This is a genomic window from Stenotrophomonas sp. STEN033, from assembly GCF_056856655.1.
Genome location: NZ_JBXFWM010000001.1, coordinates 171,727 through 229,167, shown reverse-complemented (window position 1 = coordinate 229,167; position 57,441 = coordinate 171,727). Strand labels below are relative to the sequence as shown.

The window sequence follows — 57,441 nt, the reverse complement described above, 5'->3', positions numbered from 1 at the left end:
CGCCTGTGCGAGCAATGGCTGAAGGACAAGCCCATGCGCCAGTTCGACGAACCGGAACTCAAGGCCGCCGCCAGCCTGTTGTCGGACTTCCCGTTGGTCGCCAGCGGCACCGAAGGCTATCGCACCGCCGAAGTCACCCTGGGCGGGGTGGATACCCGCAAGGTGTCTTCAGCGACGATGGAATCGCAGCTGGTGCCGGGCCTGCACTTCGTCGGCGAGGTTCTGGACGTGACCGGCTGGCTGGGCGGCTACAACTTCCAATGGGCGTGGGCGTCGGGACGCGCAGCGGGGATGGCGGCGTAGGCGGCCGCAGTGCGGCAGGGCATCCGCCTGGCCACACCTTGCGCCCTGCGGATGTACATCCGGGCCCGCACCGATAACGTCCTGACGCCCGCGTTGCGACTACACTCATGGAGTACGTCACAGGCAAACGACCTGCGCATAGACGCCACTGCCGTGCATCGTGTATTAAACCCCGTCCCCCGGGAGTCCTGAATGCAGAACGCCAAAGACATCACCTTGCGCTTGCTGATCGTTGACGACAGCGCGGAAAGCGCCGAGGCCATCGTCAGCACCTTGCGCAACAGCGGCATTGCCGTGCGTCCGTCGCGGCCGCAAAGCCCCGACGAACTGGGCCAGGCACTGAGCCAGCCCATCGATCTGGTGCTGGCGGCCAACTCTTACGCTATCCCGCAGTTGCTGCTGACCCAGCAGGTCGCGGCCAGTGGCAAGGACATTCCGATGATCCTGCTGACCGACAGCATCGATGCACAGATGCTGCTGGATTCGGCCGCCAACGGCATCCGCGCCATCGCGCTTCGGCAGCAGCCGGACCACCTGTTGTCGGTGGTGCAGACCGAATGGACCGATCTGCAGGCGCGTCGCGGGCTGCGCCGGATCGAGGCGCAGATGCGCGAGACCGAGCGCCGCTGCGATGCGCTGATCTCGTCCTCGCGCGACCCCATCGCCTACATCCACGAAGGCATGCACATCCGCGCCAACGAAGCCTATCTGGACATGTTCGGATTTGAATCCTTCGAGGACGTGGAAGGCATCTCGCTGCTGGACATGGTTGCACCGCAGCATGTGGAGAACTTCAAGCAGCTGCTGAAGTCACTGAGCAAGGGCGAAGCGCCGCCGCCGCAGTACGAAGTGGACGCGCGCAACCAGGACGGCGACACCTTCCCGGCGACGATGGAGTTCACCGCCGCCACCTATGAAGGCGAGAGCTGCTTCCAGATCGTGTTCCGCCGCCGCGAGGAGTTCGACCCGGAGCTGGCCCGCGAAGTGGAAGCCCTGCGCCAGCGCGACCAGGTCACCGGCCTGCTCAACCGTCCCACCTTCATGGTGCAGCTGGAGAACGCCGTCGCCCAGGTCGGCCGCAGCGATGGCCAGTATGGCTTCCTGCTGGTCGAACCGGATCACTATGCGCGCCTGCTACCGGATATCGGCCTGGATTCGGCCGATGCGCTGATTGCCGCACTCGGCCAGAAGCTGGCCCAGGCCATTGGCGAGGACGCGCAGCTGGCGCGCTTCGGCGAGCACAACTTCGCCCTGCTCACGGAGGGTGACTACGCACACACAGCGCAGATGGCAGAACGGGTCCGCAGCGCATTTGCCTCCTCGGTTTTCAGCATTGGCGAGCGCTCGGCCACCGTTACGGTCAGCATCGGCGGTGTACAGGTAGGCGAGAAGATCGCCAGCGTTGGCCAGGTGTTGAACCGCGCCAACGACTGCGCGCGCGCTGCCATCGAGCTGGGCGGCAATACCTTCAAGGTATTCGACCCGGGCGCGGCCGACCGCGTCGAGGAAGAGCGCATCCAGAGCTGGGTGCAGCGCATCCGCCAGGCGGTGGCCGGCGATGGCTTCCATCTGCGTTTCCGCCCGGTGTTGAACCTGATGGGCGAGCCGATCCAGCTGTACGACACCTCGCTGCAGATGGAGAACAACGGCGAAATGGTCGGCCCAGCGACCTTCCTGCCGATCGCGCAGGAACACGAACTGCTGGCCCCCATCAACCGCTGGGTGGTGGCCAATGCCATCCGCGCGTTGGGCGAGCGCCGTCGCGCCGGCCACCGAACCCACCTGATGGTGCGCATCACACCGGAGTCATTCTCCGATCCGGAGTTGCTGTCGGTGATCCGGACCGGTCTGCTGGCCGAAGGCGTGGAAGGCGCGCAGCTATGGCTGCAGATACCCGAGGCCAAGGTCTTCACGCACCTGCGCAATGCGCAGCAATTCCTCAGCGATGTCACGGTACTGGGCTGCAAGGTAGGCCTGGAACAGTTTGGCTCCGGACTGGATTCGTTCCAGTTGCTTGCCCATTTCCAGCCCGGCTTCCTCAAGCTGGACAGCGCGTTCACCGCTGATCCGGCGCAGGCCAAGGAGCAGCTGGAGAAGACCCAGGAAATCACCACCAAGGCACAGTCTGCGGGCATTTTGACCATTGCCGAGTTCGTCGCCGATGCCTCGACGATGAGCTTGTTGTTCAGTGCCGGCGTGGATTACGTGGAAGGGGATTTTGTCGGCCCGCCGACGGCTGAAATGGATTTTGAGTTTGGTTGATGGCTTGCTGTGGGCCGCTTGTTTGCGCCAAGAGCTGCCCTCACCCCAACCCCTCTCCCGCCTGCGGGAGAGGGGCTAGCAATGCTCGCGCTCGCAGTGCACTGAGCCCCTCTCCCGCAAGCGGGAGAGGGGTTGGGGTGAGGGGAAGCTTCTGGCTAGAAATGCAAAAAAATGCAAAAAAAGAAGGCCGCGCAACGCGCGGCCTTCTCACAACTACGAAACCAGCAAACTCAGACCTCGACAATCCCCGGAATGGCCACATCCGGATTCACATCAGCTTCGTAATCCACGCCGTCGATGCCAAACCCGAACAGGCGCAGGAAGTCCGCCTTGTAGCCGGCCAGATCGCTGATCTCGTACAGGTTCTCATTGGTCACCTGCGGCCACAGCTCCAACACCTTGCCCTGCACTTCCGGTGCCATTTCCTTGTAGTCCGCGCGCAGACGACCTTCGCCGTCCACCAGCGCGATTTCACGGCCCTGCGCGTCCTGCAACTGCTGGCGAATGTGGTCAGCTGCGTTGGCGCCGCCCTGCGGGCCGTTGTACAGAATGTCGTACAGGGTATCGAGCTGCTCGATGCAGCCTTCGTGCGTACCCTGTTCCTTCATCACCTTGAACAACAGCGACAGGTACAACGGCATCGTCGGGATCGCCGAGCTGGCCTGGGTCACCACGGCTTTCAACACCGAGACGCGTGCATCACCGCCAAGGCCCTGCAACTTGTCACGGATCGCCAGCACCTTGGCATCCAGGTCCTTCTTGGCAGCACCGATCGAACCATTCCAGTAAATGGCCTGGGTGATCTCTTCGCCGACATAGGTGAACGCGGTGGTGGTGGCACCCGGCGCCAGCACGCCAGCCTCAAGCAGCGCGTCGATCCACATCTGCCAGTCTTCGCCCCCCATGACCTGCACGGTACCGGCGATCTCCTCGGCCGTTGCCGGCTGCAGCGTGGTTTCGGTCAGCACTTCCTTGTCGGTGTCCAGGCCACGCAAGGTGATCGGCGCGCCGATCGGCTTCAGCGTGGAACTGATGATCTCGCCGGTCTTGGGGTGCTTGCGACGCGGCGCGGCGAGGCTGTAAACCACCTGATCGACCTGGCCAAGGTCAGCCTTGATGATCTCGATGACTTTCTGCTTCACCTCGTCGGAGAACGCATCGCCATTGACGCTGCGCGCGTACAGGCCGGCCTGGTGTGCGTACTTCTCGAACGCGGCGGTGTTGTACCAACCCGCGGTGCCCGGCTTGGTCTCGCTGCCCGGACGCTCGAAGAACACGCCCAGGGTAGCGGCATCGCTGCCGAACGCCGCCTTGATGCGCGCGGCCAAGCCGTAGCCAGTGGACGCACCGAGCACCAGCACCTTCTTCGGGCCGTTCGCCAGCTTGGGCTGGGCCTTGATGTAATCGATCTGTTCCTTGACCGCCGCATCGCAACCAGTCGGATGGGTGGTGACGCAGATGAAGCCGCGCACACGCGGTTTGATGACCATGAAAACCTCGGTTGGCTAAACAGAAGACAGCAGCACAAGCAGTTTGCGCGCTGAACCGGGAGGATCGTAGTGCGCTGCCGCATCGAAAACAACCGACGCCACCGCATGGACCGCCCTGCCCCCGCGCGGATTGCGGGCAAAAGAAAAGCCGCGCAGGGCGCGGCTTTTCAGCAAGGCAGTGCGGGTCCGTCAGGGACGACGGGCCAGCTCTTCCTCGTCCTTGGCCTTGGGCAGCAGATCCTGCTTGCTGACCTTGAACGGACCGATGCTCAGCAGCGGCACGGCCACGATGATCGAGGAGATGACCACGATCACGGCACCCACCATGTGGGTTTCGGCCAGGCCTTCCATCGACTCGCCACCGAACATGTACAGCGCCAGTGCGGACAGGAAGAACAGCACCGCGGTGATCACCGTACGCGACAGCGTCTGGTTGATCGAACGGTTCAGCACTTCCAGCGGCTCCACGCGCAGGCTGCGGAAGTTTTCGCGCACACGGTCGAACACCACGATGATGTCGTTGATGGCAAAACCCATCACCGACAACATACCGGCCAACACGGTCAGGTCGAACTCGCGACCAAGCAGCGACATGTAGGCAACCGTCAGGATCAGGTCGAAGAACGCGGTGATGCTGGCGACGATGGCGAACTTCCATTCGAAGCGGGCCGCGATGTAGATCAGGAAGCCGATGACCATGAACAGCGTGGCGTAGATGCCATTCATCGCCAGGTCCTTGCCGACCTGCGGGCCGACGAACTCGCCCGGCTGCACTGTGGCGACGTTGTCAGCCGCGGTCACCGCAGTACGGACCTTTTCGGCAACCTGCTGCGCGGCATCGGCAGCATTGTTGTGCTCGCCATCCGGCGGCAGGCGGATCATCAGGTCATTGCCGCCGCCGACGCTCTGCACCTGGGCATTGTCGAAGCCAGCCTTTTCCAGACGCTCACGCACCGTGTCGGCGTCGATGCTCTTTTCAAAGTGGGTACGCACCACCGTGCCACCGGTGAACTCCAGGGCATAGTTGAAGCCCTTGAAGCCGATGATGGCGAACGAGGCCAGCAGCAACACCACCATGATCGCGAGCACCGGCTTGCGGTGACTCATGAAGTCGATGTTGGTGTCGTTCGGAACGATGTGAAGTGGAAACAGTTTCATGCAAGGAGTTCCTTGGAAAACCCGCACCGGTCAGGTGCGGGCTTCTGCGAAGAGATTCGCGTCAGATGGCCACGGAGGTCAGCTTCTTGCGCTTGGCATAGATCAGCGTCGCCAGCGCACGCGATACGGTGATCGCAGTGAACATGGAGGCGAAAATACCGATGATCATGGTCAGCGCGAAACCCTTCAGCGGGCCGGTACCGAACGCGTACAGCGCCACACCGACGATCAAGCCAGTGAGGTTGGCGTCGAGGATGGTGCCCGAGGCGCGCTCGTAACCCTCCGCGATCGCCTTCTTCGCAGGCATGCCCAGTCGCAACTCTTCACGGATACGTTCGTTGATCAGCACGTTGGCGTCGACCGACAAGCCGACCGACAAGGCCAGACCCGCGAAGCCCGGCAAGGTCATGGTCGCGCCGAACATCGACATCACCGCCACCACGATCAGCAGGTTGAACAGCAGTGCCACCGAGGTGATCACGCCGAACATGCGGTAGTAGATGGCGAAGAACACCAGGGTGAAGATGAACGAGAACACCACTGCCTTGACGCCGCGATCCACGTTCTCCTTACCCAGGCTCGGGCCGATCACGTATTCCTCGACGAAGTCCATCGGCGCAGCCAGCGAGCCGGCACGCAGCAGCTTGGCCAGACCGTCGGCCTCGGTCTTCTCCAGGCCGGTGGTCTGGAATTCCTTGCCGAACACGCCATTGATGTTGGCGATGGAGATCACTTCTTCCTTGACCCGGAAGCTGCGCTGCTCCACACCGTTGACCATCGTCACCTGCGGAATCCGCTCGGTGTAGACCACGGCCATCGGCTTGCCGACATTGGCGCTGGTGAAATCAAACATGCGCTGGCCGCCGACGCTGTTCAGCGTCACGCTGACCGACGGCAGACCGTTCTGGTCAGTGGAGGTCGCCGCCTTGACCATCTGGTCACCGGTGACGATGGTACGCTTGTTCAACAGCACCGGCATGCCGCGGCGGTCGCGGTAGAGCTTGGCTTCCGGCGGAATGCGGCCGGTGTCCATGGCATCCTGCGCATTGCCATCGACCACCGCGCGGTACTCCAGGGTCGCGGTGGCGCCGATCATGCGCTTGGCTTCGGCCGTGTCCTGCACGCCCGGCAGCTCGACCACGATGCGGTCTTCGCCCTGACGCTGGATGATCGGCTCGGCCACGCCCAGTTCGTTGACGCGGTTACGCAGGGTGGTCAGGTTCTGCTCGATGGCGCCGGAGGCGATCTGCAGCATTTCCGCCTGTGGCACGGTGGCGGTGATGCGCTCACCGCTCACCGAGTAACCGAAGGTCGGCTGCGCCTTGGCCAGTGCCGCACGCGCCTTGTCGGCATCGGCAGCATTGGCCAGGACGATGGCGATATCACTTCCGCCGCGACGCTCGACCGAACGGTAGGACACGCGGTTGTCACGCAGGGTGGTACGCACGTCTTCGGTAAAGGCTTCGAAGCGCTTGTCCACTGCGGCCTTCTGGTCCACCTGCAAGGCGAAGTGCACGCCACCGACCAGATCCAGACCCAGCACCATTGGCTTGCCGCCGAGATTGGCCAGCCAGTCCGGCACGGTCGAGGCCAGGTTCAGGGCGACGGTGTAGTTTTCGCCGGCCGTTTCACGCAGCACCTCATTGGCGCGCGACTGGGCGTCCAGCGAAGTCAGGCGGACGATCAGATTGTTCTCGCCCTCTTTCTCCACCGACTTGGCGGTGACACCGGCCTCGTCCAGCGCCTTGTTGACGCGCTCTTTCAGCGCATCATCAATCTGCCCACCCCGGTTTGCGGTGATCTGAACGGACGGATCCTTCTGGTAGATGTTGGGCAGCGCGTACAGCGCGCTGACCGCCAGAACGATCAGAATCAGGAAGTACTTCCAGCGCGGAAATTCAAGCATTGCAGGATCCTGCGCGACGCCGGTGCGGCGTCACGACGTGACGGAAAGGGATCAGTCTCAGGCGGCGTTCTTCAGCGTGCCCTTGGGCAGGACGTTGCCGACCGAGCCCTTCTGCACGCGGATGCGGACGTTGTCGGCCACTTCCACGGTGATGAAGTTGTCGCCGATGTCGGTGACCACGCCGGCGATGCCGCCAGAGGTCAGCACTTCGTCACCCTTGGCGATCTTCTCCAGCATTGCCTTGTGTTCCTTCTGGCGCTTCATCTGCGGGCGGATCATCAGGAAGTACATCACTGCGATCAGCGCGATGGGCAGCAGGAAGGTGCCCATGCCCGGTGCGGCCGGAGCGGCCTGGGCGACGGGGAGCAGGATAGCCATCAGAGTCATTTTGTAATCCTTGATGTTGGGCGGCACCCACCCGGGCCGGATGGCCTGCAGCAGTTACCGCGAAACGGGGTCAGCCGTGAAGTATGCCACGCGTCCGGGAGCGCGTCCCGGACCGTGTGAAGACCGCTACTCCCCCGACAACGCCGGGACACTCAGGCCCCGGGCTGCATAGAAGGACTCGCGGAAGGCCAGGAAGGTTCCCGCCTCGATGGCCGCACGCATGTCGGCCATCAGTTTTTCGTAATAGAACAGGTTGTGCAGGGTGCCCAGCATCGGCGCCAGCATCTCGTTGCAGCGGTCCAGATGGCGCAGGTAGGAGCGGGTGTAGCCACCGGTGCAGGCATGGCAGCCGCAGCCCGGCTCGATCGGGTTCATGTCCCGCTCGTACTTGGCATTACGGATGCGAACGGTGCCGAACGAGGTGAAATAATGGCCGTTGCGGGCATTTCGGGTAGGCATGACGCAGTCGAACATGTCCACGCCGCGGGCCACGCCTTCCACCAGGTCCTCCGGCCGGCCAACGCCCATCAGGTAGCGCGGGCGGTCGGCAGGCAGGATCGGATGCATGTGGTCGAGCATGGCATTGCGCTCGTGCTCGGGCTCGCCCACCGCCAGACCGCCGATCGCATAGCCATCGAAGCCGATCTGCTGCAGGCCTTCGGCCGAGCGGCTGCGCAGCTCGGTGTGCACCCCGCCCTGGACGATGCCGAACAGCGCCGCGTCGTTGCCCATGGCGTCATGCGCGTTACGGCTGCGCTGGGCCCAGCGCAGGCTGAGCTCCATCGACTTGCGCGCCACCGGCTCGGTGGCCGGATACGGCGTGCATTCGTCGAAGATCATGACGATGTCCGAATCCAGCACCTTCTGGATCTTCATGCTCTCTTCCGGCCCCAGGAAGACCCGGGCGCCGTCGGTCGGCGAGGCGAAGGTGACGCCTTCTTCGGTGATCTTGCGGCGATGCGCCAGCGAAAACACCTGAAAACCACCCGAATCGGTCAGGATCGGGCCATTCCACTGGCAGAAGCCATGCAGGCCGCCATGGTCGGCGATCACGTCCAGACCCGGGCGCAGGTACAGATGGAAGGTGTTGCCGAGGATGATCTCGGCCCCGAGCGCGCGCACCTGTTCTGGCAGCACGCCCTTGACCGAGCCATAGGTGCCGACCGGCATGAAGGCCGGGGTCTGCACGGTGCCGCGCGGGAAGGACAGCTGGCCGCGGCGGGCGCGGCCATCGGTGTTCTGGAGCTTGAACTGCAATCTGGACATGGAAGCATTGAGGCGTCAGTTGCGCCAATTGTCGCGGATATGGGCCAGCAGGGCGAATTTCAGCCGCACACGCTCAGTCGCCGAAGCGCAGCGGAACCGGATCGTGCCAGGCCAGGCCTACCTCGGCACCAATCTCTGGCAGCGCACCAGGGCCGAAATCCAGTTCCAGCCGCGCTCCATCGATCAAGCGCACCCAGACGCTGCTGCCCGGTCCGCGGAACACCACGGTCTCGACCTTCGCGCGCAAGGCGGCAGCGGGGTCCAGCTGCAGGCTTTGCGGGCGCACCAGCACCCGCCCGCCCCCAACCAGACCCAGTTGCGCCGCCTCGACGACCGTGCCGCGGCCGATGAAGCCGGCCACGAACGCATCCAGCGGCGCCTGGTACAGGGCCTGCGCCGTATCCCATTGCCGCAGGCGACCGCCGTGCATCACACCGATGCGGTCGGCCATGGCAAACGCCTCGCCCTGGTCATGGGTCACCATCAACACCGTGGTGCCGGCCGCCTTGAGCAGGTCGCGCAGCTCGCCAGCGAGCCGCTGGCGGGTATCGACATCCAGGTTCGAGAAGGGCTCGTCCAGCAGCAGCAGATCCGGCGCCGGCGCCAAGGCCCGAGCCAGCGCCACGCGCTGTTGCTGGCCACCGGACAACTCATGCGGATAGCGCCGCTTCAGGCCAGGCAAGGCCACATACTGCAACAACGCCTGCACCCGCGCCTGGCGCTGCACACGTGGCAGGCCGCGCAGGCCAAAAGCAATGTTCGCCGCCACATCCAGATGCGGAAACAGCGCGTAATCCTGGAACATCATCCCCACCCGGCGCTGCTCTGCCGGCAGCGCCTGGTGCGCCTTGGCCAACTGCCGCCCGGCAAGCACGATGCTGCCCTGCTGCAGGGGTTCGAATCCAGCGATGCTACGCAATACCGTGGTCTTGCCGCAGCCCGATGCTCCCAGCAGACAGCCGATCTCGCCGCGCCCAAGCTGCAGCGACAAGCCCTCCACCACTGGCTTGAAACCACCCGCGACGGGATAGCCGATATGCAGGTCTTCCAGTACCAGCTGTGCGTCAACGTGCATCTTCCACTCCATAAGCCGCACCGGCGCGGGCCAGCAGGATCACTGGCAGCAAGCCGCTGACAACAATCAACAGGGCCGCTACCGCGCCTTCTTCATAGGTCCCGCGTGCCGCCTCGGCATACAGCCAGGTGGCAAGCGTTTCGAAATTCATCGGTCGCAGCACCAGGGTGGCCGACAACTCCTTCATCGTATCGACGAACACCAACAGCGCAGCCGCGGCCAAGGCCGGGCGCAACAATGGCAGGTGTACGCGCCGCAGCATGCCGGTCGCACCCTCGCCCAGATTCGCAGCGGCCTGATCCAGCGACAAGGGAATGCGCGCCAACCCCGATTCGATCCCACCGACCGACACCGCGAGAAAGCGCAACGTGTAAGCCAGTACCAGCACGCTCACCGACCCCATCAACAACAGCCGTGGCTGACTTCCAGCCAGTTCCAGCAAACTGCCCGCCATTGCATCCAATGCGCCAAGCGGCAACAACAAACCGATGGCAAGCACCGTGCCGGGAATCGCATAGCCCAGCACGGCGATGCGGCTGCTGGTGACTGCCAGCGCCCTACGCCGCCGCGACTGCGCCAGACGCAGCGCCCACGCCACCAGCAGACCAAGCACCATCGCCACCACTGTCGCCAGCAACGCAACGCGTAGCGTATTCCACAGCGCGACCAGCAGCTGCGGCGAGATGCCGGCAACCTGCAGCCGTTCCGCCGCCTCCCAAAGCAGATAGGCCGCCGGCACCGCAAAGCCCAGCAACACCGGCAGCAGCCCCAGCAGCAATGCGAGCAAGGCGGGCGCGCCACGCAGTTGCTGCGGCTGCAACGGACGCGGCCGCAGTACGCTGGCATAGCGTTGCCTGCGCCGGCCATAGCGTTCCAGCGTCAACAACAAGGCCACCACAGCGAGCATCGCCAGCGCAATCTGCGCTGCGCCTGCAAGGTCGCCGCGACTTACCCATGTGGTATAGATCGACACGGTGAGGGTCTGCACGCCGAGGAACTCGGAGGCACCGATGTCATTGAGTGTTTCCAGCAAGGCCAACGCCACGCCCACGGCAATTGCCGGGCGCGCCAACGGCAGCGCCACCCGCCAGAAGACCTGCAGTGGCGTAGCACCCAGGCTGCGCGCTGCCTCCAGCAACCCTGCAGCCTGGGTCATGAACAAGGCGCGGGTAGTCAGATACACATAGGGATAGAGCACGAAGCCCAGCAACACGATGCAGCCTGCCAGATGGCGGATGTCGGGAAGGCGGAACTGACGGGGACTGTCATAGCCCAGCAGGTCGCGGATCAGCCCCTGCACCGGGCCAAGCGGATGCAGCACGTCCAGATACGCGAAGGCCGCGATGTAAGTGGGTACCGCCAAGGGCAGCAACAGCGCCCACGCCAGCATTTTTCGGCCCGGGAACGCAAACGCCGTCACCAGCCATGCACTACCGGTGCCAAGCACGCCGACCAATACACCAACGCCCAGTAACAACAGGCCGGTATTGAGCAGCGCAGTCGGCAACACATTGGCCCATAGATGCGCCCACAGCCCGGCGCTGCCATCGCTCGCTGCCCACGCCAGGCCCAGTACCGGCGCCAACATCAGCACCGCTACCAATACCGCGCCCAGCAGCCAGGGGTTCCATCGCCACGTCATCAAGCACTATCCATCACAAAACAACAGGCCGGCACCGCAAGCACGGCACCGGCCCGTAGGGAACCGCAAGGGTCAGTTATCGAAGCCGACCTTGTCCACCAGCTCGCTGGCCAGTTTGCGATTGGCGACCACCTCGGCCAGGGGCAGCGGATCCACCTTCATCGGCCCGAAGCTGGCAACCACCGGATCCAGTGCCACGCCCGGCTTGACCGGATATTCGTAGTTGGCACGTGCGTACAGGCTTTGTGAGCTGTCGCTGACCAGGTATTCCAGCAGCTTGACCGCATTGTCGTGGTTGGGCGCATGGCGGGCGACAGCGGCGCCGGAGATATTGACGTGGGTACCGGTATCGGCGGCGCTGGCAAACACCGGCCGCACCACCTGGATGGCGTCGCCCCAAGCGCGCTGCTCGGAGCCTTCCTCGGCATTCTTCATGCGGCCGACGTAGTAGGCATTGGCCACACCGATGTCACAGATACCGGCGAGGATGTCGCGCGCCACGTCGCGGTCGCCACCGGCAGCCTTGCGCGCCAGGTTGGCCTTGACCCCGCGCAACCAGGCCTCGGTCTTCTCCGCACCATCATGCGCGATCATCGCCGCAAACAAGCTCGTGTTGTAAGGATGCTGGCCGGAACGGATGCATACCCGGCCCTTCCATTTCGGGTCGGCAAGGTTTTCGTAAGTGAAGCCGGTCAGGTCCAGATCCTTGTCGGCGTAGACCACGCGGTCGCGCAGCGACAGCGCAAACCAATGCCCCTCGGGCGAACGCAGATGCGCCGGGATGGCAGCTTCCAGCACCGGCGACTTCACCGCCTGGGTGTGGCCGGCTTCAACCACGTCGAGCAGGCGACCGGTATCCACGGTCATCAGCACGTCGGCCGGCGAGCGTTCGCCTTCGGCAGCGAGCCGCTCGGTCAAGCCATCCTTCAGCAATACAGTGTTGACCTTGATGCCGGTATCCGCGGTGAAGGCATCCAGCAACGGCTGCACCAAGGCGGGTTCACGCGTGGTGTAGAGGTTGACCTCACCAGCGGCGGCCGCTGCCTGCGACGCGGCAGCAGAGGCGGGGTTGTCACCGGTCTTGGCGCAGGCACCAAGCAGGACGAGGGAACACAGGGCAGCCAGATGGCCGGCGGCACGCTTCGGATGACGCATGGATTACTCCGGAAGTGGTCGTCGGTCCCGGCCACGATGGCCGGACACGGATCAAATGAGAACTTATCTCATTTGATCCGTCCGCGCACTGCGTCAAACAGCCGCACCCTCGTTGGCCGGGAACAACAGCATCGCATCGCCATAGCTGAAGAAGCGGTACTTCTGCGCGATAGCGTGGGCATAGGCCTCGAAAACACGCTCCTTGCCAGCAAACGCGCTGATCATCATCAGCAGGGTGCTTTCCGGCAGATGGAAGTTGGTGACCATCGCATCGACGCTGCGGATGCGGTAACCCGGGGTGATGAAGATCTGGGTTTCGCCTGCATACGGGTGCAACTCGCCCTCGCGCATGGCGCTCTCCAGCGCCCGCACCACGGTGGTGCCGACGCCGATCACACGACCAGCGGCAGCACGGGTCCGCCGCACCTGCTCGACCAGCTCCGCGCCGACATTCAGCCATTCACGGTGCATGATGTGCTGGGACAGGTCATCCACGCGTACCGGCTGGAACGTGCCAGCACCAACGTGCAAGGTGATATGGCCAAACTGGACACCGCGCTCGCGCAGGCGGGCCAGCAAGGGCTCGTCGAAATGCAGGCCGGCCGTTGGCGCAGCCACGGCACCCACCTGCTTGGCGAACACCGTCTGGTAGCGCTCCCGGTCGTCCACTCCCGGCTCGCGATGAATGTAGGGCGGCAACGGCAGGCGGCCCTCATGCACCAGCCAGGATTCCAGCGACTCCGGGATATCGAAGCGCAACACATAGAACTCGCCATCGCGACCAAGCACTTCGGCTTCGCCGCCGGCGTCAAGCTGAATGCGGCTTCCCGGCTTGGGGGACTTGCTGGCACCGATCTGCGCACGCGCCTGCTGGCCACCAAGCAGACGCTCGATAAGGATCTCGACGCGGCCGCCACTGGTCTTCTGGCCAAACAAGCGTGCCGGGATGACACGGGTGTCGTTGAACACCAGCAGGTCACCGGGCTGCAGCAACTCGGCCAGATCGCGCACCTGGCGGTCATCGAACGGCGCCGGTGCTGGTGGAACCAGCAGCAGGCGGCTGGCCGAACGCTCGGCCAAGGGAGCCTGGGCAATCAATTCCTCAGGCAGGTCATAGGTGAAATCGGACTTCTTCAAGGCCGGAACTTCGTGCGGGTAGCCGACTATTGTAGCTCTCGCGGGCGGAAGGACTGGTTTTTAGGCCATGGCCGTGGCCGTGGCCTTGGCCTTGGCTCCCACTCCGCTTTATGCCGTCATTCCCGCGAAGGCGGGAATCGCTCTGGCTCTGGCTCCGGCTCTGGCTCCGGCTCTGGCTCTGGCGCTGGCTTTGGCTTTGGCTTGGCTCCGCTTCACGCCGTCATTCCCGCGAAGGCGGGAATCGCCCTGGCTTTGGCTCTGAATTCGCACGGGTCACGTCAAATCAACAGCCAAAGGCAAGAGCAATTCCCGCCTTCGCGGGAATGACGGTTGTAGAGCAAGGGCAAAACAAAGCAAAGCCAAAGCCAAACCCAAAACAGCGTCGATCGAGCGCGGCTGGCCTACCTCAACGCTCAAACTTGGTGGAAAGAATGATCGCGCTGTTGGTCCGCTCCACCCCATCAACAGCGCCAATCGCATCGGTCACCACGTCCATCTCACTGACCCCGCCAACCACCACCATCGCAATCAGGTCGTGGTTACCACTGACCGAATGCAGCGAACGCACCTCGGTGATGTCCCGCAGCGCCTTGACCACGGCCGGCATCTTCTTTGGCAGCACGGTGATCAGCACGTGTGCACGCACCTGGCCCTGCTCGTAGTCCTCGTGAGTGCGTACCGTGTAACCGGCAATCACCCCCAACTGCTCAAGCCGGTCGATGCGGCTCTGCACCGTGGTCCGGGACAAGCCAAGCCGGCGGGCAATCTGCGCGGTTGACGCGCGCGCATCTTCACGAAGCACGGACAACAGGCGTTCGTCGGCAGGAGAAATATTCACATTGCAAACCAGCTTCGTCGATTCGACGAAATTACCCGAAAATCCGTCGAGATCATAGCTGCCATATGTCCAGAATCTCCAGATAATGGGTATATACAAGAAACTTCTGGAGATGAGCATGACCGTACTCGGCCCCCTCGCCCCGCTTCGCGCGCACACCGGCCAGCGCCTGACCCAAGGCCTGGACGACGCCAGCGTTGAACGCTTGGCCGTCGCTCACCCGGACCTGGCCGGCGCCATTGCCGCTGCCGCCAGCGAATACGCCCGTATCAAGGACGAAGCCGCCGACCTGCTGGATCTGGACGAGCACGACCAGATCGCCGCCATGCAGGCCGGTTTCGTCAACTTCTATGCCGACGACGCCGTCGTCCCCTATATCGCCCTTGCCGCCTGCGGCCCGTGGGTGGTCTCGCTCAAGGGCGCCGTGCTGTATGACGCCGGCGGCTACGGCATGCTCGGCTTCGGCCACACCCCGGCCGACGTGATGGCCGCCGCCGCCAAGCCGCAGGTGATGGCCAACATCATGACCCCGAGCCTGGCCCAGCGCCGCTTCGTGCAGGCCATGCAGAAAGAGATCGGCCACAGCCGCGGTGGCTGTCCGTTCTCGCACTTCATGTGTTTGAACTCCGGCTCCGAGGCCGTTGGACTGGCCGCACGTATTGCCGACATCAACGCCAAGCTGCAAACCGATCCGGGCGCTCCGCATGCCGGTGCCACCATCAAGCGGGTGGTGATCAAGGGCAGCTTCCACGGCCGCACCGACCGCCCTGCGCTGTACTCCGACTCCAGCCGCAAGGCCTATGACCAGCACCTGGCCAGCTACCGCGGCGAGAACAGCGTCATCACCGTGCCGCCCTACGACGAAGCGGCGATGCGCAAGGTGTTCGCCGATGCCAAGGCCAACAACTGGTTCATCGAAGCGGTGTTCCTGGAGCCGGTGATGGGCGAAGGCGACCCGGGCCGCGCGGTGCCGGCAAGCTTCTACAAGCTGGTCCGCGAACTCACCCGCGAGCACGGCAGCCTGTTGCTGATCGATTCCATCCAGGCCGCACTGCGTGCGCACGGCACCCTGTCCTTCGTCGACTACCCGGGCTACGAGACGCTGGATCCGCCGGACATGGAAACCTATTCCAAGGCCTTGAACGGCGCGCAGTTCCCGCTGTCGGTGCTGGCCGTCACCGAGCATGCCGCCAAGCTCTACCGCAAGGGTGTGTACGGCAACACCATGACCACCAACCCGCGCGCGCTGGATGTGGCTGTTGCCACCCTCGCCCGCCTGTCGCCGGAAGTGCGCCAGAACATCCGCGTGCGCGGTGAACAGGCCGTGCAGAAGCTGGAAGCACTCAAGGCCAAGCTGGGCGGTCTGATCACCAAGGTGCAGGGCACCGGCCTGCTGTTCTCCTGCGAACTGGCCCCGCAGTTCAAATGCTATGGCGCCGGCTCCACCGAAGAGTGGCTGCGCATGCATGGCGTCAATGTGATCCACGGCGGCGAGAACTCGCTGCGCTTCACCCCGCACTTCGGCATGGATGAAGAGGAGCTCGACGTGCTGGTGGATATGGTGGGTCGCGCGCTGGTTGAAGGCCCGCGCCGGGCGCAAGCTGACGCTGCCTGAGTTCAGGGGCGATGCAATGCAAAGAGGCGGCCATTGGCCGCCTCTTTCCTTTTGTTGCGCTGGAAGCTCCCCTCTCCCCAACCCCTCTCCCGCAAGGGGAGAGGGGCTCAAACTGTTGCGAGCACAAGCGATACGTGCGACTGCAGCGTCAGCCCCTCTCCCCTTGCGGGAGAGGGGTTGGGGAGAGGGGAAAGGGCGTAGCCCTTCTCAACGCACGCTGGTAACCGCCAACGCAGGGCCCGGTTGTCCACCCCAGCCACCCAGCGCCTTGTAGACAGCAACGACACTGACATTCACCGACGCTTCCGCCGCTGCCAATGCATCGTCGGCAGCCAGCTGATTTCGCTGCGCATCCAGCAAGGCCAGGAAGTCCTCCGAGCCTTCGCGATAGCGCAGCTGCGCAAGCGATTCCGCCTTGCGTGCGGCCTGCGCCTGCTCAGCCACGATACCCAACCGCGCCTGCTGCTTGGCATAGCGGGTCAGCGCGTTCTCGGTGTCTTCCAAGGCCAGCAACACCGCCTTCTCATACTCGGCTGCCGCGCCATCGGCCTGCGCCTTGCTGGCACGCAGGCGCGCCCGCACGGTACCAAAGTCAAATGCCGCCCAGCTGATCGACGGGGTCAACGACCAGGCCTTGTTGTTGCCGTTGACCAGACCCGAAGCATCGCCGCCAAGGAAACCGACGAAACCACTCAGGCTGATACGCGGGAACAGATCGGCCGTTGCCACGCCAACACGCGCCGTGGCTGCAGCCAGGCGACGCTCGGCCATGCGCACATCGGCACGCTGCCGCAGCAGGTCGCTGGTATCGCCCAGCGGCAAGGCCTTGGCGAATGCAGGCACTTCACGTGGCTGCAGCACTGTGTCCAGCGAACCGGGACGCTGTCCAAGCAGCACGGCAAGACGATGCCGCGACTGCACTTCGGACACTTCCAGCAACGGAATATCCGCCTCAATCGCCTTCAGACGGGCACGACTGCTCTGCACGTCCAGCTCACTGCCAGCGCCAAACTCCAACCGGGTTTCGGTCAGCCGCTGCGTCTCGCGCAGGTTCAACAGCGTGTCGCGGGCAACGGCGATCCGCTTCTGTGACCCGCGCAGCTCGAAGTAGTTGCGTGCCACTTCGGCCGCCACCATCACCTGCGCGTCGGCCAGGTTGTCGCGCTCGGCGCCGAGGTCGGCCCTTGCCGCTTCGGCTGCACGCCGCTGCCGACCAAACAGATCCAGCTCCCAGCCTGCGTCGAAACCAAGCTGATAGGTTTCGCTATAGACACGCTCGCCGCCGACCAATGCGTCGGGCTGCTTGCGCCGGTCCTGGCTGCCAGCAGCGGTCACATGCGGGAGCTGATCCAAGCGTTGCTCGGTGAACGCTGCACGCGCGGCGCGCACGCGGGCCATCGCAATCTGTAGGTCCAGGTTGTCACCCAGGGCATCGTGTACCAGTTGCCCCAGTACCGGATCATCAAACTGCGTCCACCAGCTCGCAACCGGCGGCGCACTGGAGAACGCCGGATCAGCCGCGCCCTGCAGGCTGACCGGCTCCACCGGTGCTGCCTTGTAGTCCGGACCCACCGTCATGCAACCGGCCAGCAAGGCACTGGTCATTGCAGTCACCAACAGGCGCATCACCACGGCAACACCTCGCCGAGGTAGCTGAAGCTGCCGGTCGGGCCATCGGCAGCGATCAAGGCCATGCCCACGCTGGAACGCGCGCCTTCGGCGACGTCGATCTCACCTTCGCCACCGTTCATGTCGGTCTTGACGTAGCCCGGATGCACCGCGTTGACCTTGATCGGACCTTCGCGCAACTCATGCGCCAGCTGCAAGGTCCAGGCGTTCAGCGCGCTCTTGGAAGCGTTGTAGGCCGGCACGATGAAACCGTAGATCGAAGAGCCCGGCTGCGCATGCAGGGTCAAGGAGCCGAGGATGCTGGACACATTGACGATGCGCCCCGCCGGTGCAGCGCGCAGCAGCGGCAGGAAGGCCACCGTCACTTCAACCACGGCGAACAGATTGGTGTTGAAGGTGCTGCGCCAGGTTTCCAGCGATTGGCCGCTGGCACCGGCCTGCAGGTCATCGACCAGCACGCCGGCGTTGTTGACCAGGATATCGAGCTTGCCGTGCTGCTGCGTTACCCGTTCAACCGCAACTGCGATGCTGTCGGTGTCATTGACGTCGAGCTGGATGGCCTCCACCGGCAGGCCTTCTGCCTGCAGTTCCCGCGCCTTTGCGGCGGCGGTCTCGTAGTTGCGCCCGGCGAGCAGCGTATGCACGCCTGCGGCGGCCAGCTGGCGCACGGTCTCAAGGCCGATGCCGCGGGTGGCACCGGTAACCAGGGCAACTTTGGTGTTCTGGGTATTCATCTGTTTTTCCTTGGGGGAATGAATTGATACAAGACCGATAACATTTCAAACCATCCTTGCCGGTGACGGTGGCAAGGACTTGCGGAAGGCAGCATATCTGCTGCCTTACGCAACGGAGTTACACCTGCCATCAATGGTGGAGGGTCGGCTCACCATGCTGTACCAGCTTGCCGCCACCGTTACGTGACACGAACTTGCGCAGCGCCACGTAGAACACCGGGGTCAGGAACAGACCGAACAAGGTCACACCCAGCATGCCGGCAAACACGGTAATGCCCGTCACTGAGCGCACCTCGGCACCTGCGCCATGCGACAGCACCAACGGCACCGTGCCGGCGATGAAGGCGATCGAGGTCATCACGATCGGGCGCAGACGCAGACGGCAGGCTTCCAGTGCCGCCTCGACGATGCCCTTGCCACCCATCTCCAACTCACGGGCAAACTCGACGATCAGGATCGCGTTCTTGCACGCCAGGCCCATCAACACCACCAAGCCTACCTGCACGAAGACGTTGTTATCACCGCCGGTGAGCCATACCCCGAACAATGCCGACAGCAAGGTCATCGGCACGATCAGGATCACCGCCAGCGGCAGCGACCAGCTCTCGTACAGCGCCGCCAGCACCAGGAAGGCCAGCAGGATCGCCACCGGGAATACGATGAAGGCAGCCTTGCCCTGGGTCGCCTGCTGGTAGCTCAGGTCGGTCCATTCGGTGACCATGCCGGCCGGCAGCACCTGCCCGGCAATCTCGGTGAGCTTGTTCATCGCCTCGGCCGAGGACAGCATGCGCGGATCGGCTTCACCGGCCAGATCAGCCGCCGGATAACCGTTGAAGCGCAGCACCGGATCCGGGCCATAGGTTTCCTTGACGGTCACCATCGAACCGATCGGCACCATCTCGCCGCGGTCATTGCGGGTGCGCAGCTTGCCGATGTCCTCCACGCTGTCACGGAACTGTCCGTCTGCCTGCGCGATCACCTGCCAGGTGCGGCCAAACTGGTTGAAGTCGTTAACGTACGCCGAACCCAGGTAGGTCTGCAGCGTGTCAAACAACTCGGTCAGCTGCACGCCCTGCGCCTTGGCCTTGACCCGGTCCACTTCCGCATCCAGCTGTGGCACGTTGGCCTGGTAACTGGTGATCGGATAGGCCATGCCCGGCGTCTGTGCGACTGCGCCCTGCATGCTCTGCACCGCGTTCTGCAAGGCGCCATAGCCGAGATTGCCGCGGTCCTCGATGAACATCTGGTAGCCGTTACCGTTGCCCAGACCAAGGATCGGCGGCGGCATCATTGCGAAGGCAAACCCTTCCTGCAGCCCGGCGATCTTCTGGTTGATCTCGGCATTGATCTGCGCAGCAGTACGGCCTTTGCGTTCGTTGAATGGCTTGAGCGGAATGAAGGCCACACCGGTGTTTGGTGTATTGGTGAACTGCAGCGCATTCAAGCCGGGGAACGAGATGGTGTGGGCAACGCCATCGGTTTCCTGTGCAATCTTGGCAACCTTGCGCAGCATTTCATCGGTACGCGCAATGGAGGAGCCTTCCGGCAGTTTCACACCGGCGATCAGGTACAGCTTGTCCTGGGTCGGAATGAAACCCGGCGGCACCAGCTTGAAGATCACGCCGGTACCCACCAGCAGCACCGCATACACCACGAACACCGCACCGCGACGGCCGAGGATGCGCGATACGCCACGCTCATACTTCTCCGAGCTGGTCTTGAAGAAGCGGTTGAACGGACGGAATACCCAACCGAACAGCTTGTCGATCAGACGGCTGGGCGCATCCTTGGCCGCACCATGCGGCTTGAGCAGGCGCGCGGCCAAGGCCGGCGACAGGGTCAGCGAGTTGATCGCCGAGATCACCGTGGAAATGGCAATCGTCACCGCGAACTGCTTGTAGAACTGGCCGGTAACGCCGGACAGGAAGGCCATCGGCACGAACACCGCACACAGCACCAGCGCAATCGCGACGATGGGGCCGGACACTTCCTTCATTGCCTGATGCGCAGCGGCCGTTGGCGACAGGCCTTCCTCGATATTGCGCTCGACGTTCTCCACCACCACGATCGCGTCATCGACCACGATACCAATCGCCAGTACCAGGCCGAACAGACTCAGCGTATTGATCGAGAAGCCCAGCAGGTACAGCGCAGCGAAGGTACCGACCACCGACACCGGCACTGCGATCAGCGGAATGATCGACGCACGCCAGGTCTGCAGGAACAGGATCACCACCAGCACCACCAGCGCGATGGCCTCCAGCAAGGTGGTCACCACCGCCTTGATCGAGTCACGCACGAAGATGGTGGTGTCGTACACCGCCTCGTACTTCACGTCGGCCGGGAAGGTCTTCTGCAGCTCGTCCATGGTGCCGATCACGGAATCACGGATCTCCAACGCATTGGCGCCCGGTGCCTGGAAGATGCCGATGCCGACCGCGTTCTTGCCATCCAGCTGCGAGCGCAAGGTGTAGTCGCCCGCGCCCAGTTCGATGCGGGCGACATCGGACAAGCGCACCGTTTCACCGTCAACACCGCTCTTGAGCACGATGTCACCGAACTCCTGTTCGCTGCGCAGACGGCCCTGCGCGTTGATCAAGGTCAGGAACTGGCTATTGGGCATCGGCTCGGCGCCCAACTGGCCGGCCGATACCTGCACGTTCTGTTCGCGCATCGCGCGCACCACGTCACTGGCAGTCAGTCCACGCGCGGCGACCTTGTCCGGGTCCAGCCATGCACGCATGGCGTAATCGCCGCCGCCGAAGATCTGCGCGTCACCAACACCCGGAATACGCGCCAGCCCGTCCTTGACGTGCAGGCGTGCGTAGTTGCGCAGGTACAAGGTGTCGTAGTTACCCTTGGGCGAAGTGAGATGCACGACCATCAGGAAGGTCGGCGACTGCTTCTGGGTGGTCACACCCTGGCGCCGCACGTCCTCGGGTAAACGCGCCTGCGCCTGGGCGACACGATTCTGCACCTTCACCGCTGCTTCATCCGGGTCGGTGCCCGGACGGAAAGTGACGGTCATCTGCAGCACGCCATCGGAGCCGGCCACCGACTTGAGGTACATCATGCCCTCGACGCCGTTGATGGCCTCTTCCAATGGCGTAGCCACCGTCTCGGCGATCACCTTGGGATTGGCGCCCGGGTACACGGTACGCACCACCACCGACGGCGGCACCACTTCCGGGTACTCACCAATCGGCAGGAACGGAATGCTGACCAGGCCAGCGGCGAAGATCACGATCGACAACACCGCCGCGAAGATCGGCCTGTCGATGAAGAATCTGGAAAAATCCATGGGAAATCCTTGGAAAAGCTGGCGTCAGGCTGCAGCCGCCCTGCCCGCTCCCAACAGGAGCAGACACGCACGGACGGCAGCCACGCCGGCAAAGGTAGTTGGCGGCTTAGTTGATGCTGCTCACGGCCTGGGTGGCTGATGCCGCGACGCTCTGCATCGCCACCGGCTTGGCCTGCACCGGCATGCCTGGCATGAACACCTTCTGCACGCCGTCGACGATCACCTTGTCGCCAGCGGCCAGCCCCTGCTCGACGATGCGCAGGCCCTCGGCATTGCGACCAAGCTGCACATCACGACGCTGCGCCTTGTTGTCCTTGTCCAGTACGAACACGTACTTGCGGTCCTGGTCGGTCAGCACCGCCTTGTCGTCTACAAGTACCGCCTGGAACTGGCCACTGCCCAACAGCTGCACGCGAGCGAACAGGCCCGGAGTGAACTGGCGACCGGCGTTGTCCAGCAGTGCCCGTACGCGGATGGTGCCAGTGCTGCGGGTGATCTGGTTGTCGAGGAAATCGACCTTGCCCTCATGCGGGTAGCCCTGCTCACCGCTCAAGCCGACCTTCACCGGCAAGGCCTGATCGCGTTCGCTGGGGCGCTCGCCATCGCGTGCCATCTGCGCGTAACGCAGATAGGTGGATTCGTCCGCATCGAAATAGACGTGCACGGTATCCAGCGACACCAGCGTAGTCAGCACGCTGGCGGCATCACCGGCGGTGACCAGGTTGCCAGCGGTCACCATCGCCCGGCCTGCACGGCCATCGATCGGTGCACGCACCTTGGTGAACTCCAGGTTGAGCCGTGCCGCATCCAAGGCCGCCTGTGCTGCCTGCACCTGCGCAGCGGCCTGATCGGCGCTGGCGCGGCGTTGTTCGGCGGTTTCGGCAGCAATGGCCTGTTGTTCGGCCAGTCGACGGGCGCGCTCGGACTCGCTGCGTGCCAGACCTGCCTGCGTGCGTGCGCGGTTCAATTCGGCCTGCGCACGGTTGAACTCGGCCTGGTAGCTGCGCGCATCTATGGTGAACAGTACGTCGCCCTTCTTCACCTCATCGCCTTCGACGTAATTGACCTTGTCGATGTAGCCGGACACCCGTGGACGCAGCTCAACGCTCTGAACCGCCTCGATGCGACCGCTGAACTCATCCCACTGCGCGACCTGCTTGATCAGCACCGGCGCGACGCTTACTTCGGGTGCCGGCGGCGGCCCATTCTCGGCATGGCCGCCGCTGCAGGCGACCAGGACGGCCAGACTTAATGCCGACATGCCTGCCAAGGCAACGCGGCGCAGCGTGGGGGAGGGGGAGATACCTTTCATTTCGTGCTCCAAGGGGGAGGTGATCAGGGAATTGCAGGACTACAAAGCGGAGCGCGACAGCAACCAGGCACTCGTCCGCACATGCGCGGATTTGCGCAACGGCGCTCTGACCGGTCGGAGCGATGTCGGTTGCAGCGGGATCACTGTCCCGTCCGCGGAAATTTTTGGACCATTGATGGGACAAAGCGACACAGAAGGCGCCGCAACACCGCCGCCCCAACCGAGCGGTCGGTTCCCTGGGCTTCCGCCCGCCGGTTGCCGACCAGGGACTCAAACTGCAATGGATTCAATCGATTGCCAGCCGACCTTGAAGGCAAAGCGTTGCGGTAACTGGGTTCACGGCGTGGCGCCGGCAGTGCCATGGGGGAGCGCATACGCATGACGGCAAGTCCAGAATGGGTACAGGCGTACAAGGTAGGCCTCAAATCCATACTTGATTAGTACGGATTGAAGGGAATAATCATCCCGTCGCCGGCACAATTCCGCTGCCGCAAGAGTCCTCTCCCATGGCCAACGATCTCAACGACACCCTGATCTTCGTCAAAGTGGTTGAACAAGGCAGCTTCACTGCGGCTGCGCGCCTGCTCGGCCAACCCAAGACTACGGTCAGCCGCAAGGTACAGGAGCTGGAAACGCGTCTTGGCGCGCGCCTGCTGCACCGGACCACGCGCCGCCTTGGCCTGACCGAGGCAGGGACCGTGTACTACGAACATTGCCAGCGCATCGCCCGCGAACTGGACCAGGCCGAAAGTGCGGTCAGTCAGCTGCAGTCCGGCCCACGCGGCTGGCTGCGTTTCACGGTGCCGTACTCAATTGGCACCTGCTGGATTGCCCCACTGCTGGGCCAGTTCCAGAGTGAGTACCCCGAGATCCGGGTCGACATGCACCTGGGCAACGAAACCCTGGACCTCATCGCCGGCGAAGTGGATCTGGCGCTGCGGGTTGGCCCCCTGCCCGACTCCAACCTGATCGCTCGCAAGCTTGGCAGCCTGCGCACCCAGGTATTCGCCAGCCCGGCCTATATCGCCGTGCACGGCGAACCCCAGCATCCGGACGAGTTGCAGTTCCATCGCACGCTTGCCATCCGCAAGGCCCACCACGGCCAGAACCAGCGCTTTACCTGGACCTTGGCTGAAAATGGCGGGGAAATGCGCGAATTTCCGGTCACTCCGCTGATCGTCGCAAATGACCCCTCGGCCCTCAACGCGGCCCTGGTAGCGGGTGAGGGCCTGATGCTGAGCAGCGACGTCATGGCCAAACCCTTTGTCGAGTCCGGCATGGTGCGGCAGATATTGCCCGGCTGGACCGGCCCGGACTATGACTTCAACGCAGTGTTTGCGGGCGGCCGCCTGGTCTCACCCAAGGTCCGCGCATTCATCGATTTCCTGGTCGCCAAGCTCAACTTCGACGCCAATTACATGATGCTGCAATGCCCCAACGCCAAGCGTCTGGCGGACATCGAGCAGGAATATCAGCAGCGTTCGAAGGGACACCCCAAGCTGCGCGTGGTTGAAGCGCTCAGCGCCTGAGCACCGCGCTAGGCACCAAACAGAAACGGCGGCCATGAAGGCCGCCGTTTCTGTTTGCATCTAGCGATGCAGCGCCGGTTCGTAGCCCGGGTAAGCGAAACGCACCCGGGACGCTGTCCAAGCATCAATACAAGATCAATAACCGCGGTAATACGGCCACAACGGCACGATCTGCACTTCCTTGCAGCCGTCATAGCGACTGCAGCTGCCGAAGTAACCCGGCCCGGAATAGCGCTGGCGCGCATCGCGGTTGTAAGGGCTGTTGTAGAAATCGGGACGGGAGAAATGACCGGAACCGTAGTAGCGGTAAGGTGTTTCGCCAATGCTCGACTCGGTGCGGAAGGTCTGCGCCAACACCTGCGCGCCATCGTTGCCGACATAGCCGTTCTCGTTGTCGTAGCGGACCAAACGGTAGTAAATGGTCTCGCCGCCCTGCTTGCGGCTGTGCAACTGCTCCATCTGCCCACCGCCGGCATCGGCATACGCCTTGCCGTTCTCAAACAGCACTTCGCTGGGATTGACGATTTCCTCCTCCAACGGAGGCGCCGCTCCCGCGTTCGCTGCTACTGCCAACAACATGGCGGCAACCGCCAGCTTGTTCCACGCCTTACCCATAATGCGCATGACCACCCTCCTTGATTGGGCACCTGCCGCTACCGGCAGCCCGCCGTGATTGCCCGGCCAACACCCCTGGCCGCGCCGTCATTGCTACCTGTTGCCATCACGGCGGCAGCATTGCCGACCTGCCCGCGATGACCGATTGGGACGAATCCGCGTTCATTATAGGTGCAAGCCACCGCCCAAGCCGTGAAACCGGTTCGGTACTCAGCGTGCAGGCATGGCCTGTCGGTAACCGGCCAATGCCCTGCTGATCACCTGCCGGGCCTCGGCAGCGTCACCCCAGCCATTGAGCTGGATGTCTGCACCGCCAGGCAATTGCTTGTAGATACGGAAGAAGGCTTCGATGCGCTGGACCTCGATTGCCGGCAGATCCTGCAGGGAGCGTACGTTGGCATAGCTTGGGTCAACTGCATCCACCGGCACACCGACGATCTTCTCGTCGGCCTGCCCCTTGTCGATCATGCGCAATACGCCCAGAGGACGGAAGCGCACGACCGCACCGGGTTGGATCGGGAAACGGGTCAACACCAGCGCATCCAACGGATCTCCATCGCCAGCCAGGGTCCGCGGCATCGAACCATAGTTGGCCGGATACGTGACCGGCATCGACAAAAAGCGATCCACCCGCAGCTCGCCGTGCTCGCCGAGCTCGTATTTGATCGCACCGCCGGCGGGGATCTCCACCGCCAGCAACGCTTCCTGCGGTGCATTGGCGGGCTGCGGCAAGGTGAAGGGGTGCAGCAGTTCACCCGCCGCCAACAACGGCGAAGCCATCGCCAGCAATACGCCGAATAAGACTGTCTGCATCGTCTTCACCTGCTCACTCCCAGCAACGGTCATCGCGGCCTTTGGGCGAGACTGCACGTGGGCAATCGCGCTGCGGGATGCGCCCTTCGGTGATCTCGCTGAACTGCTTGTCACCCGCGGCACTGCGGCTGATCCGGAATGCGTCATACAGCCGCCCCGTCGCCGTACGCGCCTCGTAGCGCAGGCCCTTGTCATCCAGCCGCAGCACCTGGAACAACTGCGTGTCCTCGGCGGTGGGCTTCATCGTCGCGCGCGCTTCCGGCGACAAGCGGTACTGCTTGGGACCGGCGACGGATGAGATGTACTGCGGCAACGCCGCAGCTGCATCGGCACGACGACCGTAGGTGTGATCATGGCCCTGCAGCACCAGATCGACCCTGTGCCGCTGCAGCACCGGGCGGATCTCGCTGGCCAGCACCGAGGTGTCGCGTTCGGCACGCAACGGATACAGCGGCTGATGCACGACCACGATGTTCCAGGGCTGCTGGCTGCTTTCCAGTACGCCGTCCAACCAGCCTGCCTGCGCTTTGGCGGTGCCCAGATCCAGCGCCGACGTGCCATCCAGCACCACCACGCGCAGTCCCTGGTAATCGAACCAATACGTCGTACTGGCAGCAGCAGCCGCGCCATTGCCCGGCAATGCGAAAGTGACCGGCCAATGCTTGCCCAGCACACGCCGTTCCTGCGGCGTGTCCTCGAACTCCTCGAAGTACTCGTGGTTCCCTGCGGCCGGTGCGACCGCCATGCCCGGCAGCAGCCAGCCACCGGCGGCAAACCACTCGCCCCATTCGTTGTCGTCCTCGCCATCACCGCCACTGACCAGATCACCTGCAAACAGCGTCAGCCGCGCATCCGGTGCGGTCTGCCAGCCCTGTCGTATGACCCGGCTGACATGACTGAGGTTCTTGTTCTGGGTATCACCGAAATACAGCACGGTCAGCGGCTGGCCAGCACCAGCAGCGGTACGGAAGTGCTGCCATGCACTCCAGGTGCCCTGCCCCTGCACCCGGTAGGCATACAGCGTGTCGGCCTGCAGGCCATCGATCAGCGCACGATGATGCTGGCTGCTGCCGTTTTCGGTCTGCAGCAGCTGGCTGCTCGCAGTGAGCTGTCGCACCTGCCCCATGTCCGGCGAGTCGCCAGCCACGGTGATTTCCAGCAACGCCGGCTGTGCCAGTGGCGCGGTGCGCCACGCTACCGCGAAACCGCCGCTGGCATCCTGTGCTGGCGACGCGACGATACGGTCAGGGAAGTCACTGGCCGCGTAGTGCCGGCTCCCCGCCGGCACCTGCGTATTGGGCTCGGCAGCTGGAGCGGCCCCCACCGCTCCAGCTGCGCCCATCAGCGCTGCGCTGATCAGCGCCAGCAGCGGCAGCCGCTGGCGACAACGTCCCCGCGCCATCACTGGCCACAGTCCTGCGGCAGCGACAACGCCTTGGCGATGTCACGCCAATCGAAGGCCACCACGCCTTGATCGTCGTGCACCGCGTACAACGCCCCCTGCGGGAAACGTGCCGACACCTGCTGGCTGTTCCAGATGCCGTCGGTATTGGCCACCGTATTGCCGTGGAACGAGCCCACCGGCGCCAGTGTCTTGCGATCGAACAGATGGAAGGTACTGCGCTGTTTGCCCTGCTCGGTGGTGATCCACCAGCCGCCATCACCGCAGGTACGCAGCATCACGCCTTCGGCCTGGGCCTTGAACAGGCCGCGACCAAAGGTCTCCCCTGTAAAGTCGCCTGCCAGGTTGTAGACCTTGAACTCGCTGGCATAGGTTTCGTCTTCTTCGGCGATCAGCAGGCGGTCATTGGCCGGGTCGCCCCAGATCGACTCGACCACACGCAGCGCACCCTTGGGCGAACTGTCGCCGATGCTGCGTATCAGCCTGGCCTGCACCGCGTCACCCTCGACCTTGACGTGATAGCGGCGTACACGCTCGTTCAAACGATCAAGTGCCGGCAGGATGTCGTTGCCAGCAGCGTCCTCGCCATCGTCGTAGGAATCAGTGACGTACAAGTCATAGCCGCCCTGCACCGGATTGACCCACAGGCCATAAGGCTTGCGCAGATCATTGCCGGCGAACACGCCCAGCGGCTTGAAGTCCGGCAACTGCAACACCTGCACGCGATGGTTGTCGCGTTCGACGATGAACACCAGGTCATCCTGCACGGCAATGCCATTCGGGCGATCGAACTGCCCCAGCGCGGTGCCGGTGCTGCCGACGTCACGCAGATGCTTGCCGGTCTGGCCGTCGTACACCACCAGCTTGTCGGTGGCCTTGGCGGTAGCGATCAGCCACAACCGGCCATCAGCGCCGCGCCAGCTTGCCGGCGAATCAATATTGTCAGCCGGGGTCATCGGAGTCAGGAAGGCTTCGGCCACCAGGCTGGACGGGACGGCGGTCGCGCCCTCGGCGAGGTCGGCAGCAGTCGGCGGCGTGCTGGACTTCGGCACCGGCTGGCAGGCGCTCAGCACCAAGGCAACGGCGGTAGCGAGCAGCGCGGCCCTCACAGCGCCACCTTCACGCCGATCGCGTAAGTACGGCCGTATTCCTCGTTCTGCAGGGTGCGCGAGGACACGCCCTGGTACAGCTCGAGCGGCTCATCCAGCAGATTGGAAGCTTCCAGGTACAGGCTCACGTTCTTGCTCAGCTTGTAGTCGAAGCTGAAGTCGAGCTGGGTATGCGGCGCGACATAGATGTCGAATGCACGGCTGTCGCCGATGGTGTCCAGGTACTCGCTGCGATAGACACCGGCCAGGCGGGTACTGAGGCCGCCCCATTCATAGCCGATATGCGCGCTGTAGATGTTCTTGGACGCACGCGGCAAGTTGAAATCGTCGCGTTCACGTCCAGCGATACCCGGGTCGAAGTCGGTATCCAGCCAGGTGCCGCTGGCACCCACCAGCAGGCCCGACCAGGCGCCAGGCAGGAAGCTCAGCTGCTGCTGCCAGTTGAACTCGGCACCGAACACCTTGGCCTTGTCGCCATTGATGGAACGGGTCACGTCGAAGCCCGGATACTCGGGATCATTGTCCGTCACCGTTTGCACGATGTAGCCATCGATGGACTTGTGGAACAGGCCGAGCGAAATGATGCCGCTCTCGCCCAGGTAACGCTCGAAGGAGAAATCCAGGTTGGTGGACTCGTACGGATCCAGGTTTGGATTGCCGATGCGGGCCTCCTCGTCGTCCCGGTTCACGGCCAGACGCGGCGAGACATCACCGAACGACGGTCGCGCCACGGTCTTGTTGAGCGAGCCGCGCAGCACCCAGTCGTTGTTGGTGTCGTAGCGCAGGTGCAGGCCTGGCAGCACGCTGGTATAGCTGTTGTTGGCGATGCGTGGGGTCACCGTGACGGTCTTGCCGTCACTGGCAACATCAACATCGTTGCCGGTGGCGTTGAACTGCGTGTTCTCCACGCGCACGCCGCCGATCACCCGCAACGCACCGATATCCCAGGTACCCATCGCATAGGCCGAGAAGATGTCTTCATTGGCAACATAGTCCTCTTCCAGCGAGGTCATCCTGTTGCCAGCAACGTCGCCTGACTTCGCACTGTACTTGCTGCCATTGGCTGCCCACCAGGCGCGCATCGCCGCCGAACTCATGCCTTGGCCGAGACTGCCACCGCGATGATCCAGGGTCTTGCCATTCCAGCTGGAAAGATCAACCGCCGGGCCGCTGCGCAGCTCGACCTCATCCACGTTGACATCGCGCTCGCGCCAGCGCCCCAGCACGCCGAACTTGTAGCTGGCCTTGTCACCATCGAAACGGATATTGACCAGCGCACTGCGCTCGCTGTCGTCGATCTGCTTGGGCGAGAGCACCACGCGATCAAACACATAGTTGCCGTTGTCCATCCAGCCGCTGTCGCTCAGGCTCAAGCCGGGAATGCCGCTGTTCTGGTCCAGTGTTGCCGACAGGTCACCGCCGTCATAGTCAAACCGCGCTTCCATCTCGTCGTTCACGCGCTCACGGGTCTTGGTATAACCCACCTTGTAGTCGAGCACGGCAGCGCTCAGGCGGTTCTCGCCGCCCAGACTGACCGCGAGCGTGTTTTCTTCCTTGGTGCGATAGCGCATGCGCTTGCTGATGGCATCGGCCGGCAAGTCGTCCACCTGGTAGCGGCCGTCACCAAGGGCGGTGATTTCACCGTCGCCGAGGCCGAAGATCGTGCGCTGGCGGGTTTCGGCATCGTCGAACCGGCTGTATAGCGTGCGCAGGTAATAGCGGTTGGCATCATCGGGCCGCCAATCGAAATTCAGGTTGGCACCGGTGCGCTCACGCTCGATGGTGTACTTGCGGCGCTGGATCTCCACCGCGGCCAGATCATCATCGGCGCCGCCGTCGTAGTTGTCGTATTCGACTTCGGTGTTGTCGGATTCAAACGTGCGCTTCTGGTAGTTCACACCCAAGGCCACACCGAAGGTTTCCCCAAACACTTCGCTGTAGTTGAACGCGGCCTTCGGGCTGGTCTCGCCCGACAGTTCCTGGTGGCTGCCTTCCAGCTTGCCCTTCAAGGAGCGACCATCACGGTCGAATGCCGACGCCGACTCCACCACCACCGCGCCACCGATGGCGTCCCCCGGCATGTCCGGTGTGGCCGACTTGATCACCCGCAAGCGTTCCGTGGACTCCGAAGGAATCACATCCAGCGGTGCTGCACGTGACGAATCCTCGGGCGTGCCGATGGCAATGCCGTCGATGCTGACGCTGTTGAGGGCCGCATCCAGGCCGCGTATGACCACGAAACGCCCCTCGCCCTGATCGCGGGTGACGCTGACACCTGGCAGGCGCTGCAGCGACTCGGCAACATTCATGTCCGGGTAGTCGCCCATGGAGTCGGAGGCAACCGCATCCTGCACGCCATTGGCATCACGCTTGAGCTCCACCGCCCGGATCTGCGCTTCGCGCTGCGCACGGACTTCAATGCGCTCAAGGTCGATGGCCGCAGCCGCCCCACTGGCCAGCGTGGATGCACCATCGGCCGTGCTGGCCTGCTGCGCATATGCAGGTGCAACGGCCATGCAGGCCACCGCGCTCGTTACCGCCACCACCAAGACGCTCTTGCGCACTACTGCCCCCAATCTGTGTAAAAGATGGGTGTGCACGGTATGTCCGTCCGGTTACGCGACAGTTACAGTGACACAGCGGGAATGTTTCAGTCTGTTACCTGCCGGGTACAGCACGGGCAGGCACAACCAGGCGTGCAATGCGTCACCTGCTTGGCCCCCGCTGCAGCGGCACGATGGTTTGCCAATCGTTGCCCGGACGAGACGGGCCGCAGGCGGCATTCCGCATTGCCTGACGCCGCAGTCACCTGATACGGATCACGCCAATCCTGCTGACGAAACCTTCCACCTGCATTTCGTAGACGCCGTCTGCCTTTCGGGTGAGACATACCCTGGGGTCATCCTTCGACCCGGAAGAATGCCCCCCACGCACCTGCCGCCAGACCTGTCCATTGGCAAGTGCGAACTCGGTTTTCCCGCTCCATCCGTTGAACCTGCCCTTGATCACCGATTCGATACGGATGGCATTCTCGATACGGGCTGAAGCGGAACGCTCCACCGTGCGTATCCGCAGCACCTCGGCGCCCACCCCCATCTCATTGCTCGACGGGCATACGATCACCTCGCCCCGGGGCCTGTCCATGTAGCCGGGGCCAGCCGTGACTTCCCACACGCTACGATCGGCCAAGGCAATGATCTCGCCCTGGCGTCCATCCAGACGATCGGGTGCAAGCACGCTGGCCACATGGCACTCCCCGCCCCAACCCAGGCGTGGCAGCAACACCCCCACGACAGCCATCCATGTCATTGCCCGCATGTGTGCTCCTGTTGGACCGCGCGCGTCATCAGCGCTGTCGTACCGTGACCGTGGCAGACACGCCTTCAACCGACATCTCATGACCACCAGCCCGCCGCCTCAACGTTACCCGCGGAGAGCTGCCAAACGCGCGCTGCACGCGCCCGTCGGTCTGCTGCCAGATCTGCCCGTTCTCCAACAGGAACAAGGTTTTTCCCGTCCATCCTTCAAAACGGCCTTTTATACGGCTTTCGATGTCATAGGGGCCAGCAACCGACGCCGCGCGGGAACTTCGCGCGCTTGGCATGGAATCAACATCCACGTCCGGGTACGCCATCGCATCGGGGGCCCGGACGTAGCCGAACTCCGCGTCGTAACGGACCATCCGGTAGTACGCCCCGTCCTGCTGTCGCCGCCGCAGCGGCTCCAGGCGACCATGCCCCAGATCGATGTACGCCACGCCGTTGCGGAAGATCACTTCGCCGGGGTTGACCACCTCCTGCTCCAATGGCGGCAGCACCGGCAGGGCGTTCCCATGCCCCGTCCACATTGCGAGCAGCAACACTGCCAGCCTGGCAATCCCCGGGTTGCACATGCGCCTGTTTTCCTTGGGCTCCCTCTTCGACTCCACAAGGTACACGCACCGGGGCGCTAAAATGGCAGCCTCCTCCTGCTCGATCACTCCCATGAAAATCGTCGAAGTCCGTCATCCCCTGGTCCAGCACAAGATCGGCCTGCTCCGCGACGCCTCCATGAGCACCAAGGATTTCCGTGAGGTGGTCAATGAACTGGGTACCTTGCTGGCCTACGAGGCCACCGCCAACCTGGAAACCGAGAGCCACACCATGGACGGCTGGGCCGGGCCGGTGCAGGTGCAGCGCATTGCCGGCGCCAAGATCACCGTGGTGCCTATCCTGCGCGCAGGCCTGGGCATGCTGACCGGGGTACTGTCGCTGATTCCCGCCGCGCGCGTCAGCGTTGTCGGCCTGCAACGCGACGAAGAAACCCTGCAGCCCGTACCCTACTTCGAGCGCCTGACCGGCCGCCTGGAAGAACGCGATGCATTGATCCTGGACCCGATGCTGGCCACCGGCGGCACCTTGATCGCCACCATCGACATGCTCAAGCGGGCCGGCGCCCGGCGCATCAAGGGCATCTTCCTGGTCGCCGCACCAGAAGGCCTGAAGGCACTGGAAGCCGTACATCCGGACGTGGAGGTATATACCGCCGCCATTGACGAGCGCCTCAACGAAAAGGGATACATCATGCCGGGCCTGGGCGACGCCGGTGACCGCATCTTTGGTACCCGGATCGGTTGACCCTCGCAACCTGCCCGTTGAAGATCGCCACGATCACCCTGCCCGAAAGGTGGATACGATGAAACGCGCACTTTTCCTGGCCCTGGCAGCGGCACTGGCAGTTGCCATGCCCACCGCCAGTGGCGCCGACAAGGTCAGCACCACGCCCGTCCAGTTTGCCAAGGGCACGAGCAGTTTCAGCACCACCCACAGCCTGCAGGGCTACGACAGCGTCAACTACACGCTGGCTGCCAAAGCCGGGCAATCCATGCGGATAAGCCTGACCGGCAACAGCAACGTCGGTTTCAATATCTACGCCCCCGACGACATTCCCGGCGTTGCCACGGCTTTTGGCAGTGGCAGCGAGGGGCAGGACTGGCACGGCGTACTGTCCGCCTCCGGAACCTATACCGTGCAGGTGTATCAGGTGCGTGCGGCGGCCCGCCGCGGCAGCCGCGCGACCTATGCGATCAGCTTCGCGATTCACTGACGGCATTCCTGCGGGTGCTTGCCACGGCAATGCAGGCGTCGTCACACGGGTGGAATGAAGGGCGGCTCAAGCGCCCTTCTCCGCTGCCAGATCACGGATCGCCCCGTATCTGCACATCAACGGCGCAGCCAACGTTCATCCGCGGGAGTGGGTGCCGCCAATACCTCCCGCGCCTGCTCATCCTGCAGCAGTTGCGCCCGCAGGAATGCGGTCCCCAGATCGCGAGCACGCTCGAACAGGAGTTCCGGTTCTCCGCCGATCAGATTGTGATCGCCGCCGGCAAGCACCACGCCGGTCTTGTCGCCGGCAGGCGCCGTTTCTACGGGATAGAGATGGTCCACCGGGTCACTGACGAAGCCCGGCACCAGGTCCTTGTCCCCCGTGACCAGCAACAGCGGCACTGCCAATGAGGCATACGACTGTTCGTTGATCAGGCCCGGAATGCGCCCCGGGGAGGAAAAACCAAGCACAGCCACGACCGATGGGTCACGCAACGGCCCAAGCCCGCTCAGGGCGCCGCCCAGCGCTGCCGAAATCAAGGTCCCCAGACTATGGCCACTCGCGGCAACCGGCTTTCCCGGCCAATGCGCCGCCGCGTAAGTGCTGACCGCGCGCATGTCGGCAAACCGTTCGCTCAAACCCTGCTGCAGCGAGAAACGCTCACGCTCCGGATACTTCATCGAATCCACATGCAGCGGCGCCAACACCACGAATCCGGCATCCGCCCACGACCGCAGCAGGCGATCGTAGCGTTCGGGCCAGGCCCCATGTCCGGATGAGAACAACACGACGCCGCGCACCTGCGTCGGTTCCCAGATCGCCAGCGTGGTGGAGCGCTCGGCACTGACCTGTAGCGGCAGTACCTGGCTGGGAGCCGCCAGCGCAATAGCTGCCGGCCCCAACAGCATGAGCACGGCGAATCCGGCACGTTGCAGCAGAGAAGGAAGTTTCAAGACATTGCCCCGATCTGGATGATGGGACCAATGTCGGTTTTGAAGACTTCCGGAATCAGTGCCGGAAGTCAGTTTTTTCAGCTGCCGTTGGTCAGCTCAGGCGGCCAGGGTCCGCGCTTTCAACTCGCCGACTTCATGAGCGGTCGCAAAGCGCCCCTTCTCATCACGCACCACCTGCGCCATTGCGCACTGCGGATCATGGGTGAAGAACAAATGCACGTTGCGCGCCAGTTTGTCCTCAAGGAACGCCCGCTTCTCGTCGATCAACAACTCGGCATTGCGGTCATAGCCCATGGTGATCGGCACATGTACCCAGGAGCGCCCCGGGATCAGATCCGCGCAGAACACGACGCCGCCGCGCGGCTGGCCGTTGACCCGCTCGGGGCCGACGATCTCGGCCAGCATCAAGCCTGGCGTGTGACCGTCACTGAAGCTGAAACGCACCGATTCGCCCAGCGCTTTCGAATAGGCGCCGCTGACGATCTCAAGGCGTCCACTGGCTTCCAGCAACCCGCTCAATTCGGGAATGAAGCTGGCCCGATCACGCGGATGCGGATGCTTGGCCCGCTCCCAATGTTCCGCGCCGATCACGAAGGTCGCATTGGGAAACAACAGCTCCGGCTCGCGACCTTCCGACCACGGTGCCAGCAAGCCCCCTGCGTGATCGAAATGGAGATGACTCAGCACCACCACGTCGATGTCTTCATGCTCGAAGCCTGCTTCACGCAGCGAGTCGATCAGCACATGGCGCGGCTCCTGTACACCGTAGCGCTCACGCAACTTGGGCTCGAAGAAAGCACCGATGCCGGTTTCGAACAATACGGTCTTGCCCCCCAACGGACTGGCCAGCAACGCCCGGCATGCCAGTTCAATGCGGTTGGCGTCATCGGCCGGCGCCCACCGTTCCCACAATGCCTTGGGGGCGTTGCCGAACATTGCACCGCCATCGAGTTTTTGCGAGTTACCGCGAATCGACCATAGTTTCATATGAAAAATTCTACCCGCAGCGCGTTAAATATTCGCAAGGAATCGGCGCCGGATAATTGACGGGCGGTCGATGCAGATAGGAAACGCGCTGTTATGTGATGTTTGGCGGCGGCGGGGCGCCGAAGGGCCGTGGTTTGGGTTTTTGTTTGGGTTTTTGTTTGGGTTTGGGTTTGGTCCTGCCCCTGCTCTCATGCCGTCATTCCCGCGAAGGCGGGAATCGCTCTTGCCCTTCGCCTTTCGATCTTCGCTCTTCGCCCGTTTAACTCAGCCCTCACCCGCCCGTTCCCCCAAGCGGAGAAGCAACTGCAAGAACCAGAGCAGGAGCGATTCCCGCCTTCGCGGGAATGACGACTGTAAAGCGAAGCCAAAGCGATTCCCGCCTTCGCGGGAATGACGGCAAAGATCAAAAGCCAACGCCTTTCCCGCAGCCAAATAAAAACCCCGCCGAAGCGGGGTTTTCTGGTGTCCTCAGTCAGCCTTGCCCGACTTGCGAACCTCGGCACTACCCACCGGGTTGCGCGGATCGCTGCCGCCACTGAGCACATTGCTGCGCCGATCCCACTCCACCGTCTGCAGGTTGCCCCAGACATGGCTGGAACCGCGTCCGCCTTCGGCCGAGTCGCCCGGCAGTTCAACCTTGTGGCCCATCGCCTGCAGCTGCCTGGCGACCTCCGGCGAGAACGCGCCGGTTTCCGCCGAAATCTCATCCGGCAACCACTGGTGGTGATAGCGCGGCAAGGCGGCTACCTGCTGTGCGTCCAGACCGGCGTCATAGCCGAGGATGCCAAGCAGGACCATGGTGATGATGCGGCTGCCACCCGGCGTACCAATCACCACGACCTTGTCATCGTTTTCCATGAAGGTCGGCGTCATCGAGCTGAGCATGCGCTTGCCCGACTTCGGCGCATTGGCCTCGTAGCCCATCACGCCAAAGGCGTTGGGGGTACCCGGCTTGAGCGCGAAATCGTCCATCTCGTTGTTCAGCAGCACGCCGGTGCCCGCCGGAATGAGGCCCGAGCCATACAGCAGGTTCACCGTCTGGGTGCCGCCAACGCGGTTGCCTTCGCTGTCGATGATGGAGAAATGCGTGGTCTCGTCGTCTTCCAGCGGCGTCGGGTTGCCCGACAGCAGGTCACTGGGGGTGGCCTTTTCCGGATGGATGGTGGCGCGCAGGCCCTGCGCGTAGTCGCGGCTGGTCAGCACCTTCTGCGGGATGTCGACGAAGTCCGGATCACCGAGGAAGAACGTACGGTCACGATAGGCACGACGCATCGCCTCCACCACCAGGTGGGTGCTGTGTGCCTGATCCATCTTGGCCAGATCCCAGGGCTCCAGGATCTGCAGCATCGAGGCCAGCGCGATACCGCCGGAGGATGGCGGCGAGGCAGTGGTGATCTTCCAGCCACGGTAGTTGAACACGATCGGCTCACGGGTCTTGACCGTATAGCCGGCCAGTTCCTCGGCAGTCCAGCGGCCACCGGCCTGCTTCACGCCGGCCAGCAGCTTGCGGCCGGTCTCGCCGCGGTAGAAGCCATCAAAGCCGTTGGCGGCCAGCAGCTGCAGCGTATGTGCCAACTCCGGCTGCTTGAAGATATCGCCCTCGGCAATCGGCTTGCCGTTGCGCAGGTAGACCTCACGGGTCCCCGGGTAACGGTCCATGACTTCGCGGCGGGTGGCATAGCCACGGGCCATGCGTGCATACACCGGGAAACCATCGGTGGCCACGCGGATTGCCGGTGCCAATGATTCGCGCAGCGGCAGCTTGCCATGCTCGCGCGCCAGCTTCACCAGCGCTGCCGGCAGACCTGGGATACCGGCTGACCACGGGCCATTCACCGAACGGTCGCGGTCCAGCTCACCATTCTTGTCCAGGAACTGCTCGGGCGTTGCGGACTCGGGCGAGGTTTCACGCGCATCCAGCATCAGGTCCTTGCCGGTCTTGGCGTCGTGCAGCAGGAAGAACCCGCCACCGCCCAGACCCGAACTGATCGGCTCGACCACGGCCAAGGTGGAGGAAACGGCCACCGCGGCATCGAACGCATTGCCGCCCTTGCCAAGGATTTCCATGCCGGCCTGGGTGGCCAGCGCGTGGCCACTGGCGATCGCCGCGCCATCGGGATGTGCGGCACGCGCCGGCGCGGTATCGGCTGCCCACGCAGCCGGTGGCAGCACCAGTGCGAACAGCAGCAGGGAACGGGCAACGAGTTTCATGCCGTTGGATTCTCCGATTGGTAAAACTCAGGGTGATCACGACGCAGGCCGGCCAGCTTGGCCAGCAACTGGTCTTCGGTTTCGACGATCTCCGGGTCCGGGTCGATGCATTCGACCGGGCACACCACCACGCATTGCGGCTCATCGAAATGACCGACACATTCGGTACAACGGGCCGGATCGATCACATAGATCGTCTCGCCCATTGCGATGGCCTGGTTGGGACAGGCGGGCTCGCAGACGTCGCAGTTGACGCAGAGCTCATTGATTTTGAGTGACATTGTTGCGGTGTTCCCGTCGGAGCGGGGCTTGCAACCGGCGACTGCCGGTTCATCGGTCCTGCTGTTCATGGCCTGCCAGAGGCAGCGCCGACAGCAAGCTTACCGGATACTGGTTTTGCCGGGGCCCAAGACATTGCTTCCACAGCGTTCTGCGCGTGTGAATGCCGGCTTTGTTGGGGCCGGGCCTGCGCAGCGTTGGCCTGTTTACGCCAGACGGGAGCTGGGGCAACGGCAAGAGGCAAGAGGCGAGAGCGACCACTGCCTTCGCGGGGATGACGCGCTGGCAAAGGCGGAGCCGCTACGCGGCCCCGCGCCAGCTGGAACAGGGCTCAAGCCAGAGCAGACCTGCAACAGAAGCCAAAACCCGAGCCAGAGCAGAAGCTAGAGCAACAGCCAGAGCGATCCCCGCCTTCGCGGGGATGACGCGCTGGCAAAGGCGGAGCCGCTACGCGGCCCCGCGCCAGTGCGTCACTTGGCTTCGACGAAGATGTAGTCGGCGCCGGTCGGCTTGACGATGGTCTGCACGCGGGCGTTGTCAGCGGCATCGCCGATGAACACCACACGCACGCCCTTCATCGAGTCAGCCTGCACGTCCTTGAAACCGGTTTCGATCAGGTCGGCCATCTTGGCCGAGTTCGACGAACCGAAAGCCAGCATGTTGCCAGGCTGGATGCCACGGCCGATGGCGGTGGTGGCGCTCTCGACCTGGCGGTCGTACTTGGCGGCGAATTCCGGATCCGATGCCGGCGGCAGGTAATACAGGAACGGGCTTGCAGTGATGTTGCCCATGTTCTGCACCGCAACTGCCTGCAGGTACTTCTTCCAACCCGCGTCGTCATCCTTGGCCGGGGCGACCAGCGCCTGCTGCGCTTCGACTACCGGTGCTTCTTCTTTCTTGCAGGCCGTTACAGCCAGCACCATCGAGGCGGCAAGCAGCACGCGCATCGTGTTCTTCATGATCGTTCTCCCGTTGAAAAGTGGTGTTACTGAAAAGATTTACTGCCCGCGCGCTTCGCGGGCCTTGCGCAACGCCTCAAGCACAGTGGCCGGCACGAAACCGGAGACATCCCCGCCCAGCCGCGCGATTTCACGCACCAGCGAGGAGGAAATGAAGCTGTGCTGCTCGGAGGGGGTAAGGAACAGCGTCTCCACCTCCGGAATCAGGTGGCGGTTCATGCTCGCCATCTGGAATTCGTACTCAAAATCGGACACCGCACGCAGACCACGCAGCAGCACCCCGCCGTGCACCGAGCGCACGAAGTGGGCCAGCAAGGTGTCGAAGCCGACCACTTCCACGTTGTCGTGGTGTTGCAGCGCTTCCACCGCCAACGCCACACGCAGCTCCAGCGGCAGCGTCGGGCCCTTGGAGGGGCTCTGCGCCACGCCGACCACCACCTTCTCGAACAGCGGCGCGGCGCGGTTCACCAGGTCGATGTGACCATTGGTGATCGGGTCGAAAGTGCCCGGGTATACGGCGATGCGGCGATTGGCTGAAGTCATGCGGGTTCGGTCGCGTTCATGTCGCCGCGAAGTGTAGCAGCGGCCCGGCGGTAGAGGGCATAGGCCACCTCACGGGTGTTGCCCTCGCGCCATAGCTGCCATTCGGCAGGCAGCTGCAATGCCGCATCAACCGGCGCCTCAAGGTACAACCAGGCGTCGGCGGCCAGATGCCTGGGCAGGCGTGCGATCACCTGGTCCCACAAGCCGCCGGCAAAAGGAGGGTCCAGGAACACCACATCGGCCTGCGCGGGAGCGGCAGCACCCAACCATTGCAGCGCATCACCGGCGACCACCTCAACCTGCTCCCCCGCCCCCAGCCGCCCGACCACAGCACGCAGCGCCGCCACCAGCTGCGAATCGCGCTCCACCAACTGGGCAGATGCCGCCCCCCGCGATACCGCCTCAAGCCCCAGCGCGCCACTGCCGGCAAACAGGTCCAGGACACGCGCGCCCGGCAATTTGGGCATCAACCAGTTGAACAGGGTCTCGCGGACCCGGTCGCTGGTCGGACGCAGACCCGGCAATTCAGGCACCTGCAAACGGGTATTTCGCCAGCGGCCACCGACGATGCGCACCTGGCCGGTGCCGACCGGCGCCTTGCCACGGGCCGGACTCATCCTCCCCGCACCAGCAAAACCAAGGACAAAACGCGGCAAATCAAATACATCGGCAACCCGGGTCCACCAGCTTCAAGTGCTGCAGATGATAGACCAGCGCCCACCCCTGCCGCGCCTGACTTGAAATTGGCCCATTCACCCTTACCCAAGCTGCAGCCGTCGCGCAGCTGCGCGCCCCATCAGCAACGGAGCACCCGACCGATGACCAACCCGAATCACAAGGAAACCCGCGGTTTCCAGACCGAGGTGAAGCAGCTGCTGCACCTGATGATCCACTCGCTGTACTCGAACAAGGAAATCTTCCTGCGCGAGCTGGTGTCCAATGCCGCCGACGCCGCCGACAAGCTGCGTTTCGAAGCGCTGACCCAGCCCGAGCTGCTCGAAGGCGGCGCGCCGCTGCGCATCCGCATCGAGGCCGACCCGGCCGCGCGCACCCTGACCATCGACGACAACGGCATCGGCCTGAGCCGCGATGAGGCCATCGCCCACCTCGGCACCATCGCCAAGTCGGGCACCGCCGAGTTCCTGAAGAACCTGTCCGGTGACCAGAAGAAGGACTCCAACCTGATCGGCCAGTTCGGCGTGGGCTTCTATTCGGCCTTCATCGTTGCCGACCAGGTCGACGTCTACAGCCGCCGCGCTGGCCTGCCGGCCAGCGAGGGCGTGCATTGGTCGTCCAGGGGCGAAGGCGAGTTCGAGGTCGAGACCATCGACAAGCCCGAGCGCGGCACCCGCATCGTGCTGCACCTGAAGGAAGGCGAAGACAGCTATACCGATGGCTGGCAGCTGCGCAGCCTGATCAAGAAGTACTCCGACCACATCGGCCTGCCGATCGAGCTGCAGAAAGAACACCACGGCGACGACGCCGACAAGCCGGCCACGCCGGAGTGGGAGACCGTCAACCGCGCCAACGCACTGTGGACCCGCGCCAAGTCCGAGATCACGGACGAGGAGTACAAGGAGTTCTACAAGCACATCGCCCACGACCCCACCGATCCGCTGGCCTGGACCCACAACAAGGTCGAGGGCAAGCTGGAGTACACCTCGCTGCTGTACACCCCGGGCCGCGCGCCGTTCGACCTTTACCACCGCGACGCACCCAAGGGCCTGAAGCTCTATGTGCAGCGCGTTTTCATCATGGACCAGGCCGAGCAGTTCCTGCCGCTGTACCTGCGCTTCATCAAGGGCGTGGTCGATTCAAACGACCTGCCGTTGAACGTGTCGCGTGAAATCCTGCAGTCCGGCCCGGTGATCGACTCGATGAAGTCGGCGCTGACCAAGCGTTCGCTGGACATGCTGGAGAAGCTGGCCAAGGACAAGCCGGAGGACTATGCCGGCTTCTGGAAGAACTTCGGCCAGGTGCTGAAGGAAGGCCCGGCCGAGGATTACGGCAACCGCGAGAAGGTCGCCGGCCTGCTGCGCTTCGCCTCCACCCATGACGGCAGCGGCGAGCAGAGTGTCGCGCTGGCCGATTACGTCGGTCGCATGATCGAAGGCCAGGACAAGCTCTATTACCTGACCGGCGAGAGCTACCAGCAGGTCAAGGACAGCCCGCACCTGGAGGTGTTCCGCAAGAAGGGCATCGAAGTGCTGCTGATGACCGACCGCATCGATGAGTGGCTGATGAGCTACCTCAACGAGTTCGATGGCAAGTCCTTTGTCGATATCGCCCGTGGCGACCTGGACCTGGGCAAGCTGGAGACCGAAGAGGACAAGAAGGCACAGGAAGAAGTCGCCAAGACCAAGGAAGGCCTGGCCACGCGCCTGAAGACCGCGCTGGGCGAGGAAGTGGCCGAAGTCCGCGTCTCGCACCGCCTTACCGATTCGCCGGCGATCCTGGCCATCGGCGAGCAGGACCTGGGCCTGCAGATGCGCCAGATCCTGGAAGCCAGCGGCCAGAAGGTGCCGGACAGCAAGCCGGTATTCGAGTTCAACCCGGGCCACCCGCTGATCGAGAAGCTGGATGCCGAGCCCGACATGGACCGCTTCAACGACCTGGCCCACGTCCTGTTCGACCAGGCCGCGTTGGCCGCTGGCGACAGCCTGAAGGACCCGGCCGGCTACGTCCGCCGCTTGAACAAGCTGCTGCTGGAACTGTCGGCCTGACGACCCGCACCCTCCCTTAGCGCAGCGAAGGGAGGGCTGCCCTGTAGTGCCGAGCCATGCTCGGCAGGGGCTTTCCCGGCAACTCCTGTAGTGCCGAGCCATGCTCGGCAGAAGCTTTCCCGGCAACTCCTGTAGTGCCGAGCCATGCTCGGCAGGGGCTTTGCCGATAAACCCACAAAGCTGCCCTCACCCCAACCCCTCTCCCGTGAACGGGAGAGGGGCTTCAATCAACAACGGCCCGTAGTGCCGAGCCATGCTCGGCAGAAGCTTTCCCGCTGAAGCCCAAAGCCGCCCTCACCCCAACCCCTCTCCCGTGAACGGGAGAGGGGCTTCAATCAACTGCCCTTGCGCTAGCCTCATGCCGGCCAAGTGACCGCCGGTGGTAACATAGACATCTGATTTCAGGCCTTTTTCCTCCATGTTCAGCTTTTTCCGCCGCAAAAAGACCGACGACGCCCAACAGTCCGCCAAGCCGTCCACGCTGAGCGCCGAGGAACTGGCCGCCGCCTTCCCACAAGCACCCTCGGCACAGGCCCCCCTGCCAGCAGAACCGTCGCCGGCCGAAGTACCCGTGGCAGCACCGGCAACTGAAGTTGCCGCCGCACCCGTAGCCACGCCTGAGCAGGCTGTCGAAGTCGAAGTCGAAGCCGCGCCTGTCGCCGCAGCCATGCCGGCCGCAGCCCCCATTGCCGCCGAATCACCCTCGCCTGCAATCTCGCCTGCGATTGTCGAACCTGTCGTCGTCGCCCTTGCCGCCCCGACACCTGCACCTGCAGCACCCGCACCCGCACCCGTTGTGGCCGAGATCAGCAACGCCAACGACTCCGACGCAGCGCTGATTCCAGCCAACGCCGCACCTGCTGCCCCGGCCGGCAAGCTCGGCTGGCGCGACCGCCTACGCAACAGCAGCTTCGCGCGCAGCTTCGGCGGCCTGTTCTCGCGCAACCCCAAGCTCGACGACGACCTGCTCGACGAAATTGAAACCGCCCTGATCACCGCCGACGTCGGTGTGCCGGCCACCACCGCGCTGGTGGAAAACCTGCGCAAGCGGATGAAGTCGCGCGAATTCGCCGACGCCAACGCCTTGCTGGCGGCACTGCGTGCCGACCTGATCGCACTGCTGCAGCCGGTCGCCAAGCCGCTGGTCATCGACACCAATGCAAAACCATTCGTGATCCTTACCGTCGGCGTCAACGGCGTCGGCAAGACCACCACCATCGGCAAGCTGGCCAAGCGCTTCAAGGACCAGGGCCATAGCCTGATGCTGGCCGCCGGCGACACCTTCCGCGCCGCCGCCGTCGCCCAGCTGCAGATCTGGGGCGAGCGCAACGGCGTCGCCGTGGTCGCCCAGGGCCAGAACGCCGATGCCGCATCGGTCGCCTTTGATGCCCTGCAGGCCGGCAAGGCGCGCGGCACCAGCGTGCTGATCGCCGACACCGCCGGCCGCCTGCATACCCAGACCGGGCTGATGAACGAGCTGAGCAAGATCCGCCGCGTGCTGGGCAAGATCGACGACACCGCACCGCACGAAGTCCTGATGGTGATCGACGGCACCACCGGCCAGAACGCACTCTCGCAGCTGCGCCAGTTCCACGCCGCTGCCGGCGTCACCGGCCTGGTGGTCACCAAGCTGGACGGCACCGCCAAGGGCGGCGTGGTATTCGCACTGGCCCGCGAGTTCGGCATCCCGATCCGCTTCGCCGGCATCGGCGAGCGCCCGGAAGACCTGCGCGTGTTTGACGCCGAAGCCTTCGTCGATGCGCTGCTGCCGCAGGCCTTGGGCGGCAACTGATCCAAAGCCCCTCTCCCACCGGGAGAGGGGTTGGGGTGAGGGTAAGCTCTACGAGCAGAAGCAAGAGCTCCCCTCATCCGCCCCTTCCGGGGCATCCCCGCCTTCGCGGGGACAGGCTCTTCTCCCGTAAACGGGAGAAGGGACTAGCTGCAATCGCCAGCCATCGCCTGCGAGCCCATGCCCAACTTCCCCAGCCAACTCCTGACCTGGTTCGACCAGCACGGCCGCCACGATCTGCCCTGGCAGCATCCGCGCTCGCCCTACCGGGTGTGGCTGTCGGAAATCATGTTGCAGCAGACCCAGGTCGCCACGGTCATCCCGTACTTCCAGCGCTTCGTGCAGTCCTTCCCTACGCTGGCCGACCTTGCCGCTACCGACAACGATACGTTGATGGCGCATTGGGCCGGCCTGGGCTACTACGCGCGCGCGCGCAACCTGCATGCCGCAGCCAGACAATGCGTCGAGCTGCATGGCGGCGAACTGCCGCGCGATTTCGATGCCCTGCTTGCCCTGCCCGGCATTGGCCGCAGCACCGCCGGCGCCATCCTCAGCCAGGCCTGGAACGACCCGTTCGCGATCCTCGATGGCAACGTCAAGCGCGTCTTGACGCGCTATCACGGCATCAGCGGCTTTCCCGGCCTGCCCGCCATCGAGAAACAACTGTGGGCGCAGGCCCAGGCCCATGTCGCACAGGTACCGGCCGGGCGCATGGCCGACTACACCCAGGCGCAAATGGACTTCGGCGCCACCCTGTGCACGCGGGCAAAGCCCGCCTGCATCCTGTGCCCGCTGCAGAACAGTTGCGCCGCGCATGCGCAGGGTCTGGTCGATGCACTGCCAACCCCCAAACCCAGCAAGGTGCTACCCGAACGCGAGGCCAGTGCGCTGCTGCTGGAAGATGCACAAGGCCGCATCCTGTTGCTCAAGCGCCCTCCCACCGGCATATGGGCCTCGCTGTGGACCTTGCCGCAGGCCGAGACCGACACCGAACTACGCGAATGGTTTGGCGCCACGGTGAAGGGCGATTACGACAACGCCGACGAGCTGCCGCTGATCGTGCACACCTTCAGCCACTACCGCCTGCATCTGCAGCCACTGCACCTGCGCAAGGTCGCACTCAAGTCCAAGGTCGGTGACAATGCCGATCTACGCTGGGTAGCGCGTGACGAACTGGCCGCACTCGGCCTTCCCGCCCCCATCCGCAAACTGCTGGATCGTCATCCGGCGCATTGATTCGACAGGACCCCACCATGCCCCGCTCCGTCTTCTGCCAATACGAACAACGCGAAACCGAGGGCCTGGATTTCGTGCCCTATCCGGGCGAACTGGGCCAACGCATTTTTGCCAACATCGGCAAGCAGGCCTGGGCCGCTTGGCTGGCGCACCAGACCATGCTGATCAACGAAAACCGGCTGTCGCCGCGCGACCCCAAACACCGCGCCTTCCTCGAGGAAGAGCTGGTGAAGTACCTGTTCGCCGGCGGCGCGGAAAAGCCGGCCGGCTACGTCGCGCCGGAAGTGGAATAAAGCCGGACCCCTGTAGTGCCGAGCCATGCTCGGCAGGGGCATTCCCCGCGCCCCTGTAGTGCCGAGCCATGCTCGGAAGGAGCTTTACCGGCGGCGGTTGATCCGTGCATGAAGGCCCCTGCCGAGCAGGGCTCGGCACTACAGGGGGTGCTTCAATTCGTTTCGCGGCCCTGATCTGCGGCACGCTCGGAAATCTTGGCTTCACGCAGCTCCTTTTCAGAGGAGCGCAAGGCCTTCACGTCCAGCGGCTGGATGCTTTCGATCCGGCATGGCACATGGGCCATCGGCCCGGCACCATGCACGATGACGCGGTCAAACCGTGCCGACACCTGCCCCAACATATTGGTCACGGTGATCGCCGGCGAAAACGACAGGTCCGTACACGGCCCGCTCAGATTCAACAGCCAGGCTTCATTCGGGCGTGTCCATACCGCCAACGCGCTATCACCGAGCTCGGTCCAGCCGTTGAGCGAGCCGAAATACCGGAAGCTGTTGACCGGCTCACCAGCATGCGCGCGATACAGCTCAAGGCGCTCGGCGCTGGTCAATTTGCCGGTGGTCGCACACCCGCCAAGAACAACGGCAAGCAACGTCGCAACAAGTACTTTCTTCATGGCAGCAATCCTCTTTGAAGGAAACAACCTGGTTCCATGACCGCAAGCACCAACCAGAGCATGGTAGTCCCTTGGCGATCAGGGGACTACATCCGCCAAATACCGCCTAGACCCCACTGCTGGCCAGTTCATGCAACCGCCCCTGGCGCAACTCCAACACACGGTCCAGCTTGCGCGCCAGACTGCGGTCATGAGTGACCAGAACCAGGCTGGTGCGGTGGACGCGGTTCAACTCAAGCATCAGATCGAACACGGTCGCGGCGGTCTTGTCGTCCAGATTGCCGGTGGGCTCGTCGCCAAGCACGCAGCCTGGCTGGTTGACCAGGGCACGCGCGACCGCGGTACGTTGACGTTCGCCTCCGGACAGCTCGCCCGGCTTGTGATCCAGGCGGTGGCCCAGCCCAACCGATTCCAGCAGCGCCTTGGCGCGGACGCTGGCACCGGCCGGGTCACTGCCTCCCAGCATCACCGGAATCATCACATTCTCAAGCGCGGTGAATTCCGGCAGCAGGTGATGAAACTGGTAGACGAAGCCCAGTGAGCTGTTGCGCAGCTTGCCGCGCGCGGCATCAGACAGCGCCGACATCCGCTGACCGGCGACATAGACCTCGCCGGCAGTGGGAATATCCAAGCCGCCCAACAGGTGCAGCAAGGTGCTCTTGCCTGCGCCCGAGGCGCCCACGATGGCCACGGTTTCGCCCGCGGCCACGTTCAAATCCAGGCCGTCGAACACCGGCGTGTGCATCTTGCCTTCGGCGTAGGTCTTGCCCAGTCCCTCGGCGCGGATTACCGATTCCATCAATGCGTTCTCATTCATAGCGCAGCGCCTCCGCCGGCTGGGTGCGGGCTGCGCGCCACGCCGGGTACAGGGTCGCGGCAAAGCTCATCAGCAGCGCCACCACGGTGATCACCACGATGTCGCCGGTCTGCATGTCGGTCGGCAGGCCGGTGATGTAGTACACATCTTCCGGCAGCAGCTTGATGTTGAAGATGCTCTCGATCAGGCCAAGGATGCGTTCCAGATTGAGGGTCAAGGTGATGCCGCTGATCACGCCGACAAGGGTGCCGAACACACCGATCAAGGTGCCCTGCACCATGAACACCTGCATCACTCCGCCCGGCGTCAGGCCCAGGGTACGCAGGATGGCGATATCAGCCTGCTTGTCGGTGACCAGCATCACCTGCGAGGACACCAGGTTGAATGCGCCCATCGCCACGATCAGCGACAGCAGGATGCCCATCACCGTCTTTTCCATGCGCAGCGAGTGGTAGAGATTTGCGTTCTCCTGCGTCCAGTCACTCACCCGATAGTAACCGTTCAGGTTGACCGCCAGATCGCGGGCCACGGTATAGGCCTGGTCCATGTCGTGCATTTTCAGGCGCACGCCGGTAACACCGTCCATGCGCAGCACCCGCTCCATGTCCTGCATGTTGGTGAAGGCGACGCCGCGGTCGACTTCATTGGAGCCGGCCTCGAAGATGCCGCTGACCTTGAAGCGCTTGACCCGCGGCATGGCGCCCATCGGCGTGCCCTGCACCTCGGCCAGCGTCGCCACGACACTGTCGCCGACATCCACGCCCAACCAGATCGCCAGCTCCTTGCCGACCACCATGTTGAATTCGCCGGGCTGCAGGCTGTCCAGCTTGCCCTTGGTCATCTTCTCGGCCAGCACCGAGACCTTGGACTCCTGCGCCGGGTCAACGCCCTGGATGATCGCGCCCTGCACCCGCAGGCCGCTCAACATGCCCTGGATCTCGATATACGGTGCGGCACCGGCCACGCGCGGATCCTTGGTCGCCACGTCGATGGCGTGCTGCCAGTTGGCCATCGGCTCGCCATCGGCGCTGACCGTGGCATGGGCCGACATCTGCAGCAGGCGGTCGCGGATCTCCTTCTGGAAGCCACTCATCACCGCCAACGTGGTGATCAGCACCATCACCCCGAGCGCGATGCCGAGGATGGACGCCATGGAGATGAAGGAAATGAAGCCGTTGCGGCGCTTGGCGCGCAGATAGCGCAATCCGATTGCGACAGGTAAGGGTTTGAACATGCGTGTCTGCCCGTGAACTGGCAGCTATGGTGCCACTCCCGGCGGCTGGCGGGAAACGCCATGTGCCTTTACGGCCAGTCGCAGTTCACGTCGCCGCGCACGCGGCAAGGTATCCGGCCAGAACAGCAGCTGCCGGCACCGCCGGCCCGATCGCCAGCGCAACACCAGCAGCGGCCCCCGCTCCAGCAACTCGACCCGCTCCATCGGCATTCCATCGACGCTGGGCACTGCCGGCGGCGACGGTATCAGCAGTTTGCATCCGGGCCTGCGCGACTCCGTCCGCGCCTGCATCAGCCCCAGGGCAAACGCGCACGCTGCCGACGGCCAGGCCAGCGCGGGCGGCAGATCACAGTTCAACAGGGAAACGGCGGCGAGCGCCGCCAGGCCTGACAACGCGCCGGTCAACCAGCGCGACGGGCGCCACTCATACCGGAAGGGCGCGGATGTAACTGATGAGCGCTGCCTGCGACGCATCCGGACAGGCCTCGTAGCCCATGGACCAGCGCCACAACTTATCGTCTTCGGTCTCCAGCAACTGCAGGAAAACCTCGCGTTCGGCGGCAGGTGCATCCAGCCAGCGGCGGTCAAGATAACGGCCGAACAGCTGATCAAGCTCACGCATGCCGCGCCGGCAGCGCCAGCGCAGCTTCTTCAACAGGATTTCGTCTTCGGTCTGCATGGCTCTGAGCTCAAGCCCCTCTCCCGTTTACGGGAGAGGGGTTGGGGTGAGGGCAGCTCCTGGAGGAATTCATCCAGACCGCCACTCAACATTCAACAAAGGCAGCGTCAAAAGCTCCCCTCATCCGCCCCTTCGGGGCCCCTTCTCCCGCACGCGGGAGAAGGGAGAACAACTGCACATCAAGAGCTGGAACCCCAGCTTGCACCGGGGCAAGCCCGCATCAAGCGCGGCGCGCCATCATCAGCTTCTTGATCTCGGCAATTGCCAGTGCCGGGTTCAGGCCCTTCGGGCAAGTGCGTGCGCAGTTCATGATGGTGTGGCAGCGGTACAGCTTGAACGGATCTTCCAGATCGTCCAGGCGTGCGCCGGTGTCTTCATCGCGCGAATCGATGATCCAGCGATAGGCCTGCAGCAGGATCGCCGGGCCCAGGTAACGCTCGCCGTTCCACCAGTAGCTCGGGCAGCTGGTCGAGCAGCAGGCGCACAGGATGCACTCGTACAGGCCGTCCAGCTTCTTGCGGTCGTCCGGCGACTGCAGGCGTTCGCGGTCTGCCGGTGCCGGGGTCTGGGTGCGGATCCACGGCTTGATCGAGGCGTACTGCGCGTAGAAGTGGGTCAGGTCCGGAACCAGGTCCTTGACCACGTCCATGTGCGGCAGCGGGTAGATCGGCACCTCGGCCTTGCCGCAATCGGCGATGGCGCGGGTGCAGGCCAGGGTGTTGGTGCCGTCGATGTTCATCGCGCACGAACCGCAGATGCCCTCGCGGCAGGAACGACGGAAGGTCAGGGTCGGATCAATCTCATTCTTGATCTTGATCAGCGCGTCCAGAACCATCGGGCCGCACGCATCGAGATCGATCTCGTAGGTGTCGGTGCGCGGATTCTGGTTGTCGTCGGGGCTCCAGCGGTAGATCTTGAAGGTACGCGTGTTCTTCGCACCGCTCTTGGCGGGGAAGTGCTTGCCCTTGGTCAACCGGGAGTTCTTCGGGAGTGCAAATTCAGCCATGTTCGTAAGTTCCCCGGATCAGTAGACGCGCGGCTTCGGCGGCACCACGGACACGTCATCGCTGAGCGTGTACATGTGCACCGGGCGGTAATCGAAGCTGCACTTGCCCTTGTCGTCGACAGTGACCAGCGTGTGCTTCTGCCAGTTGACGTCGTCGCGGTCCGGGTAGTCCTCGTGCGCGTGGGCGCCACGGCTTTCCTTGCGCTGCTCGGCCGAGTTGATGGTCGCCACCGCGTTGAGCAGCAGGTTGTTCAGCTCGTAGGTTTCGATCAGGTCCGAGTTCCAGACCAGCGAGCGGTCGGAAACCTTGACATCCTGGAACGAGTCGAACACTTCGGCCATCTTCTGGCAGCCTTCTTCCAGCGACTTGCTGGTGCGGAACACCGCTGCATCGTTCTGCATGGTGCGCTGCATGCGGTCACGGATGACCGAGGTCGGCGTATCGCCATTGGCATGACGCAGCTTGTCCAGCAGGCCCAGCGCCTTGTCGCAGGCGTCGGACGGCAGGGTCTTGTGCGGCGCACCCGGCTTGATCGTCTCGGCGCAGCGGTTGGCCACGGCGCGACCGAACACCACCAGGTCGAGCAGCGAGTTGGAACCCAGACGGTTTGCACCGTGCACGGACACGCAGGCCGCTTCGCCGATGGCGTACAGGCCCGGCACCACCGCATCGGGGTTGTCGCCGACCTTGCGCACCACTTCACCGTGGTAGTTGGTCGGGATGCCGCCCATGTTGTAGTGGACGGTCGGGATGACCGGGATCGGCTGCTTGTGCACGTCCACGCCCGCAAAGATGCGCGCGCTTTCGGCGATACCCGGCAGCTTCTCGTCGATCACGCCCGGGCCCAGGTGGGTCAGGTCGAGCAGGATGTGATCCTTGTGCTCGCCGACGCCGCGGCCTTCGCGGATTTCGATGGTCATCGAACGCGACACCACGTCACGCGATGCCAGATCCTTGTAATGCGGTGCGTAGCGCTCCATGAAGCGCTCGCCACTGCTGTTGCGCAGGATGCCGCCCTCGCCTCGCACACCTTCGGTGATCAGGCAGCCGGCGCCATAGATGCCGGTCGGGTGGAACTGCACGAATTCCATGTCCTGCAGCGGCAGGCCGGCACGGGCCACCAGGCCGCCGCCGTCACCGGTACAGGTGTGCGCCGAGGTGGCGCTGAAGTAGGCACGGCCGTAGCCGCCGGTTGCCAGCACCACACCCTGCGAACGGAACAGGTGCAGGGTGCCTTCGGCCATGTCCAGGGCGAGCACGCCGCGGCAGACGCCTTCGTCGTCGAAAATCAGGTCGAGTGCGAAGTACTCGATCATGAACTGCGCGTTGTGCGCCAGCGACTGCTGGTACAGGGTGTGCAGGATGGCGTGGCCGGTACGGTCGGCGGCAGCGCAGGTACGCTGCGCGGACGGGCCTTCACCGTACTTGGTGGTCATGCCACCGAACGGACGCTGGTAGATCTTGCCTTCTTCGGTACGCGAGAACGGAACGCCGTAGTGTTCCAGCTCGATGATGGCCGGGATGGCCTCACGGCACATGTACTCGATGGCGTCCTGGTCGCCCAGCCAGTCCGAGCCCTTGATGGTGTCGTAGAAGTGGTAGCGCCAATCGTCCTCGCCCATGTTGGCCAGCGCGGCGGAAATACCGCCCTGCGCTGCCACGGTGTGCGAGCGGGTCGGGAAGACCTTGGTGATGCACACGGTCTGCAGGCCCTTCTGGGCCAGGCCAAACGTTGCACGCAGGCCAGCGCCACCGGCGCCGACGACGACCATGTCGACCTTGTGTTCAGTAATGTTGTAAGCGGACATGTATCAGTTCCCAAACGCGATGCGGGCGACCGCAAAGATGCTGACGATGGCGCCGAGCACGGCGACGAACTTGACCGTGGTCTGCAAGGCCAGGGCCATCAGCGAGTTGTGGATGTAGTCCTCCAGGACCACCTGCAGGCCAAGCTGGGCGTGCCAGAACATGGCGACCAGGAAGCCGCCCAGCAGGATCGCGTTCCACGGCTTGGAAATGGTTTCCACAGCGGTAACGTAATCGGCACCCATCAGGCTCAGCACCAGGCACAGGAACCAGATGGTCAGTGCGACCAGGGCGGTTGCAGTCAGGCGCTGGTGAACGAAGTGCTCGGTGCCGGACTTGGCGCTGCCAAGCCCACGCGCGTTCTTCAACGGGGTACGGTACTTGCTCATGCGCCAGCTCCCATGCAGACGTAGGCCCAGATCAGCGCGGTCAGCACCAGCGAAGCGATCACCGACATCCAGCTGCTGCGGATGAAGGTGGCCTTGGCGTAGCCGATGGCGAAGTCCTGCACGATATGACGAATGCCATTGCACAGGTGGTAGGCGAAGCACCAGCTCCAACCGAACAGGATCACCTTGCCGTACCAGGCACCGGCATGGGTGGTGAAGCAGTTCCAGGACTCAGGGCCCATCATCAGGGCGAACAAGCCGCCTGCGATGATCAGGGAACCGACAGTCAGAATGATGCCGGTTACTCGATGCAGGATCGAGGTGGCCATCTGGATCTGCCAGCGATACACCTGCAGGTGCGGAGAAAGGGGGCGGGGTCTGTTCGCCATTCGCTGACTCGTATCTCGGCTGGGCGGCTCAATGCCGCGTTGGCTCAACGCTGCTCAGAAATCGATGCAGCGCCCGTTTTTCTCCCAATCGCCATACCGCACCGGATCAAGTCCGCCGCGGCCGCCTATTTCCTGGGGCACCGGAGTCACCTCGGGAAGCGGCTGCTTCGCGGGGACCAACGGGGCTTCAGCTTCGGGCTCGGGAGTGGGGGTTGTTTGGCCTATCATTAGTGGTCTCGCAACGCACAAATTTTAGTCCTCAGTCACGTGTCTGACAACCTCGCCCCTGCTTTCACCGGTTTCCGCACACTTTCCAAGGCTCAGATCGTGAGCCTTGCGGGAGCCGATGCGGTCGCTTTCGCCCAAGCTCAGTTCGCCAATGACGTGCCCTCGCTGGCCGACGGTCACTGGCAATGGAGCGCCTGGCTGACCGCCAAAGGCCGCGTGCTGTCTATCTTTCAGCTGCTACGGGTGGACGCACAGACCCTGCTGCTGATCTGCCACGACGGCGGTGCCGAGGCCATGGCCGAGCAGTTGCGACGTTTTGTATTCCGCCGCAAGGTCGTCATCAGCCATGCCAGCGCGCTGGCAGTGAACGCGGCGCTGGATGTGCCCGCCGCGGCGCATGGCGCGCAATTGGCGCAGCTGGCCGATGCGGTCATCGAGCTGGATGTGGGTAGTGCGGAGGTTCCACGCACCCTGCAGATCAGCAGCGTGGCCGCTGCCGTCGACGACACGGCTGAATTGGCCTGGCGCCAGTCCGACCTGCGTTTCGGCCTGCCGCGCCTGGATGATGCCCAGCGCGAGCAGTGGACGCCGCAACAGCTCGGACTGGACCGACTGAACGCCTATAGCGTCAAGAAAGGCTGCTATCCCGGCCAGGAAATCGTTGCCCGCACCCACTTCCTGGGCAAGGCCAAACGCTCGCTGGCACTACTGGAATGCGCATCATTCGCAAATTCTGGTGCCGCGGTCCAACATGGCGAAAGCAACATCGGCACCATTGCAAGCGTGGCCGGCCCGCTTGCACTGGCTGTACTGCCCCTGGAATTGCCGGAAGGGCAGCTTCTGGTCAATGGCGAGGCCGCCAGCATCCAGCCGCTGCTGGAAGGCCTGGCCCGCTGAGACCCTGTAGTGCCGAGCTATGCTCGGCTGAGGCTTTACCGGTAGAGCCTCTACCGAGCATGGCTCGGCACTACACGGCATTCCCGGTAGAGCCTCTGCCGAGCATGGCTCGGCACTACATGGCATTTCCGGTAGAGCCCCTGCCGAGCATGGCTCGGCACTACATGGCATTTCCGGTAGAGCCCCTGCCGAGCATGGTTCGGCACTACATGGCATTTCCGGTAGAGCCCCTGCCGAGCATGGCTCGGCACTACCGGTCAGGTTCCGGCTTCGATGCGATTGCCACTGGCCACTTCAAAAAAATGCAGCTTCGGTGCGCTCACCTCAACTGCGATCTCCTGCCCAACCTGCGGCAGCTGCTGCGGCGGCACCCGCATGACCAGCGCCTGCTCGCCATAGCGCAGATTGACGAAAATCTCGTTGCCTACCGGCTCCACACCTTCGATGCGCGCATTGAACGCCGCCGGAGCATTGCCAGGCTGCAGATGCTCAGGCCGCACGCCTACAACCAACGGCTTGCCAATCCACTCCGCGCCCAGCGCGACAGCGCCCAACGCCACTTCGCCGCCCTCGTCCAGCCGCAGCACCGCAGCACCCGCGGCATTGCGCTGCACCTGCCCACGCAACATGTTCATCGCGGGGCTACCGAGAAAACCCGCAACAAACAGATTGACCGGCCTGTCATACAGCGCCATCGGCGTGTCTATCTGCTGGATCACGCCTTCGTTGAGCACGACGATGCGCTGCCCCAGCGTCATCGCCTCGACCTGGTCATGGGTGACATAGATCATCGTGGTACCGAGCTTGCGATGCAGTTGCGCGATCTCGGTGCGCACCGAATGACGCAGCTTCGCGTCCAGGTTGGATAGCGGTTCGTCCAGCAGGAACACCTCCGGCTCGCGTACCAGCGCACGGCCAAGTGCAACGCGCTGGCGCTGACCACCTGACATCGCGCGCGGCAGTTTGTCCAGCATCGATGTCAGGCCCAGCGAATCGGCGGCATCCTGTACACGACGCTGCACCTCGGCCTTGTCATGCCCACGCAGCTTCAAGCCGAAGCCCAGGTTCTCTGCAACAGTCATATGCGGGTAGAGCGCGTAGTTCTGGAACACCATCGCGATGTCCCGATCCTTCGGCGCGACGTCATTCACCACCCGCTCGCCGATGCGCAGGCTACCGGCCGTGATCTCCTCCAGCCCCGCCACCATTCGCAGCAGTGTGGACTTGCCACAGCCCGATGGCCCCACCAGCACCATCAACTCACCATCGGCGATGTCGAAACTGGCGCCGGCCACGGCCACCTGACCGTTGTCATACACCTTGCGCACACTGTCGAATTGAACCTTGGCCATCACTACCTCGTCGCGAATCGAAACCTGGCGCTGCAGAACACTTGCGTTACAGCAAGAGAACAGTTTCCTGCAATCGTATACATCCGAAACATTGTGCACGGTAAGCATATTCATATGGCACCATCGCAGTCGCTCTTACATGGCACCTGCGCTCCGCTGCACGGACCCGCTTCCGCCTTCTTGGCATGCTGCATTGCACAAGCCCAGGTTGCCCACGCCCGCCCCCTCGCGCCGATGGACGCGGACGTCCCCATCGCGGCGCAGGCCTTGAAGACGAACAATTGACAACGATGTCATCCGCACCCGAAACTCGCGCAATGCACGACACCCTCTTCCTGTTCGGTGCCACAGGCGATCTGGCCCAGCGTTATCTGTTCCCGTCCCTGCTACGCCTGCTTGGCGACGGCCTACTTCCTGAAGATTTCCGCGTCCGTGCGCTGGCCTTGTCGCCGCATGACACCGAGAAGTTCCGCGACATCCTGCGCCCACGGCTGGAAGCCGCGATGCCCCATGCCAGCCAGGAGGACATCGGCAACCTGCTCAACCGCATCGACTATCGCTCGGTGGACCTGCGCAATGCCGAATCGGTCGCCGAGGCGGTCAAGGACCTGGTGCACCGCAAGTGCGTGAGTTATCTGGCGATCCCGCCGGGCCTGTACATCTCCACCTGCGAAGGCCTGGCACTGGGCGGCGCGCTGGCTGCACCCAACCGCCTGATGCTGGAGAAGCCGATCGGCTCGGACAGCGACAGTGCCGAGGAGATCCTGCAGTCCATCGGCCAGCTGATCGACGAAGACCGCGTGTTCCGCCTGGATCACTACCTGGGCAAGGCGGCGGTGCAGAACCTGATGGCACTGCGCTTCGGCAACACCTTGCTGGAAGCGGTGTGGAACCGTAACTACATCGCCTCGGTGCACATCCTCGTCGCCGAGAGCGACGGCGTGGATGGCCGCGACTCCTATTACTCACGTTCCGGCGCCCTGCGCGACATGGTGCAGAGCCATATCCTGCAGCTGCTGTGCCTGGTCGCGATGGAGCCGCCGGCATCGCTGGAAGCCGACCGCATCCGCGACGAGAAGGTGAAGGTGCTGCGCGCCCTGCGACCGCTCGACGCCAAGCACGCGGCCAAGGACAGCGTGCGCGGTCGCTACACCGCCGGCACCATCAACGGCCAGCCCGCGCAGGCCTACCAGCCGCCGGAAGGCAGTGAAGCGGAAACCTTTGTCGGCGTCACCGCGCATATCGACAACTGGCGCTGGGCCGGCGTGCCCTTCCATCTGGTTACCGGCAAGCGCCTGCCCGAGCGCACGACCCGCATCGAGGTCAACCTCAAGCCGGTGACGCATTGGTTGTTCGAGCGCCCCGACCGCAAGAACGCAACCCCCAACCGCCTGACCTTCCAGTTGCAGCCGCAGGAGAACATCCAGCTCGGCCTGATGAGCTCGCTGGCCGGCCCGGAATGGGGCGCACTGGAACTGCAGCCGCTGGAGCTGGAACTGTCGGTTCCCACCGGCCTGCACCGTCGCATCGCCTACGAACGCCTGTTCCTGGATGCGTTCAACGGCAACCACGCCCTGTTTGTGCGCGATGACGAAGTACGCGCGGCCTGGGCCTGGATCGACAGCGTCAGCGACGCCTGGAAGGCTGCCGACCTGCCGATGCAGCCCTACCCCGCCGGTGGCTGGGGCCCGCAGCTGGCGCAGGATTTCCTACCCGAATCCATCGCCGCCGACGCCGGTCCGGAGCAGGGGCTGTGAGCCCCAGCGCTGACCTGATACTGGTAGCGGATATTGGTGGCACCAACGCGCGCTTCGCCTTGGCCGACCGTTCCGCCACCACGCCGCTGGATCAGGGCAGCATCGACGAGTATCCGGTGGCGCAGTTCGCGTCACTGGCCGATGCCGCCGCGCATTACCTGCAGCAGCGTGGAGCCAGCGCCACCAGTGGCGTGTTCGCGGTCGCTGGCCGCGTGGATGGAGACGAAGCGCGCATCACCAATCACCCGTGGGTCATCTCGCGTGCGCGTACTGCCGAGCAGCTCGGCTTCGGGCAGCTGCACCTGATCAACGACTTCGTCGCCCAGGCCATGTCGATCGCCCTGCTCGGCGTTGACGATGTGGTGCAGGTTGGCGGTGCCGGTTGGCAACCCGCCGCCGAAGGCGAATCACGCAACTACTGCGTGCTTGGCCCCGGCACCGGCCTTGGGGTTGGCGGTCTGGTGGTACGCGATGGTCGCAACTACCCACTGGCCACCGAAGGCGGCCATGCCAGTTTTGCGCCGAACTCCCCCGAG

52 protein-coding genes (2 of these 52 cut by a window edge) are annotated in these 57,441 nt (G+C 63.8%); 13 read left to right on the top strand and 39 right to left on the bottom strand.

Annotated features, from left to right (window positions below):
* A protein-coding gene (locus AC1VXC_RS01065) for a BaiN/RdsA family NAD(P)/FAD-dependent oxidoreductase (protein WP_481538126.1) crosses the window boundary here: on the top strand, nucleotides 1–303 show its end. It extends 888 nt beyond the left edge of the window; only the last 303 of its 1,191 coding nucleotides appear in the window; the start codon falls outside the window, past its left edge; it ends in the stop codon at nucleotides 301–303.
* Nucleotides 304–495: 192 nt separating this feature from the next.
* Nucleotides 496–2,565: an EAL domain-containing response regulator gene (locus AC1VXC_RS01060; RefSeq protein WP_313169802.1), complete on the top strand. Its 2,070-nt coding sequence runs from the start codon at nucleotides 496–498 to the stop codon at nucleotides 2,563–2,565.
* Between the two features lie 230 nt (nucleotides 2,566–2,795).
* Here AC1VXC_RS01060 and fabV read toward each other — a convergent pair whose 3' ends face one another.
* The 10 genes from fabV to AC1VXC_RS01010 form a co-directional block, all read right to left on the bottom strand.
* The gene (fabV, locus tag AC1VXC_RS01055; RefSeq protein ID WP_481527972.1) at nucleotides 2,796–4,055 is read right to left on the bottom strand and encodes an enoyl-ACP reductase FabV; all 1,260 of its coding nucleotides are present in this window, start codon (nucleotides 4,053–4,055) and stop codon (nucleotides 2,796–2,798) included.
* 189 nt (nucleotides 4,056–4,244) lie between these two features.
* Entirely contained in the window at nucleotides 4,245–5,213 is a 969-nt protein-coding gene (gene secF, locus AC1VXC_RS01050; protein ID WP_313169799.1) for a protein translocase subunit SecF, read from the bottom strand.
* Nucleotides 5,214–5,274: 61 nt separating this feature from the next.
* Nucleotides 5,275–7,119, bottom strand: a complete 1,845-nt coding sequence (secD, locus tag AC1VXC_RS01045) for a protein translocase subunit SecD (RefSeq protein WP_481538125.1) — start codon at nucleotides 7,117–7,119, stop codon at nucleotides 5,275–5,277.
* A gap of 57 nt (nucleotides 7,120–7,176) precedes the next feature.
* Entirely contained in the window at nucleotides 7,177–7,506 is a 330-nt protein-coding gene (gene yajC / locus AC1VXC_RS01040) for a preprotein translocase subunit YajC (RefSeq protein ID WP_282271731.1), read from the bottom strand.
* Nucleotides 7,507–7,632: 126 nt separating this feature from the next.
* On the bottom strand, nucleotides 7,633–8,772 hold the full coding sequence (gene tgt / locus AC1VXC_RS01035; RefSeq protein WP_282271735.1) for a tRNA guanosine(34) transglycosylase Tgt: 1,140 nt from the start codon (nucleotides 8,770–8,772) through the stop codon (nucleotides 7,633–7,635).
* A 73-nt stretch (nucleotides 8,773–8,845) separates the two neighbouring features.
* Nucleotides 8,846–9,847: an ABC transporter ATP-binding protein gene (locus AC1VXC_RS01030; RefSeq protein ID WP_481538124.1), complete on the bottom strand. Its 1,002-nt coding sequence runs from the start codon at nucleotides 9,845–9,847 to the stop codon at nucleotides 8,846–8,848.
* On the bottom strand, nucleotides 9,837–11,489 hold the full coding sequence (locus AC1VXC_RS01025) for an ABC transporter permease (protein ID WP_313169793.1): 1,653 nt from the start codon (nucleotides 11,487–11,489) through the stop codon (nucleotides 9,837–9,839). The genes AC1VXC_RS01030 and AC1VXC_RS01025 overlap by 11 nt, the downstream gene beginning before the upstream one ends.
* Before the next feature lie 72 nt (nucleotides 11,490–11,561).
* A complete protein-coding gene (locus tag AC1VXC_RS01020) occupies nucleotides 11,562–12,644 on the bottom strand; it encodes a Fe(3+) ABC transporter substrate-binding protein (protein WP_313169791.1) in 1,083 nt (360 codons plus the stop codon).
* Between the two features lie 93 nt (nucleotides 12,645–12,737).
* The gene (queA, locus tag AC1VXC_RS01015; RefSeq protein WP_313169789.1) at nucleotides 12,738–13,781 is read right to left on the bottom strand and encodes a tRNA preQ1(34) S-adenosylmethionine ribosyltransferase-isomerase QueA; all 1,044 of its coding nucleotides are present in this window, start codon (nucleotides 13,779–13,781) and stop codon (nucleotides 12,738–12,740) included.
* Between the two features lie 406 nt (nucleotides 13,782–14,187).
* On the bottom strand, nucleotides 14,188–14,619 hold the full coding sequence (locus AC1VXC_RS01010; RefSeq protein WP_282271858.1) for an Lrp/AsnC family transcriptional regulator: 432 nt from the start codon (nucleotides 14,617–14,619) through the stop codon (nucleotides 14,188–14,190).
* 118 nt (nucleotides 14,620–14,737) lie between these two features.
* On the opposite strand from AC1VXC_RS01010, the gene AC1VXC_RS01005 reads away from it, so the two are divergent.
* Nucleotides 14,738–16,234, top strand: coding sequence for an aminotransferase class III-fold pyridoxal phosphate-dependent enzyme (locus AC1VXC_RS01005; RefSeq protein WP_481538123.1), 1,497 nt, complete (start codon nucleotides 14,738–14,740; stop codon nucleotides 16,232–16,234).
* A gap of 207 nt (nucleotides 16,235–16,441) precedes the next feature.
* Here AC1VXC_RS01005 and AC1VXC_RS01000 read toward each other — a convergent pair whose 3' ends face one another.
* The 4 genes from AC1VXC_RS01000 to AC1VXC_RS00985 form a co-directional block, all read right to left on the bottom strand.
* On the bottom strand, nucleotides 16,442–17,866 hold the full coding sequence (locus AC1VXC_RS01000) for an efflux transporter outer membrane subunit (RefSeq protein ID WP_481538122.1): 1,425 nt from the start codon (nucleotides 17,864–17,866) through the stop codon (nucleotides 16,442–16,444).
* A complete protein-coding gene (locus AC1VXC_RS00995; protein ID WP_481538121.1) occupies nucleotides 17,860–18,597 on the bottom strand; it encodes an SDR family oxidoreductase in 738 nt (245 codons plus the stop codon). Before AC1VXC_RS00995 ends, AC1VXC_RS01000 begins: the two co-directional genes overlap by 7 nt.
* Before the next feature lie 130 nt (nucleotides 18,598–18,727).
* Nucleotides 18,728–21,898 (bottom strand): efflux RND transporter permease subunit, encoded by a 3,171-nt coding sequence (locus tag AC1VXC_RS00990; RefSeq protein ID WP_313493811.1) that lies wholly within the window; start codon nucleotides 21,896–21,898, stop codon nucleotides 18,728–18,730.
* 106 nt (nucleotides 21,899–22,004) lie between these two features.
* On the bottom strand, nucleotides 22,005–23,201 hold the full coding sequence (locus tag AC1VXC_RS00985) for an efflux RND transporter periplasmic adaptor subunit (RefSeq protein ID WP_481538149.1): 1,197 nt from the start codon (nucleotides 23,199–23,201) through the stop codon (nucleotides 22,005–22,007).
* Nucleotides 23,202–23,716: 515 nt separating this feature from the next.
* Here AC1VXC_RS00985 and AC1VXC_RS00980 point away from each other — a divergent pair.
* Entirely contained in the window at nucleotides 23,717–24,739 is a 1,023-nt protein-coding gene (locus AC1VXC_RS00980; protein WP_481527981.1) for a LysR family transcriptional regulator, read from the top strand.
* 135 nt (nucleotides 24,740–24,874) lie between these two features.
* Here the strand turns inward: AC1VXC_RS00980 and AC1VXC_RS00975 are convergent, their stop codons facing one another.
* The 7 genes from AC1VXC_RS00975 to AC1VXC_RS00945 all read right to left on the bottom strand — a co-directional run bounded on the left by AC1VXC_RS00975 (nucleotide 24,875) and on the right by AC1VXC_RS00945 (nucleotide 32,663).
* Nucleotides 24,875–25,354, bottom strand: a complete 480-nt coding sequence (locus AC1VXC_RS00975; protein WP_481538148.1) for a hypothetical protein — start codon at nucleotides 25,352–25,354, stop codon at nucleotides 24,875–24,877.
* A 210-nt stretch (nucleotides 25,355–25,564) separates the two neighbouring features.
* Complete coding sequence (locus tag AC1VXC_RS00970; RefSeq protein ID WP_481538120.1) at nucleotides 25,565–26,167, bottom strand: inorganic diphosphatase; 603 nt, start codon at nucleotides 26,165–26,167, stop codon at nucleotides 25,565–25,567.
* A gap of 13 nt (nucleotides 26,168–26,180) precedes the next feature.
* Nucleotides 26,181–27,569: a purple acid phosphatase family protein gene (locus AC1VXC_RS00965; protein WP_481538119.1), complete on the bottom strand. Its 1,389-nt coding sequence runs from the start codon at nucleotides 27,567–27,569 to the stop codon at nucleotides 26,181–26,183.
* Nucleotides 27,569–28,678, bottom strand: coding sequence for an NHL repeat-containing protein (locus AC1VXC_RS00960; protein WP_313169778.1), 1,110 nt, complete (start codon nucleotides 28,676–28,678; stop codon nucleotides 27,569–27,571). The genes AC1VXC_RS00965 and AC1VXC_RS00960 overlap by 1 nt, the downstream gene beginning before the upstream one ends.
* Nucleotides 28,675–31,194: a TonB-dependent receptor gene (locus tag AC1VXC_RS00955; RefSeq protein ID WP_481538118.1), complete on the bottom strand. Its 2,520-nt coding sequence runs from the start codon at nucleotides 31,192–31,194 to the stop codon at nucleotides 28,675–28,677. Before AC1VXC_RS00955 ends, AC1VXC_RS00960 begins: the two co-directional genes overlap by 4 nt.
* Before the next feature lie 289 nt (nucleotides 31,195–31,483).
* Nucleotides 31,484–31,996 carry a hypothetical protein gene (locus AC1VXC_RS00950; RefSeq protein WP_313169776.1) on the bottom strand — a complete coding sequence of 171 codons (513 nt, stop codon included), beginning with the start codon at nucleotides 31,994–31,996 and terminating at the stop codon, nucleotides 31,484–31,486.
* Between the two features lie 28 nt (nucleotides 31,997–32,024).
* Nucleotides 32,025–32,663, bottom strand: coding sequence for a hypothetical protein (locus AC1VXC_RS00945; RefSeq protein WP_481538117.1), 639 nt, complete (start codon nucleotides 32,661–32,663; stop codon nucleotides 32,025–32,027).
* Here AC1VXC_RS00945 and upp point away from each other — a divergent pair.
* Together upp and AC1VXC_RS00935 are read left to right on the top strand one after the other, a co-directional pair.
* A complete protein-coding gene (gene upp / locus AC1VXC_RS00940) occupies nucleotides 32,662–33,294 on the top strand; it encodes a uracil phosphoribosyltransferase (protein ID WP_313169773.1) in 633 nt (210 codons plus the stop codon). The genes AC1VXC_RS00945 and upp overlap by 2 nt on opposite strands.
* Nucleotides 33,295–33,352: 58 nt before the next feature.
* Nucleotides 33,353–33,763, top strand: a complete 411-nt coding sequence (locus AC1VXC_RS00935; protein ID WP_481538116.1) for a g-type lysozyme inhibitor — start codon at nucleotides 33,353–33,355, stop codon at nucleotides 33,761–33,763.
* A 116-nt stretch (nucleotides 33,764–33,879) separates the two neighbouring features.
* Here the strand turns inward: AC1VXC_RS00935 and AC1VXC_RS00930 are convergent, their stop codons facing one another.
* The 7 genes from AC1VXC_RS00930 to rsmD form a co-directional block, all read right to left on the bottom strand.
* Nucleotides 33,880–34,716, bottom strand: coding sequence for an alpha/beta hydrolase family protein (locus tag AC1VXC_RS00930; RefSeq protein WP_481538115.1), 837 nt, complete (start codon nucleotides 34,714–34,716; stop codon nucleotides 33,880–33,882).
* 96 nt (nucleotides 34,717–34,812) lie between these two features.
* Nucleotides 34,813–35,703, bottom strand: a complete 891-nt coding sequence (locus AC1VXC_RS00925; protein ID WP_313169767.1) for an MBL fold metallo-hydrolase — start codon at nucleotides 35,701–35,703, stop codon at nucleotides 34,813–34,815.
* 468 nt (nucleotides 35,704–36,171) lie between these two features.
* Nucleotides 36,172–37,914: a gamma-glutamyltransferase gene (gene ggt / locus AC1VXC_RS00920; protein ID WP_313169766.1), complete on the bottom strand. Its 1,743-nt coding sequence runs from the start codon at nucleotides 37,912–37,914 to the stop codon at nucleotides 36,172–36,174.
* Complete coding sequence (locus AC1VXC_RS00915) at nucleotides 37,911–38,195, bottom strand: YfhL family 4Fe-4S dicluster ferredoxin (protein WP_313169765.1); 285 nt, start codon at nucleotides 38,193–38,195, stop codon at nucleotides 37,911–37,913. The genes ggt and AC1VXC_RS00915 overlap by 4 nt, the downstream gene beginning before the upstream one ends.
* 468 nt (nucleotides 38,196–38,663) lie before the next feature.
* A complete protein-coding gene (locus AC1VXC_RS00910; protein ID WP_057629976.1) occupies nucleotides 38,664–39,152 on the bottom strand; it encodes a hypothetical protein in 489 nt (162 codons plus the stop codon).
* Between the two features lie 39 nt (nucleotides 39,153–39,191).
* Entirely contained in the window at nucleotides 39,192–39,695 is a 504-nt protein-coding gene (gene coaD, locus AC1VXC_RS00905; protein WP_282268816.1) for a pantetheine-phosphate adenylyltransferase, read from the bottom strand.
* Nucleotides 39,692–40,312, bottom strand: coding sequence for a 16S rRNA (guanine(966)-N(2))-methyltransferase RsmD (gene rsmD, locus AC1VXC_RS00900; protein WP_481538114.1), 621 nt, complete (start codon nucleotides 40,310–40,312; stop codon nucleotides 39,692–39,694). The genes coaD and rsmD overlap by 4 nt, the downstream gene beginning before the upstream one ends.
* 201 nt (nucleotides 40,313–40,513) lie before the next feature.
* Here rsmD and htpG point away from each other — a divergent pair, with 201 nt between their 5' ends.
* From htpG to AC1VXC_RS00880, 4 genes are all read left to right on the top strand, one after another.
* Entirely contained in the window at nucleotides 40,514–42,418 is a 1,905-nt protein-coding gene (htpG, locus tag AC1VXC_RS00895; protein ID WP_481538113.1) for a molecular chaperone HtpG, read from the top strand.
* Between the two features lie 418 nt (nucleotides 42,419–42,836).
* A complete protein-coding gene (gene ftsY, locus AC1VXC_RS00890) occupies nucleotides 42,837–44,210 on the top strand; it encodes a signal recognition particle-docking protein FtsY (protein ID WP_481538112.1) in 1,374 nt (457 codons plus the stop codon).
* Between the two features lie 177 nt (nucleotides 44,211–44,387).
* Complete coding sequence (gene mutY, locus AC1VXC_RS00885; protein WP_313169756.1) at nucleotides 44,388–45,443, top strand: A/G-specific adenine glycosylase; 1,056 nt, start codon at nucleotides 44,388–44,390, stop codon at nucleotides 45,441–45,443.
* Between the two features lie 17 nt (nucleotides 45,444–45,460).
* A complete protein-coding gene (locus AC1VXC_RS00880; protein WP_481538111.1) occupies nucleotides 45,461–45,736 on the top strand; it encodes an oxidative damage protection protein in 276 nt (91 codons plus the stop codon).
* A gap of 152 nt (nucleotides 45,737–45,888) precedes the next feature.
* Here the strand turns inward: AC1VXC_RS00880 and AC1VXC_RS00875 are convergent, their stop codons facing one another.
* From AC1VXC_RS00875 to AC1VXC_RS00830, 10 genes are all read right to left on the bottom strand, one after another.
* Entirely contained in the window at nucleotides 45,889–46,350 is a 462-nt protein-coding gene (locus AC1VXC_RS00875; RefSeq protein ID WP_313169754.1) for a DUF6491 family protein, read from the bottom strand.
* Between the two features lie 106 nt (nucleotides 46,351–46,456).
* On the bottom strand, nucleotides 46,457–47,167 hold the full coding sequence (gene lolD / locus AC1VXC_RS00870) for a lipoprotein-releasing ABC transporter ATP-binding protein LolD (RefSeq protein ID WP_313169752.1): 711 nt from the start codon (nucleotides 47,165–47,167) through the stop codon (nucleotides 46,457–46,459).
* Complete coding sequence (locus tag AC1VXC_RS00865) at nucleotides 47,160–48,401, bottom strand: lipoprotein-releasing ABC transporter permease subunit (RefSeq protein ID WP_481538110.1); 1,242 nt, start codon at nucleotides 48,399–48,401, stop codon at nucleotides 47,160–47,162. The genes lolD and AC1VXC_RS00865 overlap by 8 nt, the downstream gene beginning before the upstream one ends.
* A 24-nt stretch (nucleotides 48,402–48,425) precedes the next feature.
* Nucleotides 48,426–48,794, bottom strand: coding sequence for a hypothetical protein (locus AC1VXC_RS00860; protein WP_481529299.1), 369 nt, complete (start codon nucleotides 48,792–48,794; stop codon nucleotides 48,426–48,428).
* A gap of 31 nt (nucleotides 48,795–48,825) precedes the next feature.
* Entirely contained in the window at nucleotides 48,826–49,080 is a 255-nt protein-coding gene (locus tag AC1VXC_RS00855; RefSeq protein WP_481529300.1) for an FAD assembly factor SdhE, read from the bottom strand.
* Nucleotides 49,081–49,300: 220 nt separating this feature from the next.
* On the bottom strand, nucleotides 49,301–50,086 hold the full coding sequence (locus AC1VXC_RS00850; protein WP_313169744.1) for a succinate dehydrogenase iron-sulfur subunit: 786 nt from the start codon (nucleotides 50,084–50,086) through the stop codon (nucleotides 49,301–49,303).
* Between the two features lie 18 nt (nucleotides 50,087–50,104).
* Nucleotides 50,105–51,895: a succinate dehydrogenase flavoprotein subunit gene (gene sdhA / locus AC1VXC_RS00845; RefSeq protein WP_313169742.1), complete on the bottom strand. Its 1,791-nt coding sequence runs from the start codon at nucleotides 51,893–51,895 to the stop codon at nucleotides 50,105–50,107.
* A 3-nt stretch (nucleotides 51,896–51,898) separates the two neighbouring features.
* Nucleotides 51,899–52,282 carry a succinate dehydrogenase, hydrophobic membrane anchor protein gene (gene sdhD, locus AC1VXC_RS00840; RefSeq protein WP_303746727.1) on the bottom strand — a complete coding sequence of 128 codons (384 nt, stop codon included), beginning with the start codon at nucleotides 52,280–52,282 and terminating at the stop codon, nucleotides 51,899–51,901.
* Nucleotides 52,279–52,671: a succinate dehydrogenase, cytochrome b556 subunit gene (gene sdhC, locus AC1VXC_RS00835; RefSeq protein ID WP_313169738.1), complete on the bottom strand. Its 393-nt coding sequence runs from the start codon at nucleotides 52,669–52,671 to the stop codon at nucleotides 52,279–52,281. Before sdhC ends, sdhD begins: the two co-directional genes overlap by 4 nt.
* A 54-nt stretch (nucleotides 52,672–52,725) precedes the next feature.
* A complete protein-coding gene (locus AC1VXC_RS00830; RefSeq protein ID WP_313169736.1) occupies nucleotides 52,726–52,899 on the bottom strand; it encodes a DUF1674 domain-containing protein in 174 nt (57 codons plus the stop codon).
* Between the two features lie 39 nt (nucleotides 52,900–52,938).
* Between AC1VXC_RS00830 and ygfZ the strand changes: the two genes are divergently transcribed.
* On the top strand, nucleotides 52,939–53,796 hold the full coding sequence (gene ygfZ, locus AC1VXC_RS00825; RefSeq protein ID WP_313169734.1) for a CAF17-like 4Fe-4S cluster assembly/insertion protein YgfZ: 858 nt from the start codon (nucleotides 52,939–52,941) through the stop codon (nucleotides 53,794–53,796).
* A 257-nt stretch (nucleotides 53,797–54,053) separates the two neighbouring features.
* Here the strand turns inward: ygfZ and AC1VXC_RS00820 are convergent, their stop codons facing one another.
* The gene (locus tag AC1VXC_RS00820; RefSeq protein WP_313493791.1) at nucleotides 54,054–55,148 is read right to left on the bottom strand and encodes an ABC transporter ATP-binding protein; all 1,095 of its coding nucleotides are present in this window, start codon (nucleotides 55,146–55,148) and stop codon (nucleotides 54,054–54,056) included.
* Between the two features lie 185 nt (nucleotides 55,149–55,333).
* On the opposite strand from AC1VXC_RS00820, the gene zwf reads away from it, so the two are divergent.
* Together zwf and glk are read left to right on the top strand one after the other, a co-directional pair.
* On the top strand, nucleotides 55,334–56,905 hold the full coding sequence (gene zwf / locus AC1VXC_RS00815) for a glucose-6-phosphate dehydrogenase (RefSeq protein WP_481527866.1): 1,572 nt from the start codon (nucleotides 55,334–55,336) through the stop codon (nucleotides 56,903–56,905).
* Nucleotides 56,902–57,441, top strand: partial view of a glucokinase gene (gene glk / locus AC1VXC_RS00810; protein ID WP_313169730.1) — the 5' portion only. The gene runs 468 nt beyond the window's last position; the window shows 540 of its 1,008 coding nt (coding positions 1–540); its start codon is at nucleotides 56,902–56,904; its stop codon lies off the right edge, out of view. Before zwf ends, glk begins: the two co-directional genes overlap by 4 nt.

Bases quoted from the DNA above. Each gene is read 5' to 3' on its own strand.
- AC1VXC_RS01060 (WP_313169802.1), top strand. From the start codon at position 496: ATGCAGAACGCCAAAGACATCACCTTGCGCTTGCTGATCGTTGACGAC.
- fabV (WP_481527972.1), bottom strand. From the start codon at position 4,055: ATGGTCATCAAACCGCGTGTGCGCGGCTTCATCTGCGTCACCACCCAT.
- secF (WP_313169799.1), bottom strand. From the start codon at position 5,213: ATGAAACTGTTTCCACTTCACATCGTTCCGAACGACACCAACATCGAC.
- secD (WP_481538125.1), bottom strand. From the start codon at position 7,119: ATGCTTGAATTTCCGCGCTGGAAGTACTTCCTGATTCTGATCGTTCTG.
- yajC (WP_282271731.1), bottom strand. From the start codon at position 7,506: ATGACTCTGATGGCTATCCTGCTCCCCGTCGCCCAGGCCGCTCCGGCC.
- tgt (WP_282271735.1), bottom strand. From the start codon at position 8,772: ATGTCCAGATTGCAGTTCAAGCTCCAGAACACCGATGGCCGCGCCCGC.
- AC1VXC_RS01030 (WP_481538124.1), bottom strand. From the start codon at position 9,847: ATGCACGTTGACGCACAGCTGGTACTGGAAGACCTGCATATCGGCTAT.
- AC1VXC_RS01025 (WP_313169793.1), bottom strand. From the start codon at position 11,489: ATGACGTGGCGATGGAACCCCTGGCTGCTGGGCGCGGTATTGGTAGCG.
- AC1VXC_RS01020 (WP_313169791.1), bottom strand. From the start codon at position 12,644: ATGCGTCATCCGAAGCGTGCCGCCGGCCATCTGGCTGCCCTGTGTTCC.
- AC1VXC_RS01005 (WP_481538123.1), top strand. From the start codon at position 14,738: ATGACCGTACTCGGCCCCCTCGCCCCGCTTCGCGCGCACACCGGCCAG.
- AC1VXC_RS00995 (WP_481538121.1), bottom strand. From the start codon at position 18,597: ATGAATACCCAGAACACCAAAGTTGCCCTGGTTACCGGTGCCACCCGC.
- AC1VXC_RS00990 (WP_313493811.1), bottom strand. From the start codon at position 21,898: ATGGATTTTTCCAGATTCTTCATCGACAGGCCGATCTTCGCGGCGGTG.
- AC1VXC_RS00980 (WP_481527981.1), top strand. From the start codon at position 23,717: ATGGCCAACGATCTCAACGACACCCTGATCTTCGTCAAAGTGGTTGAA.
- AC1VXC_RS00975 (WP_481538148.1), bottom strand. From the start codon at position 25,354: ATGGGTAAGGCGTGGAACAAGCTGGCGGTTGCCGCCATGTTGTTGGCA.
- AC1VXC_RS00970 (WP_481538120.1), bottom strand. From the start codon at position 26,167: ATGCAGACAGTCTTATTCGGCGTATTGCTGGCGATGGCTTCGCCGTTG.
- AC1VXC_RS00965 (WP_481538119.1), bottom strand. From the start codon at position 27,569: ATGGCGCGGGGACGTTGTCGCCAGCGGCTGCCGCTGCTGGCGCTGATC.
- AC1VXC_RS00955 (WP_481538118.1), bottom strand. From the start codon at position 31,194: ATGGCCGTTGCACCTGCATATGCGCAGCAGGCCAGCACGGCCGATGGT.
- AC1VXC_RS00950 (WP_313169776.1), bottom strand. From the start codon at position 31,996: ATGCGGGCAATGACATGGATGGCTGTCGTGGGGGTGTTGCTGCCACGC.
- upp (WP_313169773.1), top strand. From the start codon at position 32,662: ATGAAAATCGTCGAAGTCCGTCATCCCCTGGTCCAGCACAAGATCGGC.
- AC1VXC_RS00945 (WP_481538117.1), bottom strand. From the start codon at position 32,663: ATGGGAGTGATCGAGCAGGAGGAGGCTGCCATTTTAGCGCCCCGGTGC.
- AC1VXC_RS00935 (WP_481538116.1), top strand. From the start codon at position 33,353: ATGAAACGCGCACTTTTCCTGGCCCTGGCAGCGGCACTGGCAGTTGCC.
- AC1VXC_RS00925 (WP_313169767.1), bottom strand. From the start codon at position 35,703: ATGAAACTATGGTCGATTCGCGGTAACTCGCAAAAACTCGATGGCGGT.
- ggt (WP_313169766.1), bottom strand. From the start codon at position 37,914: ATGAAACTCGTTGCCCGTTCCCTGCTGCTGTTCGCACTGGTGCTGCCA.
- AC1VXC_RS00915 (WP_313169765.1), bottom strand. From the start codon at position 38,195: ATGTCACTCAAAATCAATGAGCTCTGCGTCAACTGCGACGTCTGCGAG.
- AC1VXC_RS00910 (WP_057629976.1), bottom strand. From the start codon at position 39,152: ATGAAGAACACGATGCGCGTGCTGCTTGCCGCCTCGATGGTGCTGGCT.
- coaD (WP_282268816.1), bottom strand. From the start codon at position 39,695: ATGACTTCAGCCAATCGCCGCATCGCCGTATACCCGGGCACTTTCGAC.
- rsmD (WP_481538114.1), bottom strand. From the start codon at position 40,312: ATGAGTCCGGCCCGTGGCAAGGCGCCGGTCGGCACCGGCCAGGTGCGC.
- htpG (WP_481538113.1), top strand. From the start codon at position 40,514: ATGACCAACCCGAATCACAAGGAAACCCGCGGTTTCCAGACCGAGGTG.
- ftsY (WP_481538112.1), top strand. From the start codon at position 42,837: ATGTTCAGCTTTTTCCGCCGCAAAAAGACCGACGACGCCCAACAGTCC.
- mutY (WP_313169756.1), top strand. From the start codon at position 44,388: ATGCCCAACTTCCCCAGCCAACTCCTGACCTGGTTCGACCAGCACGGC.
- AC1VXC_RS00880 (WP_481538111.1), top strand. From the start codon at position 45,461: ATGCCCCGCTCCGTCTTCTGCCAATACGAACAACGCGAAACCGAGGGC.
- AC1VXC_RS00875 (WP_313169754.1), bottom strand. From the start codon at position 46,350: ATGAAGAAAGTACTTGTTGCGACGTTGCTTGCCGTTGTTCTTGGCGGG.
- lolD (WP_313169752.1), bottom strand. From the start codon at position 47,167: ATGAATGAGAACGCATTGATGGAATCGGTAATCCGCGCCGAGGGACTG.
- AC1VXC_RS00865 (WP_481538110.1), bottom strand. From the start codon at position 48,401: ATGTTCAAACCCTTACCTGTCGCAATCGGATTGCGCTATCTGCGCGCC.
- AC1VXC_RS00855 (WP_481529300.1), bottom strand. From the start codon at position 49,080: ATGCAGACCGAAGACGAAATCCTGTTGAAGAAGCTGCGCTGGCGCTGC.
- AC1VXC_RS00850 (WP_313169744.1), bottom strand. From the start codon at position 50,086: ATGGCTGAATTTGCACTCCCGAAGAACTCCCGGTTGACCAAGGGCAAG.
- sdhA (WP_313169742.1), bottom strand. From the start codon at position 51,895: ATGTCCGCTTACAACATTACTGAACACAAGGTCGACATGGTCGTCGTC.
- sdhD (WP_303746727.1), bottom strand. From the start codon at position 52,282: ATGAGCAAGTACCGTACCCCGTTGAAGAACGCGCGTGGGCTTGGCAGC.
- sdhC (WP_313169738.1), bottom strand. From the start codon at position 52,671: ATGGCGAACAGACCCCGCCCCCTTTCTCCGCACCTGCAGGTGTATCGC.
- AC1VXC_RS00830 (WP_313169736.1), bottom strand. From the start codon at position 52,899: ATGATAGGCCAAACAACCCCCACTCCCGAGCCCGAAGCTGAAGCCCCG.
- AC1VXC_RS00820 (WP_313493791.1), bottom strand. From the start codon at position 55,148: ATGGCCAAGGTTCAATTCGACAGTGTGCGCAAGGTGTATGACAACGGT.
- zwf (WP_481527866.1), top strand. From the start codon at position 55,334: ATGCTGCATTGCACAAGCCCAGGTTGCCCACGCCCGCCCCCTCGCGCC.